This window comes from Phycobacter sedimenti, from assembly GCF_038148855.1.
Classification (GTDB): domain Bacteria; phylum Pseudomonadota; class Alphaproteobacteria; order Rhodobacterales; family Rhodobacteraceae; genus Phycobacter; species Phycobacter sedimenti.
In genome coordinates, this window is sequence record NZ_JBBVGR010000001.1 from 512,123 (window position 1) to 567,576 (window position 55,454).

At 62.9% G+C, this 55,454-nt stretch carries 58 protein-coding genes and 1 pseudogene (1 of these 59 cut by a window edge); 31 read left to right on the top strand and 28 right to left on the bottom strand.

What is annotated here, in order from left to right; genetic code table 11:
* The 3 genes from AADA15_RS02400 to AADA15_RS02410 form a co-directional block, all read left to right on the top strand.
* On the top strand, positions 1 to 139 hold the final stretch of the coding sequence (locus AADA15_RS02400; RefSeq protein ID WP_341639942.1) for a phosphoadenylyl-sulfate reductase. 623 nt of this gene lie to the left of the window's left edge; only the last 139 of its 762 coding nucleotides appear in the window; the start codon falls outside the window, past its left edge; it ends in the stop codon at positions 137 to 139.
* Entirely contained in the window at positions 136 to 537 is a 402-nt protein-coding gene (locus tag AADA15_RS02405) for a DUF934 domain-containing protein (RefSeq protein WP_341639943.1), read from the top strand. Before AADA15_RS02400 ends, AADA15_RS02405 begins: the two co-directional genes overlap by 4 nt.
* Positions 538 to 679: 142 nt before the next feature.
* Entirely contained in the window at positions 680 to 1,543 is an 864-nt protein-coding gene (locus AADA15_RS02410) for a ferredoxin--NADP reductase (protein WP_341640065.1), read from the top strand.
* 95 nt (positions 1,544 to 1,638) lie between these two features.
* On the opposite strand, the gene AADA15_RS02415 is transcribed toward AADA15_RS02410, so the two are convergent.
* A complete protein-coding gene (locus AADA15_RS02415) occupies positions 1,639 to 2,349 on the bottom strand; it encodes a translation initiation factor 3 (protein WP_341639944.1) in 711 nt (236 codons plus the stop codon).
* A 537-nt stretch (positions 2,350 to 2,886) separates the two neighbouring features.
* Between AADA15_RS02415 and infC the strand changes: the two genes are divergently transcribed.
* The gene (infC, locus tag AADA15_RS02420) at positions 2,887 to 3,348 is read left to right on the top strand and encodes a translation initiation factor IF-3 (protein WP_341640066.1); all 462 of its coding nucleotides are present in this window, start codon (positions 2,887 to 2,889) and stop codon (positions 3,346 to 3,348) included.
* A 141-nt stretch (positions 3,349 to 3,489) separates the two neighbouring features.
* Entirely contained in the window at positions 3,490 to 4,047 is a 558-nt protein-coding gene (locus AADA15_RS02425) for a hypothetical protein (protein ID WP_341639945.1), read from the top strand.
* A 71-nt stretch (positions 4,048 to 4,118) separates the two neighbouring features.
* On the opposite strand, the gene AADA15_RS02430 is transcribed toward AADA15_RS02425, so the two are convergent.
* The 9 genes from AADA15_RS02430 to AADA15_RS02470 all read right to left on the bottom strand — a co-directional run bounded on the left by AADA15_RS02430 (position 4,119) and on the right by AADA15_RS02470 (position 13,713).
* Entirely contained in the window at positions 4,119 to 4,913 is a 795-nt protein-coding gene (locus tag AADA15_RS02430) for an FAD binding domain-containing protein (protein WP_341639946.1), read from the bottom strand.
* Between the two features lie 97 nt (positions 4,914 to 5,010).
* Positions 5,011 to 7,374 (bottom strand): xanthine dehydrogenase family protein molybdopterin-binding subunit, encoded by a 2,364-nt coding sequence (locus AADA15_RS02435; RefSeq protein WP_341639947.1) that lies wholly within the window; start codon positions 7,372 to 7,374, stop codon positions 5,011 to 5,013.
* A gap of 102 nt (positions 7,375 to 7,476) precedes the next feature.
* Positions 7,477 to 7,962 carry a (2Fe-2S)-binding protein gene (locus tag AADA15_RS02440; RefSeq protein WP_341639948.1) on the bottom strand — a complete coding sequence of 162 codons (486 nt, stop codon included), beginning with the start codon at positions 7,960 to 7,962 and terminating at the stop codon, positions 7,477 to 7,479.
* Between the two features lie 183 nt (positions 7,963 to 8,145).
* Positions 8,146 to 9,162 carry a molybdopterin-binding protein gene (locus AADA15_RS02445; RefSeq protein ID WP_341639949.1) on the bottom strand — a complete coding sequence of 339 codons (1,017 nt, stop codon included), beginning with the start codon at positions 9,160 to 9,162 and terminating at the stop codon, positions 8,146 to 8,148.
* On the bottom strand, positions 9,159 to 10,142 hold the full coding sequence (locus AADA15_RS02450; RefSeq protein ID WP_341639950.1) for an XdhC family protein: 984 nt from the start codon (positions 10,140 to 10,142) through the stop codon (positions 9,159 to 9,161). Before AADA15_RS02450 ends, AADA15_RS02445 begins: the two co-directional genes overlap by 4 nt.
* Positions 10,143 to 10,288: 146 nt before the next feature.
* A complete protein-coding gene (locus AADA15_RS02455) occupies positions 10,289 to 10,879 on the bottom strand; it encodes a DUF6691 family protein (RefSeq protein WP_341639951.1) in 591 nt (196 codons plus the stop codon).
* Positions 10,880 to 10,882: 3 nt separating this feature from the next.
* Positions 10,883 to 11,428, bottom strand: coding sequence for a YeeE/YedE thiosulfate transporter family protein (locus tag AADA15_RS02460; RefSeq protein ID WP_341639952.1), 546 nt, complete (start codon positions 11,426 to 11,428; stop codon positions 10,883 to 10,885).
* A gap of 103 nt (positions 11,429 to 11,531) precedes the next feature.
* On the bottom strand, positions 11,532 to 12,785 hold the full coding sequence (locus AADA15_RS02465) for a vWA domain-containing protein (RefSeq protein ID WP_341639953.1): 1,254 nt from the start codon (positions 12,783 to 12,785) through the stop codon (positions 11,532 to 11,534).
* A 16-nt stretch (positions 12,786 to 12,801) separates the two neighbouring features.
* The gene (locus AADA15_RS02470; protein WP_341639954.1) at positions 12,802 to 13,713 is read right to left on the bottom strand and encodes an AAA family ATPase; all 912 of its coding nucleotides are present in this window, start codon (positions 13,711 to 13,713) and stop codon (positions 12,802 to 12,804) included.
* Between the two features lie 304 nt (positions 13,714 to 14,017).
* On the opposite strand from AADA15_RS02470, the gene AADA15_RS02475 reads away from it, so the two are divergent.
* The 10 genes from AADA15_RS02475 (at position 14,018) to AADA15_RS02520 (ending at position 24,984) form a co-directional block, all read left to right on the top strand.
* Entirely contained in the window at positions 14,018 to 15,064 is a 1,047-nt protein-coding gene (locus AADA15_RS02475; protein WP_341640067.1) for a glycosyltransferase family 2 protein, read from the top strand.
* On the top strand, positions 15,061 to 15,684 hold the full coding sequence (locus AADA15_RS02480; protein ID WP_341639955.1) for a sulfotransferase: 624 nt from the start codon (positions 15,061 to 15,063) through the stop codon (positions 15,682 to 15,684). The genes AADA15_RS02475 and AADA15_RS02480 overlap by 4 nt, the downstream gene beginning before the upstream one ends.
* Before the next feature lie 3 nt (positions 15,685 to 15,687).
* Positions 15,688 to 18,012, top strand: coding sequence for a glycosyltransferase family 2 protein (locus tag AADA15_RS02485; RefSeq protein WP_341639956.1), 2,325 nt, complete (start codon positions 15,688 to 15,690; stop codon positions 18,010 to 18,012).
* Positions 18,013 to 18,016: 4 nt separating this feature from the next.
* Positions 18,017 to 18,709, top strand: coding sequence for an FkbM family methyltransferase (locus tag AADA15_RS02490; RefSeq protein ID WP_341639957.1), 693 nt, complete (start codon positions 18,017 to 18,019; stop codon positions 18,707 to 18,709).
* Between the two features lie 15 nt (positions 18,710 to 18,724).
* On the top strand, positions 18,725 to 19,822 hold the full coding sequence (locus AADA15_RS02495) for a glycosyltransferase family 2 protein (RefSeq protein ID WP_341639958.1): 1,098 nt from the start codon (positions 18,725 to 18,727) through the stop codon (positions 19,820 to 19,822).
* A gap of 133 nt (positions 19,823 to 19,955) precedes the next feature.
* Positions 19,956 to 20,912: a phosphoadenosine phosphosulfate reductase gene (locus AADA15_RS02500; RefSeq protein ID WP_341639959.1), complete on the top strand. Its 957-nt coding sequence runs from the start codon at positions 19,956 to 19,958 to the stop codon at positions 20,910 to 20,912.
* A 56-nt stretch (positions 20,913 to 20,968) separates the two neighbouring features.
* Positions 20,969 to 22,009 carry a dihydroorotase gene (gene pyrC / locus AADA15_RS02505; RefSeq protein ID WP_341639960.1) on the top strand — a complete coding sequence of 347 codons (1,041 nt, stop codon included), beginning with the start codon at positions 20,969 to 20,971 and terminating at the stop codon, positions 22,007 to 22,009.
* 53 nt (positions 22,010 to 22,062) lie between these two features.
* Entirely contained in the window at positions 22,063 to 22,743 is a 681-nt protein-coding gene (locus tag AADA15_RS02510) for an orotate phosphoribosyltransferase (protein WP_341639961.1), read from the top strand.
* Positions 22,744 to 23,008: 265 nt separating this feature from the next.
* A complete protein-coding gene (locus AADA15_RS02515) occupies positions 23,009 to 24,529 on the top strand; it encodes a replicative DNA helicase (protein ID WP_341639962.1) in 1,521 nt (506 codons plus the stop codon).
* 23 nt (positions 24,530 to 24,552) lie between these two features.
* Positions 24,553 to 24,984: a nuclear transport factor 2 family protein gene (locus tag AADA15_RS02520; protein ID WP_341639963.1), complete on the top strand. Its 432-nt coding sequence runs from the start codon at positions 24,553 to 24,555 to the stop codon at positions 24,982 to 24,984.
* A gap of 393 nt (positions 24,985 to 25,377) precedes the next feature.
* Here the strand turns inward: AADA15_RS02520 and AADA15_RS02525 are convergent, their stop codons facing one another.
* Positions 25,378 to 26,061 (bottom strand): hypothetical protein, encoded by a 684-nt coding sequence (locus AADA15_RS02525; protein ID WP_341639964.1) that lies wholly within the window; start codon positions 26,059 to 26,061, stop codon positions 25,378 to 25,380.
* Positions 26,062 to 26,236: 175 nt separating this feature from the next.
* Between AADA15_RS02525 and alr the strand changes: the two genes are divergently transcribed.
* The 14 genes from alr to AADA15_RS02595 all read left to right on the top strand — a co-directional run bounded on the left by alr (position 26,237) and on the right by AADA15_RS02595 (position 39,207).
* Positions 26,237 to 27,274, top strand: coding sequence for an alanine racemase (gene alr, locus AADA15_RS02530; RefSeq protein WP_341639965.1), 1,038 nt, complete (start codon positions 26,237 to 26,239; stop codon positions 27,272 to 27,274).
* Complete coding sequence (locus AADA15_RS02535; protein WP_341639966.1) at positions 27,271 to 28,053, top strand: MlaE family ABC transporter permease; 783 nt, start codon at positions 27,271 to 27,273, stop codon at positions 28,051 to 28,053. The genes alr and AADA15_RS02535 overlap by 4 nt, the downstream gene beginning before the upstream one ends.
* Entirely contained in the window at positions 28,050 to 28,796 is a 747-nt protein-coding gene (locus tag AADA15_RS02540; RefSeq protein ID WP_341639967.1) for an ABC transporter ATP-binding protein, read from the top strand. Before AADA15_RS02535 ends, AADA15_RS02540 begins: the two co-directional genes overlap by 4 nt.
* Entirely contained in the window at positions 28,797 to 29,168 is a 372-nt protein-coding gene (locus tag AADA15_RS02545; RefSeq protein WP_341639968.1) for a hypothetical protein, read from the top strand.
* 145 nt (positions 29,169 to 29,313) lie between these two features.
* Positions 29,314 to 29,763, top strand: a complete 450-nt coding sequence (locus tag AADA15_RS02550) for a paraquat-inducible protein A (RefSeq protein ID WP_341640068.1) — start codon at positions 29,314 to 29,316, stop codon at positions 29,761 to 29,763.
* Between the two features lie 241 nt (positions 29,764 to 30,004).
* On the top strand, positions 30,005 to 31,372 hold the full coding sequence (gene radA / locus AADA15_RS02555; RefSeq protein WP_341639969.1) for a DNA repair protein RadA: 1,368 nt from the start codon (positions 30,005 to 30,007) through the stop codon (positions 31,370 to 31,372).
* Positions 31,373 to 31,414: 42 nt separating this feature from the next.
* Positions 31,415 to 31,969: a CvpA family protein gene (locus tag AADA15_RS02560; protein ID WP_341639970.1), complete on the top strand. Its 555-nt coding sequence runs from the start codon at positions 31,415 to 31,417 to the stop codon at positions 31,967 to 31,969.
* Between the two features lie 404 nt (positions 31,970 to 32,373).
* Positions 32,374 to 33,066: a Hint domain-containing protein gene (locus AADA15_RS02565; protein ID WP_341639971.1), complete on the top strand. Its 693-nt coding sequence runs from the start codon at positions 32,374 to 32,376 to the stop codon at positions 33,064 to 33,066.
* A gap of 236 nt (positions 33,067 to 33,302) precedes the next feature.
* Positions 33,303 to 34,760, top strand: coding sequence for an amidophosphoribosyltransferase (gene purF / locus AADA15_RS02570; protein WP_437343165.1), 1,458 nt, complete (start codon positions 33,303 to 33,305; stop codon positions 34,758 to 34,760).
* 117 nt (positions 34,761 to 34,877) lie between these two features.
* Positions 34,878 to 35,420 (top strand): DUF2199 domain-containing protein, encoded by a 543-nt coding sequence (locus AADA15_RS02575; RefSeq protein WP_341640070.1) that lies wholly within the window; start codon positions 34,878 to 34,880, stop codon positions 35,418 to 35,420.
* Between the two features lie 69 nt (positions 35,421 to 35,489).
* Positions 35,490 to 36,140 (top strand): SDR family NAD(P)-dependent oxidoreductase, encoded by a 651-nt coding sequence (locus tag AADA15_RS02580; protein WP_341639972.1) that lies wholly within the window; start codon positions 35,490 to 35,492, stop codon positions 36,138 to 36,140.
* A 379-nt stretch (positions 36,141 to 36,519) separates the two neighbouring features.
* A complete protein-coding gene (surE, locus tag AADA15_RS02585) occupies positions 36,520 to 37,305 on the top strand; it encodes a 5'/3'-nucleotidase SurE (protein ID WP_341639973.1) in 786 nt (261 codons plus the stop codon).
* Positions 37,302 to 37,949: a protein-L-isoaspartate(D-aspartate) O-methyltransferase gene (locus AADA15_RS02590; RefSeq protein ID WP_341639974.1), complete on the top strand. Its 648-nt coding sequence runs from the start codon at positions 37,302 to 37,304 to the stop codon at positions 37,947 to 37,949. The genes surE and AADA15_RS02590 overlap by 4 nt, the downstream gene beginning before the upstream one ends.
* 55 nt (positions 37,950 to 38,004) lie before the next feature.
* A complete protein-coding gene (locus tag AADA15_RS02595; protein ID WP_341639975.1) occupies positions 38,005 to 39,207 on the top strand; it encodes a peptidoglycan DD-metalloendopeptidase family protein in 1,203 nt (400 codons plus the stop codon).
* Between the two features lie 43 nt (positions 39,208 to 39,250).
* Here AADA15_RS02595 and AADA15_RS02600 read toward each other — a convergent pair whose 3' ends face one another.
* The 13 genes from AADA15_RS02600 to tatA form a co-directional block, all read right to left on the bottom strand.
* Positions 39,251 to 39,649 carry a GFA family protein gene (locus AADA15_RS02600; protein ID WP_341639976.1) on the bottom strand — a complete coding sequence of 133 codons (399 nt, stop codon included), beginning with the start codon at positions 39,647 to 39,649 and terminating at the stop codon, positions 39,251 to 39,253.
* 3 nt (positions 39,650 to 39,652) lie between these two features.
* On the bottom strand, positions 39,653 to 40,495 hold the full coding sequence (locus tag AADA15_RS02605; protein WP_341640071.1) for an ATP-binding protein: 843 nt from the start codon (positions 40,493 to 40,495) through the stop codon (positions 39,653 to 39,655).
* A gap of 171 nt (positions 40,496 to 40,666) precedes the next feature.
* Positions 40,667 to 41,119, bottom strand: a complete 453-nt coding sequence (locus AADA15_RS02610) for an SRPBCC family protein (RefSeq protein ID WP_341639977.1) — start codon at positions 41,117 to 41,119, stop codon at positions 40,667 to 40,669.
* 104 nt (positions 41,120 to 41,223) lie between these two features.
* Positions 41,224 to 42,078, bottom strand: coding sequence for an XdhC family protein (locus AADA15_RS02615; protein ID WP_341639978.1), 855 nt, complete (start codon positions 42,076 to 42,078; stop codon positions 41,224 to 41,226).
* A gap of 8 nt (positions 42,079 to 42,086) precedes the next feature.
* Entirely contained in the window at positions 42,087 to 43,274 is a 1,188-nt protein-coding gene (locus tag AADA15_RS02620; RefSeq protein ID WP_341639979.1) for a vWA domain-containing protein, read from the bottom strand.
* Positions 43,271 to 44,137: an AAA family ATPase gene (locus AADA15_RS02625; protein WP_341639980.1), complete on the bottom strand. Its 867-nt coding sequence runs from the start codon at positions 44,135 to 44,137 to the stop codon at positions 43,271 to 43,273. The genes AADA15_RS02620 and AADA15_RS02625 overlap by 4 nt, the downstream gene beginning before the upstream one ends.
* A 110-nt stretch (positions 44,138 to 44,247) precedes the next feature.
* On the bottom strand, positions 44,248 to 46,662 hold the full coding sequence (locus AADA15_RS02630) for an aerobic carbon-monoxide dehydrogenase large subunit (protein WP_341639981.1): 2,415 nt from the start codon (positions 46,660 to 46,662) through the stop codon (positions 44,248 to 44,250).
* Entirely contained in the window at positions 46,659 to 47,150 is a 492-nt protein-coding gene (locus AADA15_RS02635) for a (2Fe-2S)-binding protein (protein ID WP_341639982.1), read from the bottom strand. The genes AADA15_RS02630 and AADA15_RS02635 overlap by 4 nt, the downstream gene beginning before the upstream one ends.
* Positions 47,151 to 47,161: 11 nt before the next feature.
* Positions 47,162 to 48,016, bottom strand: a complete 855-nt coding sequence (locus tag AADA15_RS02640; RefSeq protein ID WP_341639983.1) for an FAD binding domain-containing protein — start codon at positions 48,014 to 48,016, stop codon at positions 47,162 to 47,164.
* 456 nt (positions 48,017 to 48,472) lie between these two features.
* On the bottom strand, positions 48,473 to 49,630 hold the full coding sequence (locus AADA15_RS02645) for an MHYT domain-containing protein (RefSeq protein ID WP_341639984.1): 1,158 nt from the start codon (positions 49,628 to 49,630) through the stop codon (positions 48,473 to 48,475).
* Between the two features lie 173 nt (positions 49,631 to 49,803).
* On the bottom strand, positions 49,804 to 50,730 hold the full coding sequence (gene tatC, locus AADA15_RS02650; protein WP_341639985.1) for a twin-arginine translocase subunit TatC: 927 nt from the start codon (positions 50,728 to 50,730) through the stop codon (positions 49,804 to 49,806).
* Positions 50,727 to 51,212, bottom strand: a complete 486-nt coding sequence (gene tatB / locus AADA15_RS02655; protein WP_341639986.1) for a Sec-independent protein translocase protein TatB — start codon at positions 51,210 to 51,212, stop codon at positions 50,727 to 50,729. The genes tatC and tatB overlap by 4 nt, the downstream gene beginning before the upstream one ends.
* 6 nt (positions 51,213 to 51,218) lie before the next feature.
* A complete protein-coding gene (tatA, locus tag AADA15_RS02660; RefSeq protein WP_192967046.1) occupies positions 51,219 to 51,434 on the bottom strand; it encodes a twin-arginine translocase TatA/TatE family subunit in 216 nt (71 codons plus the stop codon).
* Between the two features lie 223 nt (positions 51,435 to 51,657).
* On the opposite strand from tatA, the gene AADA15_RS02665 reads away from it, so the two are divergent.
* Positions 51,658 to 51,993 (top strand): hypothetical protein, encoded by a 336-nt coding sequence (locus AADA15_RS02665; protein WP_341639987.1) that lies wholly within the window; start codon positions 51,658 to 51,660, stop codon positions 51,991 to 51,993.
* A 33-nt stretch (positions 51,994 to 52,026) separates the two neighbouring features.
* Positions 52,027 to 52,704: a helix-turn-helix transcriptional regulator gene (locus AADA15_RS02670; protein ID WP_341639988.1), complete on the top strand. Its 678-nt coding sequence runs from the start codon at positions 52,027 to 52,029 to the stop codon at positions 52,702 to 52,704.
* A 75-nt stretch (positions 52,705 to 52,779) separates the two neighbouring features.
* Here the strand turns inward: AADA15_RS02670 and AADA15_RS02675 are convergent, their stop codons facing one another.
* The 4 genes and pseudogenes from AADA15_RS02675 to AADA15_RS02690 all read right to left on the bottom strand — a co-directional run bounded on the left by AADA15_RS02675 (position 52,780) and on the right by AADA15_RS02690 (position 55,389).
* Positions 52,780 to 53,286, bottom strand: a complete 507-nt coding sequence (locus tag AADA15_RS02675; protein WP_341639989.1) for a hypothetical protein — start codon at positions 53,284 to 53,286, stop codon at positions 52,780 to 52,782.
* Between the two features lie 345 nt (positions 53,287 to 53,631).
* Entirely contained in the window at positions 53,632 to 54,258 is a 627-nt protein-coding gene (locus AADA15_RS02680; protein ID WP_341639990.1) for a VPLPA-CTERM sorting domain-containing protein, read from the bottom strand.
* Between the two features lie 111 nt (positions 54,259 to 54,369).
* A pseudogene (locus tag AADA15_RS02685) lies at positions 54,370 to 54,689 on the bottom strand (Fe3+/spermidine/putrescine ABC transporter ATP-binding protein); the annotation flags it as partial.
* A gap of 16 nt (positions 54,690 to 54,705) precedes the next feature.
* Positions 54,706 to 55,389 (bottom strand): sensor histidine kinase, encoded by a 684-nt coding sequence (locus AADA15_RS02690; protein ID WP_341639991.1) that lies wholly within the window; start codon positions 55,387 to 55,389, stop codon positions 54,706 to 54,708.
* Positions 55,390 to 55,454: the final 65 nt, after the last annotated feature.

Genomic DNA, 55,454 nt, shown 5'->3' on the forward strand with positions numbered 1-55,454 from the left:
CGGTTGCGCGCCCTGCACTTCGAAAGTGGCGCAGGGCGAAGACCCCCGCGCCGGACGCTGGCGCGATCAGAACAAGGAAGAATGCGGCATCCATATCGTGGATGGCAAACTCACCCGCACAGGAGCAATCGACACATGACCGTAATCGTGACCGATACCGGATTTGGACCCAATGACTGGACCGATGGATTTGATACGGAGACCGCGCTGGACCTGGCTCCGGATGCCGATCTGGCCACCCTCTCGAACCGCATCCCCGGCCTGGAGATGATCCGCATCCATTTCCCCAGCTTCGCGGACGGGCGCGGCTTTACGCTTGCGCGACAGTTGCGGCACATGGGCTATGCCGGACGCCTGCGCGCCTATGGCCACGTGCTGGCCGATCAATACGCCATGGCCCGGCGTAGCGGCTTTGACGAGGTGGAGATCGACGAGGATCTCGCCGCCCGCCAGCCCGAGGATCAGTGGCTGGCCCGTGCAAACTGGCAGGCTCACGACTACCAGGCCCGACTGGGCCGTGCACGGGCGGCAAAATAGCCGCGCCGCCCCTCTGCACTCACACCGGAAAAACACTGCGGCCTGTCGCCCCGCGGCAGGCCCTTAGGCAAATCAGTGCTTTTCCTGACCTGTATCAAAGATTAATCAGAGGTGCCGGTTTACGAGACCGGCAGTGAAACCGATGAACGAGATGACGCCCGTGACCGAGACTGCCCAAGACGCCAAGCCCGCAAAGGCGACCCCGACCCTGCCGGACGCCCAGACCGTGACCGAGGTCAAGCACTGGACGGATCGCCTGTTTTCCTTCCGGGTGACACGGCCCGCATCCCTGAGGTTCCGCTCGGGCGAGTTCGTGATGATCGGCCTGATGGGCGATCCAGACCCCAAGACCGGCAAGCAGAAGCCGCTGCTGCGCGCCTATTCCATTGCATCGCCCTCCTGGGATGAAGAGCTGGAGTTCTACTCGATCAAGGTGCAGGACGGCCCGCTGACCTCGAAGCTGCAGCACATCCAGCCCGGTGACGAGATCATCCTGCGCCCCAAGCCCGTGGGCACCTTGGTGCATGACGCGCTTCTGCCCGGCAAACGCATCTGGTTCTTTGCCACCGGCACCGGCTTTGCGCCTTTTGCCTCGCTGCTGCGCGAGCCGCAAACCTATGAAGATTACGACGAGGTGATCATCACGCACACCTGCCGCACGGCGGGCGAGCTGACCTATGGCCGCGAGCTGATCGAAAGCCTGAAAGACGACGAGCTGCTCAATGAGCTGATCGGCGAGGGTTTCTGGAAGAAAATCAAATACTACCCCACCACCACCCGCGAAGAGAGCGCCAAAATGGGCCGCATCACCGACCTGATCAACTCGGGCGAAGCCTACAAGGATCTGGGCGTGGAACCGCTCAACCCCGAGAGCGACCGCGCGATGATCTGCGGCAACCTGGCCTTCAACCTGCAACTGAAGGACATGCTGGAAGCCGCCGGCCTTGAGGAAGGCGCCAACTCCAAGCCCGCGCAATATGTGGTGGAAAAGGCCTTTCTCGACTGATCCTGCGGCTTCCTGCAAGCCACACAAAATCAAGGCCGCGCTCTGGATCCAGAGCGCGGCCTCTTTGGTTTACATGTTGTCGGCTTGCTCGACCTTTACTGACCCAAGGCAGCCTTGACCTGATCCAGCGCGGCGGACAACAGCTCAGGGCTGTCCTTGGCCTTTTCCACGGTCGTGGTCAGAAGGGACTTCTGAACCGGGGACAGGTCCGAGCCCTCGATCGCCTCGATCACGGCGTCATAGTCGAACCCTTCTGGGGTCAAGAGCGTCGCCAGATCCGAAGCGGTGGCGTCCTCGATCGCCTCGGACGCTGCATCGGTTGCCGCCTCTACGGTGTTCTCGACTGCATCCGCCGCGGCTTCGGCTGCCTCTGTCGCGGTATCTGTCACGTCCTGGGCGGCCTGCTCTGCGGCCTCGACGGCCTGGCTGGCCTGCTCAGCGGCCTCGGCGCCGGCTTCGCTCAACGCTTCACCGGCCTGCTCAACCGCACCTTCGACAGCCGCAGAGGCCCCTTCGGCCGCCTCCTGCGCGCTCTCGGTGGCCTGTTCCACGGCATCGCTTGCCGCATCGACCGCGTCCTGTGCGGCTTCGGTGGCCGTCTCGACGGCCTCTTCGACTGCAGTTTCGGCTTGCTCCGCCGGGGTCTCGACAGGCTCAGGCTGGACGACCGGCTGCGCCTCAGTCGCGGGGGCCGTCACCGCATCCGATACCTGCTCGGGCGCGGGGGCATCCTGCTGTGTGCTCAGAACATAGTAAGCACCGAGCGCAACGACGGCGGCAGCGGCGGTAACAATTACGGGTTTCATGTGGACTCTCCTAATCCTGACTCGGCGGCTCCTGCTGGCATTGGCTGAATCGATGTTCCACCTTCACAACCAAGAGCGCCTCTGTGGCATGACCGCTAGGTGGCCCCGCACCGGGCTGTTCACAAGGGGGAAAAGCGGGCGTTGCGCCGCATCAGCCAACCACCGCCAGCGCGCCCCCATAGACCAAGCAGACTTTTGCCCAGACCCCTTTACCGGGCGACAGCGAATCAAACCCCCACGACATGACAGCGATGCATCACGCCACTGCGCAAACCTATCACTGCCCGGCCATACCGCGAAACGCAGATCGCCCTTGCGCCGCATTCCTCCGTTCGCAATGGCGGCAATCGCGCTTTTCACTTGGCCGCAAGACGGTTCCGGCTTGAAAGACGCAGCGGCGCGGTTTAGATTTCGTGCTCGAAAATTGGCAACCATCAAAGGATTGAACCCATAGCCCGCCGACCTCATAATGCGCCGCCGACACGTGACACCGGCCCGCGTACAAACGAAAAGATCCGTGCATCCGAAATCCGTCTGATCGGCGCCGAAGGGGAGAACGTTGGCGTTGTCCACCCCGCCAAGGCGATGGAGATGGCAGCGGAAGCAGGGCTGGACCTTGTGGAGATCTCGCCCAACGCGAACCCGCCGGTGTGCAAGATCATGGACTTCGGCAAGTTCAAGTACGAACAGCAGAAACGCGAAAGCGAAGCGCGTAAGAAGCAGAAGATCATCGAGGTCAAAGAGGTCAAGTTCCGCCCGAACACCGACAAGCATGACTACGACGTCAAGATGCGCAGCGTCTTCAAGTTCCTCGAAAATGGCGACAAGGTGAAGGTCACCCTGCGCTTCCGGGGCCGCGAGATGGCGCACCAGAACCTGGGCCGTGAGCTGCTCGAACGCGTCGCCGAAGACATCAAGGAAGTGGGCAAGGTAGAGAACATGCCCAAGATGGAAGGCCGTCAGATGATCATGATGATCGGCCCGCTTCCGCAGAAGTAAGCGCTCCGCGTGACGACAAGGCCCGTCTGGCGCGTCCAGGCGGGTTTTCTTCGTTCTGGCGCAAGCCATTCTTAAGCCCTATGTGCCAAGCATTCCCGCACCTATCGGCGCAAGCCTCTTCTTGCGCACGGATTTTCAAAGATGGACACCACCATGCGCATTTTTCCGGCTCTTGCCGCCACTTTCCTGGCCCTTTCTCCTCTCGCTGCGACCGGCGTCTCGGCCGCGACGTATAAAAGCGGCAACTGGGCGGCCGCCAAGGTCGGCCAGACCTGCTATGTCTTCACCCAGCGCGCCGCGCGGGATACCTCGGGCGCCCTGGTCTTCTCCTTTGGCCCCGGCGGTTACAATTCCGGCTTTGCCTATGAATACGCACCCTGGCCGGGCGAGGACGGTGCCCCCTGGGATCAGGACGACACCGTTATCCTTGAAGTCGACGGTCAGGAGATCTGGCTTGGGGATGAAATGCTGGCCGCAGAGGGGCTGCACGGCTATCGGGCTGACATGACGGACGGCTTCGTGCCCGAGATGATCGCCGCGCTGCGGGCGTCGCAATCGACCGTCAGCGTGAATTTCGACCGCGCCGCCCATGGCGAGGTCTGGCTTTATGGCTCGTTCGCGACCGAGGGCTTTTCCGCCAGCCTGAGCGAGGCGGGCGCGATGTGCGGCTTCGATCCGAGCAACCTGCCCGCATCCTGAGCCGCACACACCTGCATCTAAAAAAAGGGCCCCGCATCGCGAGGCCCTTTTTCGTATGAGTCCACGAGACCTCAGCCTGCCGCAGCCGCCACGGCGCGCTTGGTCAGAACACCGATCAGATGGGCGCGGTACTCCTTGGTGGCGTGGATATCGCCCATCATGTTGGCCGGGTTGATGCGCAGGTCGGTCATGGCATCCGCGCGGAACTCCTTGCCCAGCGCCTGTTCAGCTTCGCTCCAGCGGAACACACCCTCTTCGGAGGCGCCGGTCACAGCGACGCGCACCCCGTCGGCGTATTTCGCAACGAATACCCCTACCATGGCAAAGCGTGACGCAGGCTGGACGAACTTCTGATAGTTCGCAGCCTCGGGCACTGGGAACCGCACGCCGGTGATGATCTCGCCCTCTTCCAGCGCCGTGGTGAAGAGGCCCTGGAAATAGTCATCCGCCGCAATCTCGCGGGCATTGGTGATGATGGTCGCGCCAGACCCCAGCGCCGCCGCCGGATAGCAGGCCGCCGGATCGTTGTTGGCCAGCGAGCCGCCGATGGTGCCCCGGTTGCGCACCGCAGGATCGCCAATGTGGCTGGCCAGATCCGCCAGCGCGGGATAATGCGCGGCGGCCTCGGCAGCCACGGTGGCATGGGTTGTGGCGCCGCCGATCGAAAGGCTGCCGTCATCTTCGCGGCAGACGCCCTGCATTTCACCGATCCCGGCCAGCGAGACAAGTTTCGAGGGCATCGCAAGGCGCTGCTTCATCGTCGGCAACAGCGTCTGACCGCCGCCCAGCGCCTGCGCGTCCTCCGCGCCGAGCGCGGCGACCGCATCGGCAATGGTGGCCGGTTTTTCAAACTCGAAATTATACATTCCGTTTTCCTTCCCAAAGAATTCCGGGGCGTGGCCCCTTGTTCTTTTGTCCAAAACTATCGGGTTGGAGGGGCGCACCCGGCGCCCCTGCCCCGGTTCAGCTGTTGAGCGCCGTCCAGACCCTGTTCGGGCTCAGCGGCATGTCGATATGGGTCACATCCTTACCAGCGGCCTGCAGCGCATCCACCACCGCGTTGACCACCGCAGGGGGCGATCCGATGGCGCCGGCCTCACCGCAGCCCTTCACGCCCAGGGGGTTGTGGGTGCAGGGCGTCTGGCAGGAGTGATCCACCTGATAGAAAGGCACATCATCGGCGCGCGGCATGGCGTAGTCCATGTAGGAGGCGGACAGAAGCTGGCCGTTCTCGTCATAGACGCAGCCCTCCAGCAGCGCCTGACCGATGCCCTGACCGATACCGCCATGCACCTGACCATCCACGATCATCGGGTTGACGATATTGCCAAAGTCATCCGCCGCAGCGAAACGCTCAATGGTGACCTTTCCGGTTTCGGGATCCACCTCCACCTCGCAGGCATAGGCGCCCGAGGGATAGGTGAAGTTCGCCGGATCATAAAAGGCGGTCTCCTCCAGCCCCGGTTCCATGTCCTCAAGCGGGTAGTTGTGGGGGACATAGGCCGCCAGCGTGACATCACCCCAGGCAAGGGACTTGTCCGTGCCCGCAACCGAGAATTGACCGTCCTTCAGCTCGATATCCGCATCCGAAGCTTCCAGGATATGGGCCGCGATCTTCTTGGCCTTGGCAATGATCTTCTCGGTCGCCCGCACCATGGCAGAGCCACCCACGGCGAGGGAGCGCGAGCCATAGGTGCCCATGCCCATCGGCGTATTGGCAGTGTCGCCATGAACGATCTCGACCATGCTTTCGTCGATGCCGATCATATCCGCGATCACCTGCGGGAAGGAGGTTTCATGCCCCTGCCCGTGGCTGTGGCTGCCGGTCATCACCACCAGACCACCAGTCGCATTGACCCGCACCGTGGCGGACTCATACAGACCCGCGCGCGCACCAAGCTGCCCCACGAGGTTACTGGGCGCGATGCCGCAGGCCTCGATATAGCAGTTGACGCCAAGGCCGCGCAGCTTGCCGTTCTTCTCGCTCTCGGCGCGGCGCGCCTTGAAGCCTGCGAAATCGGCGATCTCTTCCAGCTTGTCCATGGTCGCGTTGTAATCGCCGGTGTCATATTCCACCGCCACCGGGGTGGCATAGGGGAATTCGGTGATGAAGTTCTGACGGCGCAGCGCAATGGGTTCGACTCCCAACTCGCGGGCGGCCTTGTCGATCACCCGCTCCAGCTGGAAGGTCGCCTCGGGGCGGCCCGCGCCACGATAGGCATCCACCGGCACCGTGTTGGTGAAGACGGCCTTCACGTTCACGTAGATCAGCGGCGTCTTGTAGTTGCCCGCCATCAGCGTGCCATGCAGCCAGGTCGGAACCGAGGGCGCAAAGGTCGACAGATATGCGCCCATATTTGCGTAGGTATCCGTGCGCAGCGCGGTGAAGTTGTTGTCGCCGTCCAGCGCCAGTTCGATCTTGGTCACGTGATCGCGGCCATGGGCATCCGACATGAAGGCCTCGGAGCGGGTCGAGGTCCATTTCACCGCCCGGTTCAGCGCCTTGGCCGCAAAGGTGCAGAAGGCTTCCTCGGCGTAGTGGAAGATCTTGGTGCCGAACCCGCCGCCCACATCGGGCGCGATGACGCGCAGCTTGTGCTCGGGGATGCCCAGCACGAAGGCGCCCATCAAAAGGCGGATCACGTGGGGGTTCTGCGAGGTGGTGTAAAGCGTCGAGTCGCCCGTGGCGCGGTTGAAATCACCCACCGCCACGCGCGGCTCCATCGGATTGGCAATGAGCCGGTTGTTGACCAGCTCCAGCGTCGTCACATGCGCCGCCTTGGCAAAGGCTTCCTCGACCGCACCCTTGTTTTCCTCAACAAAACCCCAGTCATAGCAAAGGTTCGAGGTGAGATCGTCATGCACCTTGGGGGCGCCCTCCTTGACCGCCTCCTTCATGTCGATGACGGCGGGCAGCTCTTCGATATCAAGCTCGATCGCCTCGGCGGCGTCGCGCGCCTGTTCGCGGGTCTCGGCCACCACGGCGGCGATGGCATCGCCCACGTAGCGCACCTTGCCCTGGGCCAGAACCGGATGGGCCGGCTCCTGCATCGGCTGGCCGTGACGGTCGGTCACCTGCCAGCCGCAGGGAATGGATCCGACCCCTTCGAAATCGGCACCGGTGAAGATGCGGATGACGCCGGGCATGGCGGCCGCCGCCGCGGTGTCGATCCCGTTGATCCTGCCATGGGCCACGTCCGAGCGCAGGAAATGCACATAGGCCTGGCCGTTTACGTTGATATCATCGGTGTAGTTGCCGGTTCCCGTCAGGAACCTGACGTCTTCGCGCCGCTTGGGGCTGGCGCCAATGCCGTGATCTTTTGGCATTTTCCAAATCTCCTCCCTGGATGATGCGTCTTTGCGCATCTCTTGGTCATGCAAATGCTTCTGCCGGGGCGGCGCCTCCCTGCGCGCCCTCAGCCCTTTGACTTATTCGGCAGCGATGGCCGAGACGTCCTGACCGGATGCGGCCATGATCGCCTTCACGATATTGTGGTAGCCGGTGCAGCGGCAGATATTGCCTTCGAGATAGGCGCGGACCTCGGCCTCGGTCGGCTTGGGGTTGTCCTTCAACAAGGCCGCCGCCGACATCACCATGCCCGGCGTGCAGAAGCCGCACTGAAGCCCGTGATGATCCTGGAACGCCTGCTGGATTGTATTGAGCGTACCATCGGGGGCCGCCTGGCCTTCGATTGTGGAAACCTCTGCGCCGTCTGCTTCGGCGGCCAGCATGGTGCAGGATTTGACTGCCTTGCCGTTCACATGCACCACGCAGGCGCCGCACTGGCTGGTGTCGCAGCCCACATGTGTTCCCGTGAGACCCAGATCCTCGCGCAGAAACGACGACAGAAGCGTGCGCCCCTCGACATCACCGCTGGCGGGTTTGCCGTTCACGGTCATTGAGACCTTCGCCATGAATTCCTCCCATTCGCTACTTTTGTTGGCTGAGAGGGAGTTAAGCACGGGATTCCCCTTGCGCGAACCCCCTGAAATGCATTCGCCCCCAACATTTTTGTCAAACGGTCAAATCAGGCGTATAACCGCCTGAGCTTGTGGGACATTCTGCACAATAGAGCGTTACGTCATACGATCAGGCGGTCATCCTGTCCCGCCCTTGCGCGGCTCCGAGCGACGCGGCATCGGGCGGGTGGGAATCTCTTTCAGCAATCCTCCGACTCCCATGGCGGCAATATCCGTGGATGTCACATCGACGCCGCAGATCACCCGCTCCAGCACCCAATCGGCTCCATTCAGCGCGGGCGAGCGCGCGCACCCCGGCAGGCCGATCACGGGTTTCCCTCGATAGCGGCCAAGAAACAGCAGGTTGCCCGGATCCACCGGCATGCCGAACCGCGTCACCTCTCCCGCCGCGCGGCGCAGGGCCTGCGGGGCGACATCAAGGGGGTCGGATGTGGCCGAGCCGGTCAGGATCAGGATCACCTCTCCGGGCGCTGCGGCGATAGCCTCTGCCAGTTCTGCTTCGCAGTGGTGCACAACCACGCGATCGGTCAGCTCCATCCCCATCCGGTCGAGCCGCCCCGCCATGGCCGCGCGGCCCTTTTCAGACGGGATCTCCTTGGATACGCGCGTTTCTATGAGGGTTGCGGTCCTGAATACAGGCGGCAGCACCCGCAGCGCGCCAGCAGCTCCACTCGCGGCCTGTTTCAGATCCACCTCTGGTACCCCATAGGCGATGATCTTGATGGTGGCGATCATGCCGCCCTCATCCACGCGGTGATACTCTGGCACGGTTGCGATGGAAATCATCGGGTCGACAGCATTCACGTCCTCCAGCCGCGCCCGGTCGAGCTGCACCACGCCGCAGGTTTTCGCATAAAGATTCACCCGCCCCGCCCCCGCGCCGGAAAGGCGCAACCCCTGCGCGGCCTCATCCGGCACGATGGCGCGGGCGAGGGCCTGTGCAGCAGCATCCTCGTGCAGATCGCCCTCCTCCAGCCGGGCGACGATCACCTCGGACAGACCCGCTGCGGCGAGATTGCGTAGATCTGCGGCAGTCAGCGCCGTGCCCTTGGCGATCTTGCGGCTTTCCAACTGCAGCGAATGGGCCAGGATCGCACCCTCGGCCTGATCCAGTGGAAGGGGGCCAAACTTCACGGGCGTTTCCCGCGCAGCACGGCCGTCATCTCCGCCAGGATCGACACGGCGATTTCAGACGGACCCGCCGCGCCGATATCAAGGCCGATGGGGCCGTGGATGCGGGCGATCTGCTCTGCGGTGAATCCCCCCGCCGTCAGCCGGTCCACCCGCTTGGCATGGGTGCGGGTCGAGCCCAGCGCACCGATATAGAAGCAATCTGCGCCCAGCGCCGCCTCTAGCGCGGGATCGTCCAGTTTCGGATCATGTGTCAGCAGAACCAGCGCAGTGCGGGCATCAAGGCCAAGCTTTTCCACCGCCTCGTCGGGCCAGTCATCCATCAGCCTCTCACCGGGAAAACGCGCGGCGGCGGCGAAGGCTTCGCGCGGGTCGATCACCACCGGATCATAGCCCGCGATCCGCGCCATCGGCACCAGAGCCTGGGCGATGTGCACAGCCCCCACCACGATCAGCCGCAGCGGCGGGTTGTGAATTGCGACAAAGGTCTTGCCGTCCTCCTCGACCCCCGAGCGGTCCATACGCAGGCGGTCAGCATAGCCATCTCGCACCAGTCGCCGTGCGCCGGTCTCCAGATTGACCTCATAGGCCAGCGCGATACGCTCTTTGCGGGCCGCGACCAGCTCTTTCAGCATCTCGGCCGGCAGGGCACCGCCCACGGGCTCCACCAGCACCTTGATGGTGCCGCCACAGGCAAGCCCCACAGCAAAGGCATCATCGTCGCTGACCCCGAATTCGAGCAAGCGATGCTGGCCGTCCTCGATGGCTTCCAGCGCCTCAAAGACCACCGCACTTTCGACGCAGCCGCCCGAGACCGAGCCTTCGATACGGCCATCGCCGCCCACGACCAGTTGCGATCCGGCCCGGCGCGGCGCCGACCCCCATGTCTGCACCACTGTCGCCAGGGCTGCCCCCGTGCCATTCTCATGCCACTCCAGCGCCACCTCCGGCGCGTTCTCAAACCGCGCGGTTTCCCCCGTCATGCAATCCTCCCGGCGTGTCTTCCGCCCCTGTTGCCCCCAAGGTTGACCCGAAGCGGGCAGGTTTCAAGCCACAAAACGCACGCGAAAACGAAGAACGCCCGCCGAGACCGGCGGGCGCTTTGGCTGTCACAAGCCCGGGAGGGAGCCTATTCAGCCGGTTGCAGATTGGATTTCGAGGGCGTCAACCGCTCCGGCAGGGCAAAGGCCAGCGCGATGAAACCAAGGCCAAGAACGATGCCGAGGATATCGCCCGGCAGCGCGGTGATCCCGTCGAACTTGGATCCCGGAACGGTGCCGATGGTGACCTTGCCGCCCGCGACCGAATCCAGCAAACCGCTCGATTTCCACATCGGGTAGGTAACCATATAAGCCGCCGCACCAAGAAGGCCGCCCGCGATGAAGAACAGCGCATCCTTGCGCCCCGAGGCGGCCGCGACAACGCCGGTGCCGGGGCAATAACCCGCCAGCGCCCAGCCGGCGCCCAGCATCAAGCCGCCGATGAAGACGCCGATATAAGCCGCCTTGACCGACATATGACCCACGTCGACAAAGCCCAGCATCTGGCCTGCGAACATCAGGACCGAGCCGGTGCCGATGGCCAGAAGGATGGTCTTGGCCAGATTGAGGTTGGTGAGGTTCAGCATCTTGCCGATCAGGTTGGGGTTGGAGGCGCCGATACGGTCCAGAACCGCGCCAAAGGCCACACCGATAACGATTGCGAGAACGATGGACATCATGGATCAGGCCTCCTTCTTGAACAGCATCAGGGATACGGGGATCGCAGCGGCAAAGGCACCGGCGGCAAAGATATAGCCCGACAGCGCGGTCTGCATCATGCCCGACATCATGTGCCCCGAGGTACAGCCGCCCGCCAGACGCGCGCCGTAAAGGACGATGAAGCCACCGACAAAGGCCGCACCATAACGCAGGGCGACCCCGTCGCCCATGTTGGCGCGCCACAGATCCGGGATGCTGCGCTCTCGCGCCGGAATCCCGCCGCGCGCCATCACCGACAGGAAGCCGCCCACCGCCATCGCCAGCACGAAGATAAAGCTGTAGTTGAGCGGGTTCATCACCGATTTGGCATACTTGCCGTTTGATTTCGCCAGATAGGCGTTGGTCGAGGTGTAGCCTTCCTCTGTCTTGGTCACCAGTTCGCTGTTCACCGCATCGCCGATAATCCCGTCAAGGATCACGAATTGCGTGGACACGCCAATCGGCTTGACCAGCATCACCGCCAGAAAGAAGACCACCCCCAACAGGAGCCCTCCGGTTTTCCAGTTCATGGCCATCATCAGCCTCCCATTTTACATTCCATTGATGGAATATAGCAGGTCGGATGGGGGTCAGGCTTGACCCAGATCAATTACATTCAGTTTTCGGAATTGATCAGAGCAGCGCCATCAGGCGGGCCTTTTCGCCCTTATCCTGCGGGGAGGAGATCACCCGCGCCAGATCTTCCAGCGAGGCAATGGAGTGGCCGGCGCGAAAGCTGTCCACATGGGGCAGCATGGCGCGGATGCCTTGCGCCTTGGGGGCGAACCCTTCCCAGCGCAAGAGCGGATTGAGCCAGATCAACCGCCGCGATGACAGGTGCAGGCGCTGCATTTCGCGTGCCAGTTGGTCCGGGTCGTCCCGGTCCAGACCATCCGTAATGAGCAGCACCACCGCCCCCTGCCCCATCACCCGGCGCGACCAGTCGCGGTTGAAGTCATGCAGGCAGGATCCGATGCGGGTGCCGCCCTCCCAGTCCTGCGCCTCGGCGCCGGCTGCGGCCAATGCGGCATCCACATCGCGCGTGGCCAGATGGCGGGTGATATTGGTGAGCCGCGTGCCAAAGGTGAAGCCATGCACCCGCGCCCAGCCGGCGCCCTTTTGGTTGGCGACCGAATGCAGGAAATGCAGCACGATGCGGCTGTACTGGCTCATCGAGCCGGAGATATCGCAGATCACCACCAGATTGGGCCAGCGAATGCGCCGCTTGGCGCGGGCGATCTCCTGAAGGTCCCCGCCCCGGCGCGCGGCATTGCGCAGGGTGCGGCGCCAATCGGCCCGCTCCCCGCGCGGCGCTGCCATCAGGCGGCGGGACTGGATCGGCTGCACCGGCAGGCGCATCTGAGCAAGGATGCGTTTGGCGCGGGCGACTTCATCCGTGCTCATCTGCTCGAAATCAAGGCTGCGCAGGCGCTCCTCGGAGGACATGGTGAGCGCGGCGTCGATCTCGAATTCGGTGCCCTCCTCGTCTTGCCCTTCGGGCAGGTCGAGTTGCTCGTTCGCCCCATCCAGCAGCGCCTCGGCGGCGCGTTTTTCCGCCGGTTTGGCGGCGCGTTCTTCCTGCACGCCGCGAATGGCGGGCAGCATCGCCGCCATCATGTGTTCCAGAAACCTAGGGTCGCGCCAGTAGAGGCGAAAGACCTGCGCAAAGACGGTGCGATGCTCGGGGCGGGTCACGAAACAGGCATGCAGCGCCCAGTAGAAATCCTGCCTGCTGGTGAAGCCTGCCGCCGCCACCGCCTGCACGGCGTCGATCACCCGCCCCGGGCCGATGGGCAGCCCCGCCTTGCGCAGGGCGCGGGCGAAATGAGTGATATTCTGGACGAGTTTGGGATCGTCCGGCAGCGAGAGTTCGGGCAGTTCAACCATCAGATCAGCGCCAAGGTCACGGCGTCTCCTCCAGTTTCTGCTTGGCCTTGTCGAGGATACGTTTCGCCTCCGATCCCTGCAGTTGCGCGATATCGTCCTGGTATTTCAGGATCGCGCCCAGGGTGTCGGCGATCACCTCGGGCGACAGGTCAATCACGTCGAGCGCCAAGAGGCAATTGGCCCAGTCGATGGTTTCGGCCACGCCCGGTTTCTTGAAAAGATCCTCGGTGCGCAGCGCCTGCACAAAGGCAACCACCTCGCGGCTGAGCTTCTCGGAGGCTTCCGGCGCGCGAGCGCGCAGGATTTCGACTTCGCGGGTGAAATCGGGATAATCCACCCAGTGATAGAGGCAGCGCCGTTTCAGCGCGTCATGCACCTCGCGGGTGCGGTTGGAGGTCAGGATCACGATCGGCGGCTCGGGCGCCTTGATGGTGCCGAGTTCGGGAATCGTCACCTGAAAATCGCTGAGCGCCTCCAGGAGAAACGCCTCGAACGGCTCATCTGTGCGGTCCAGCTCGTCGATCAGCAGAACGGGCGCGCCGTTCTCATCGGGGCGCATCGCCTCCAAGAGCGGGCGTTCGATCAGGTACTCATCGGAAAAGAGTTCGGTCTGCAGGGCCGCGCGGTCGGCGCCGCCAGCCGCCTCGGCGGTGCGGATCGCCACCATCTGGGCGGCAAAGTTCCATTCATAGACCGCGCTGGAGGCATCGAGCCCTTCATAGCATTGCAGCCGGATCAGGCGACGGCCCAGCGCCGCCGACAGCGCCTTGGCGATCTCGGTCTTGCCGACGCCTGCCTCGCCTTCGAGAAACAGGGGACGTCCCAGACGCAAAGACAGGAACACCACAGTCGCAAGGGCGCGACCGCAGACATAGCCCTGCTGCCCCAGCATCTCCTGCACCTGATCGATGGATTGCGCCTCTGTCATGCCTTGCCTCCCCGCTAGCTCGCCCCAAAAGGCCACGGGGGCAGCGCGCGGTCAAGGCTGGTCTGCCCCCAGATTTTCGCTTCATCGGCAACACTTCGAAAAGGGTTAACGCGTAAATACGTAGCCATGATTGACGCATTACCCCTGCCCTGCCATGGATCTTGGCAACAACACGCCCCGGCTGCGACATGGCTATGCGCGGAAACGAGAGGCGAAATGCAGGCGACAAGGCAGCAGATCGAATGGTGATCAAGGGATCCTTTCATACTGGCAGGCACCGCCGCGGCAGCGCGGAGGCCACATGATGCGCATCACCGCCGTCACCTGCGTCAAGAACGAAGGGCCGTTCCTTTTGGAATGGATCGCCTTCAACCGGCTGATCGGTGTCACTGATTTCCTGTTCTACTCCAACGATTGCAGCGACGGCACCGACCGCCTGTTGGATGCCTTGGCGGCGCGGGGGTTGGTGCAGCACCTTGCCAACCCTGCCGAGGGGCGCAATTACCAGATGGAGGCGCTGAAGGACTCTCGCCGCCATGATATCGTCACCCAGGCCGACTGGGTCTGGGTCGCCGATGTGGATGAATTCCTGAACATTCACGTGGGTGACCATACGATCCCCGCTCTGATCAATGCCTGCGGTGATCCGCAGGCCGTCTCGGTCAGTTTCCAGTTCTTTGCCAATGACGGGATTGAAGCCTTTGAGGACGCGCCGGTGATCGCGCAGTTCACCCGCTCCCACAACCCGGACATCTGGTGCGCCGATCGGGCCATCGAGGTGAAGACCTTGGTGCGCCAGGATTTCCCCCTGCAATACTATGGCGCCCACCGCCCGTTCTTTCGCAAAGCGCTTGCCAAGGACAAACGCCCCGCCTGGACGGATGGCGCAGGGCGACAGGTGCCGTTCAAGTTTCTGGTGGCCGCAAATCGGGACCGCATCCGGAAATTTCCGGCCAGGGGCGCGCGCCTGCATGCCACGCTCAACCACTATGCGCTGCGCTCGCTCGACAGCTATCTGGTCAAGAACGACCGGGGCGATGTAAACCGCGAGAACCGCGCCTTTGATGATACCTACTGGCGCGAGCGCAATGATGCGGCCTTTGAGGACCGATCTATCCAGCGCTACCTGCCCGCACTGGAGGCCGCACTGGCCGAATTGAAATTCGATCCTGAAATCGCCGCCCTGCATGCCGATTGCGTGCGCCTGCACCGGGTAAAACGGGACGAACTGCTGGCCCACCCCAGCTATCAAGCCATGCGCGACCAGCTGCGCGCCGCTCCCACCCTGCCGCCGCAGGAAGAGGCGCTGTTGCGTGACTTGGGCCTTTGGGATCAGGAGACCGCACAATGAGCCTCAGAGTGATCAACCTGGGCCTGCCGAAATCGGGCACCACAACGCTCGGCAAGGCGCTGGCGCAGGCGGGCTATAGCGTTGCGGACCACCGGTTGCGTGACCGCGAACAGGACAAGCCCGGCAAGCGGCGCATCTTTGTCGGCAGCCTTCTTTACAAGGGGCTATATGAGCGCGGCGATCCCATGGCCTTTCTCGACGGATATGACGCCCTGTCGGAGATCAGCTTCATCCACGGCAAGTTCTCGGTCTGGCCGCAGTTCGACTTTGCCCTCTTGAAGGTGCTGAAGGAACAGAACCCGGATCTGAAGTTCATTGCCACCCGGCGCGATGCGGAGAGCCATTCACGCTCGATCATGGCCTGGAACAACCTTGGTACCGCGCGCCTGCCTGCCAGCACCGTTCCCGGCCTGCCCATCGGCTACGGCAAGACGGCTGAGCAGCAGATGATCTGGATCGACGGACATTATGAGGCGCTGAAACACTGGTTCCGGGAGGATCCCGACTACCTTGAGATCAACGTCGCCGATGCGGATGCGCAACAGCGCATCAGCGCCTTTCTGGGGCGGGATCTGCCCTGGTGGGGCAAGGCGAATGTGAACAAGAAGGCCGGTGGTTAGACGATGCGCATCCATCTTCATATCGGCCTTGAACATGTGGGCGCGGAGCGTCTGCAAAAGGTGCTGGCCCAGAAACGCGACCAGCTGCGCGGCAAGGGCGTGCTGTTTCCCACCTCCCCCGGCGGCAGCAACCACACCCGGCTGTTCATGGCCGCCACCGACCCGGATCACGTGGACCTGTTGCGCGCAGCGCGCGGCTTTGCCGATCCTGAAAAACAGTCGCTCTTGCGGGAGAAACTGGTCGAGGATCTGGCCCGCGAAGTGTCTGAGGCACAGCCCGATGCGCTGATCCTCTCCGCCTCGCAACTGGGCACGCGGCTGTCGCGCCGCAGCGAGCTGGAACGGATGCGGGACATGCTGGCGCCCCTCTCGGATGACATCCGCATCATTGCGCAGATTGATGATCCCGCCCGCCTTTTGGCGCACGGCTATGGCGCGCAGGTTCTGAATGGCCGCGCCGCGCCCCTGTCTCGGGATCTCGACCTCATAGGGGCCCCGGATTGGTGGCTCGCCAGCATTGGCACGCTGCCAAAGATCGCCCCCGAGGCCGGAATTTTTGAAGAGACCGAGGGCGCCCCCTTCTGGCTGGATTTCGCAGGCCTTCAGGCACGCTGGGAAGAGGTCTTCGGAGCGGCCACGCTACAGTTTCGATCCTATGACGAAGCGCGTATCTACGGTCCAGAAGCGACCGAAGAGCTGCGCGAGATGTTCGGCATTGCCCCGCAGATCGGGCGCGCCAAACCCGGCAAGGTGCAACCGGCTCCGCCCGCCGCCTGGATCACCCGAGCGCGGCAGCTCAACGAGCTATTGCTGCGGCTGATCCGGCACAAGGGCGTCATGGTGCCGCTCAAGCTGCGGCAGGCGTTTTTCAATGAGGTTCATGTTCCGGGGGATCCGATCTCGCCGGACAGCCTGTCGGCCATTCGCGCGCGCTTTGCCGATGCGAACGCGGCGCTGGTCGCGCACCATCCGGCCCTTCACGCCGACAGTTTTCCGATTGACGTGCCCCCCGCAAAGGTCTGGCAGGAAGCCGACCCGCAGATGGGCTATCGCGCTTCGCAGTATCTGGCCAGTTTCCTGCCGCATATCGAGCCTGCCCCAGAGGTGAAACGCCCTGCAAAGACGGCCTCGACAGCCGCTCAGCCCAGCGAGGCGGCCCGCAGGGTCATGACGCCGCTGGCGCTCAAGAACTTCGAGATGCTGCAAGGCTCTGCGTTCAGGCCACACAACGACATGGACGCGCTGGACGAGGCCGCACCTGCCGCGCCTTTCACCGAAGCGCCCCGCCGCCCCCTGCCCGAAGGCAGCAGCGGTACGGTGATCGTCGGCTGCATGAAGAACGAAGCGCCCTATATCGTCGAATGGATCGCCTACCACCGCGCCATCGGCGTCGACAATTTTATGATCTACACCAACGGCTGCGAGGACGGCACCGCCGAGATCCTCGACCGGCTGCAGGAGATGGGCGTCCTTCAGCACCGAAACAATGACGACTGGCGCGGCCAGTCTCCGCAACAGTTCGCCCTGAACCAGTCGCTCAAAGAACCGGTGATCCAAAACGCCGAGTGGCTGATCCATATCGACGTGGACGAATTCATCAACGTGCGCTGCGGCAATGGAACGCTTCAGGATTTCATCGACCGTGTGCCGGGTGCCACCAATGTGGCCATGACCTGGCGCCTGTTCGGCCACAATGGCGTGACCGACCTGAGCGACGATTTCGTCATCGGTCAATTCGATGCCTGCGCGCCGAAGTATTGCCCCAAGCCGCATACCGTCTGGGGCTTCAAGACCATGTTCAAAAACACCGGTGCCTATCAGAAACTGAGCTGCCACCGCCCCAACAAGCTGCAGGACGCGATGCGCGATCAGGTGGCCTGGGTGAATGGCTCGGGCCGTGACATCACCCGCGAGGCGATCGACAACGGCTGGCGCTCATCGCGCGCCTCTGTCGGATATGATCTCTTGCAGCTCAACCATTACGCGCTGCGATCAGCCGAGAGCTTTCTGATCAAACGCCAGCGCGGGCGGGCGCTGCATGTGGATCGCTCCATTGGCCTCAACTACTGGATCCGCATGGATTGGAACGACCACAAGGATACCACCATCCAGCGCAACCTGCCGCGCCTGAAGTCCGAATACGACCGGCTGATGAAGGATGATGCCTTGCGAACCTGGCACGAGAAAGGCCTTGCCTGGCACCGCGCCAAGGCGGAAGAGTTGCACGGGATGGAGGAATTCGAGACCCTTTACAGGCAGGCGCTTGAGGTCAAGCTGAGCGCAACCGAGCGCGTCGCCTATGCGCTGGCGCTGGATATGGAGAGCTGAACAGATGACCGCCGCCGCGACTGCCGACCCCGTGCTGACCTGCCTCGACATGCGCTTCCCACTTGATAAGGCGGTCCTGCCGCCCCGCGCGCGCAAGCTGTTGCGCACTGGCGCCTATGAGGCAAAGGAGGCCATCGCCGCGCAAAAACTGATCCGAAAGGGTGATGTGGTGATGGAGCTGGGCGGCGGCATCGGTTTCATGTCCACGCTGGTAGCAACCAAGACCCCCGCGCGCGCGGTCCATGCGTTTGAAGCAAACCCTGCGTTGATCCCCTATATCCGCCGGGTTCATGCCCTGAACGGCGCCAGGACAGCGCAAGTGACCCATGCGGTTCTGGGCGAGCGAGACGGCACGGCTCCTTTTTACGTGCGCCCCAATTTCCTCGCCTCCTCCCTCAGCCCGATGGAAGATGACAGCCCCGAAGTACAAAAGGTCGAGGTGCCGACGCTGGACATGAACCGGGTGATGGCCGACTTGCAGCCCACCGTCCTGATCTGCGACATTGAGGGGGCCGAGGTGGACGTGCTGCCCCAGATGGATCTCTCCGCTTTGCGCGCCGTGCTGATCGAAACTCACCCGCAGTGGATCGGCAAGGATGGCATTCGCAAGGTCTTCAAATGCCTGGACGACGCCGGGCTGGTGTTCTTTCCGCGCTGGTCGCACGGCAAGGTCGCCGTCTTCCGGTCCGACTGGTAGCGAGGAAAACAGGTGGTGCGCTTCCTGGCCATCCTTTCTGTGCGCAACGAGGCGGCCTTCCTGCTGGAATGGCTGGCCCATCACCGCGCCGTGGGGTTCACCGATTTCCTTGTGTTCTCGAACGACTGCCAGGACGGCACCGACAGGATGCTGGACCGGCTGGATGCGCTCGGCCACCTTACCCATGTGCGCAACGAAGGCCCCTATGGAAAGGGCGGCATCCAGTTCAGCGCCATGAAGCTCGCCGACAGGCACCGGCTGGTGAAGAAGGCAGACTGGATTCTGGCGCTGGATATCGACGAGTTCGTCAATATCCACGCAGGGCGCGGTACGCTGAACGATCTTCTGGAGGCCCTGCCGGATGCGGATGCCATCACCCTCACCTGGCGGCTGTTCGGCAATGGTGACACGCCGCGCTATGAAGACCGCCCGGTGACAGAACAGTTCACCCGCTGCGCGCCCGAGGTGGTCCACTGGCCCTGGCGCGCGGCCATGTTCAAGACGCTGTATCGCAACGACGGCACCTACCGCAAAACCGGCGTGCACCGCCCGCGCGGGCTGCGTGAGGACGCCGATCTGGATCGCTTCCGCTGGTTCGACTGCGAGGGGCGTGAGCTGGGGTCGGCCTTCAAGACAAAGCGGCTGTTTTCCGACTATGGACAGCCCAATCACCGGCTGGCCCAGCTCAATCACTACCCGCTGGGCGCGATGGAAAGCTATGTGCTGAAGGCCGACCGGGGCCGTGCGGTGCACTCCGATCACTTGCTGGGGCTGGACTACTGGGTCGAGCGGAATTTCAACACCGACGAAGACGCCACCATAACCCGCTACGCCGCCGCCCGCGATGCCATCCGGGCCATACTGATGGAAGACGCCAAACTGTCCCGTCTTCATGCCGACGCGGTCAGCTGGCGGCATCAGCGGTTTCGCGAGCTGATGCTGGAAGAACCCTATCGCGCCCTGTTTTCCCGCCTTTTGATGACGCCGCCTTCGCGCCCCATCAACGCGGTGACTGCGCGCACCCTGACCGGATTTGCCCTTTTGGGACGCCGCGAAGAGGCGCAGCGCGCACGCAAGGCCCCATCCGGTGCCCCCGAAACCGGCGAGGGTTAGGCGCGACACCGGTCACGATGCAGAGGACCAGGTCGCAAACTGGCATGAGTTTTTCTCAATTTTGCCCCATTTCGCCGCTATCAGATCCAAAAGCATCCGCCGGACAAAGCAGCGGAGACAAAAGGGCATAGGCATGCAGGACAGCGCAGACACGCTTGAGACCGATCTTTCCGGGCTGAAACCAGCCGAGTGGAAAACCCGTCTTGCTGCGCTCAGCGAAGAGCTGGGGCTGTTCCAGCCCTTGAGCAAACGTCACTGCGCCTCCTTCATCGACGAAGGCAATACGCTTCTGGTGACCTTCGAGACCATTCAAGGGATCCAGAACCTGTCAGACCTGGCCCAGCCCCTTGGATTTGACCTGGTGCGCAACCTTGGCTGGTCGCATCTGTGCCTGATTTCGGACGCAGATACCTGGTTCCGCGACGACCAGGTCTATGCCTTCTTCGACCAATTGATCGACGATGGTTTCTTCGAGGAATTCGACAAGGTTCTCTTCTATGGGGCCGGCCCCTGCGGCTATGCGGCCTGCGCCTATTCCGTGGCTGCGCCCGGTGCCACGGTGGTTGCCATCCAGCCTCAGGCGACGCTTGATCCGCGCATGACCGAATGGGACGAGCGGTTCATCGAGATGCGCCGCACCTCGTTCACCGATCGCTATGGTTATGCGCCGGAGATGCTGGATGCAGCCGATCACGCCTTTGTCCTTTACGACCCGTACGAGCGTCTTGACGCCATGCATGCGGCGCTTTTTGCACGCCCCAACGTCACCCGGCGACGCCTGCCCAATTTCGGCGATGCGGTTCAGACACGTCTGATCGAGATGGAGATCCTCTATCAGCTGCTGTCCATGGCCGGGTCGGACAAGCTGAGCGACGAAGCCTTCTCGCGCCTTTTGCGCGCGCGGCGCAACAACCCGGCCTACCTGCGCAACGTGATGGCGCATCTGGACAAGACGGACCGCCCCTACCTGATGACGCTGCTGTGCCGCAATGTCTCGGCGCGGCTGCGGGCGCCGAGGTTCCGCCAGCGCCTGCAGAACCTGCGCCAACGGGCGGCGGACGGCGACTTTACCCTGCCCCCCGAAGCCTAGCGGCAAAGGCGTCGGCGCCGCTTCCCCTTTGCACGCCCCTGTGCTAACGCAGCGCCATGACCGACACGCTCACCCTCACCCGCCCCGATGACTGGCATCTGCATCTGCGCGATGGCGCCATGCTGCAGGCCGTTCTGCCCGAAACCGCCCGCCATTTCGCCCGCGCGATCATCATGCCGAACCTGGTGCCGCCCGTGGTCACCGGCGCGCAGGCCGCCGCCTACCGCGACCGCATCATGGCCGCCTTGCCCGGTGACATGACGTTCGAGCCTCTGATGACGCTTTACCTGACCGAGGATACCGATCCCGGCGATGTGGCGGCGGCTCATGCCTCGGGGCTGGTGAAGGCGGTCAAGCTGTACCCGGCGGGGGCGACGACCAACTCTGCCTCGGGCGTGCGCGATTTCGACAAGGTGCGCCCGGTGCTGGAGAAGATGGCCGAGATCGGCCTACCGCTGTGCGTCCACGGAGAGGTCACGGATGGCGACATCGATATCTTTGACCGCGAGGCGGTGTTCATCGAGCGTGTTCTGGACCCGGTGCGCCGCGCCACCCCCGGCCTGCGCGTTGTGATGGAGCACATCACCACCCGTGACGGCGTGGACTATGTGAAGTCCAATGAGGCAGACCTCGGCGCGACCATCACCACCCACCACCTGATCATCAACCGCAACCACATCCTCGTGGGCGGGATCAAGCCGCACTACTACTGCCTGCCCGTAGCCAAGCGCGAAGAGCATCGCCTGGCCCTGCGCGCCGCGGCCACCTCGGGCGATGCGCGGTTTTTCCTTGGCACGGATTCGGCGCCCCATACCGACCCCAACAAGGAAAGCGCCTGCGGCTGCGCCGGCTGTTTCACCGCAACCAACACCATGGCCCTTTTGGCGCATGTCTTCGAAGAGGACGGCGCGCTGGACAAGCTGGAAGGCTTTGCCTCGAAAAACGGCCCCGCCTTCTACCGCCTGCCGGAAAACGCCGAGACGATCACGCTTGTGAAACAGGACGCCCCGGTCGCCTTCCCCGAGAAGATCGAAAGCGGCGACGGTCCCGTCACCGTCTTTGATCCCGGCTTTCCGGTCTACTGGACCGTTGCCTGATACATGCCCCGCTGCGCATCCGCAGCGGGAACACCCCTGACAGAGGACTGCCCATGATCCCCTCCTCCTACCCGTCTGCCGAAGAAATCGCCCGCCTGTCTGCCCGGATGCTGCTGGAAATCGGCGCGGTGAACTTCAATACCGAAACGCCCTACACGCTGGCCTCCGGCCTGCCCTCGCCCAGCTATATCGACTGCCGCAAGCTGATCTCCTTTCCGCGCATCCGCTCGACGCTGATGGATTTCATGACCGTCACCGTGATGCGCAATGCGGGCTTTGAGGCGTTTGACAATATCGCGGGCGGTGAGACGGCCGGCATCCCCTTTGCGGCGCTGGTGGCCGAGCGGATGGCGCTGCCGATGACCTATGTGCGCAAGAAGCCCAAGGGCTATGGCCGCAATGCCCGGATCGAAGGCGCCATGAGCGAGGGGCAGCGCGTGCTTCTGGTCGAGGATCTGACCACCGATGGCGGTTCGAAACTGTCCTTCGTGGATGCGATCCGGGAAACAGGCGCCACCTGCGGCCATACCGCGGTGATCTTTTACTACGACATCTTTCCGGAGACGACCAGGACGCTGGGCGATCACGGGGTTGAACTGCATTACCTGTGCACCTGGTGGGACGTTCTGGCCGAAGCGCGGGCGCAAGGCGCCTTCACGACCGAGACGCTGGACGAGGTGGAGAAATTCCTCAAGGATCCGCGCGCCTGGCAGGATGCGCATAAATCCGCCTAAACGCGCGGGCGCTCACACATGGCACTTGGGGGCCGAACCCGGCCCCCGCGAACACCTCAACGGGCGTTGACGGGCACGGACCTTTATTTGGACGCACAAGCGTGTCATGCTGCTATATATGGCGTGACCGACGCCTCTCTGGTCCCGTCAGCTGAAAGCGTCAACAGGTGCCGGGCAGTTCTCCACAGGCTGCCCACAGAGATTTCCAGATGGCTTTTGGCCCCCGAATTGACCTATCTATCCGGACCGAGTGAAGAGAGCCGCGATGAACGAATTGACCCCATTCGACGCCGACCAGCCCCCCGCCCCGCTGCCCGAGCCCGGGCAACAGGCCAGCGGCATGGAGGCAAACGAGCTGCCCCATTCGGTAGAGGCCGAGCAGCAGCTTCTGGGCGCGATCCTGACCAACAACGACGTCTACGACCGCGTTGCATCCATCATCAATTCCTCGCATTTCTACGACCCGGTCCATGCGCGCATCTATGAGATCGCCGCCGCGCGGATTTCCAAGAACGCCCTGGCCTCGCCGGTGACGCTGAAGGCCTTCATGGAAGATGACGAGGGCCTCAAGGAACTGGGCGGGCCAGCCTATCTGGCGAAACTGGCAGGGGCGTCGATCTCGGTCTTTGCGGTGCGCGACTATGCGCAGATGATCTATGATCTGGCGATCCGGCGCGAGTTGATCGCTCTGGGCCGATCGATCGCCGACAAGGCGCGGCGCGTCGATGTGACGTCGGAACCCAAAGAACAGATCGTCGAGGCGGAACAGTCGCTCTATCAGCTGGCCGAACAGGGGCAGACCGAGAGCGGCTTCAAATCCTTCCTGAAAGCGGTGACCGAGGCGGTCAATGTCACCAACGAGGCCTACCAGCGCGGCGGCGGCATGGCGGGGATCTCGACCGGGCTGACCGATCTCGACAAGCAGCTTGGCGGCCTGCACCCCTCTGACCTTCTGATCCTCGCCGGGCGTCCTTCGATGGGGAAGACCTCGCTTGCGACCAACATCGCCTTCAACGTGGCCAAGGCCTACAAGAAGGGTGTGAAGCCTGATGGAACCGAGGGCGCGGTGGATGGCGGCGTTGTCGGCTTCTTCTCGCTCGAGATGAGCGCCGAACAGCTGGCGGGCCGAATCCTGGCCGAAGCGTCCGAGATTTCCAGCCACAAGATCCGCCAGGGCGACATGACCGAAGGGGAATTCCGCCGCTTTGTCCAGGCCGCCAAGGATCTGGAAAGTTGCCCGCTGTTCATCGACGACACTCCGGCCCTGCCGATCTCGCAGCTCGCGGCCCGTGCGCGTCGCCTGAAACGGACCCACGGCCTTGACCTTCTGGTGATCGACTACCTGCAGCTCTGCCGCGGCATGTCCGACAACCGGGTGAACGAGATCGCCGAAATCTCGATGGGGATGAAGGCCATCGCCAAGGAGCTGAACATCCCCGTGATCGCGCTTTCGCAGCTGTCACGTCAGGTGGAAAGCCGCGAGGACAAGCGCCCGCAGCTGTCGGATCTTCGGGAATCGGGCTCGATCGAGCAGGACGCCGACGTGGTGATGTTCGTGTTCCGCGAGGAATACTATAAAGAGCGTGAAAAGCCCGGCGATCACGAGCTGGACAAGATGGAAGAGTGGAAGACCGCGATGGAGCGCCTGCACGCAAAGGCCGAAGTCATCGTGGGCAAGCAGCGTCACGGCCCCATCGGCACGGTGGAACTGTCGTTCGAAGCGCAGTTCACCCGATTTGGCAACCTCGCCAAATCCTGGCAGCAGCAGCCGGACGGCTACGAATAACCTCGTTCCGCGAAGGGCAGATCATGAGCATTCACGACTTCATGCAGGCCTACAAACGGGTGTGGGAAGGGCAGGATTCCGAAGGCTTCGCCGCACTGTTCACGCCCGATGGTCAGTATTGGAACACGCCCTTTCAGGTGCAGACCGGCCCGGAAGAACTGGCGCGCTACTGGGACCGGATCAAGCTGCAGCAGGATATCAGCCTGACAGAAAGCGTGCTGGCCGAAACCCCGACAGGGGGCATCGGCCATTGGAACGTCACCTACCAGGTGGCCAGCGAGGAACTGTTCCAGATCTGGGCCAAATCCACCGGCACCGGCCTGCCGGATCGCAAACCCGGCGATCCCCTTCCCCGGATGGAGCTGGACGGCACCCTGGTGGCAGAACTGAACGATCAGGGACTGGCCACCTGCGTGCGGATCTTCTGGCACTCCAACGCCATAATGCCGAAGTGAATTGACGCCACCCGCGCAACAAATCAGTTGGCGTTCTCACAAAGCCGCCGCAAGGCAAACGTGCCAGCCCATTCTCTCAATAGACATCGTCGCAAGCGCGTGGGTGTGGTCTGAAGGCTGTTCATGACTAATGCGATCGTGACATCGCTGACAGAACATTAGGGCCGCATCACTTCATAGCAAAGCTATCACTGTCGACTACGAAGACATGCGGCAGCTCGAAGGGGCGGTGACTTCATCTTCTCCCCGCAGTTCACCCTCTTTGGTACTCCAGCCCCAAGGGGACAGATCCACTACGACCCTTGTTACCTGCGCGATGCTGGCTAGGGACGAAAGCAAGAAAGGTCATTCGAGGAGCCCCACTTTCCTGTTGTTCAAAACATCTTGCGCCCCCTACCAACATGGATAGGTTTTGCACGATACCCTATTCACCTTTCGAAATGTTTTGTTATGACAGTTGTAGTGCCAGGTGCCATCCTGCTTCGGCATTCCACCGTCAGCTGGACATATAGCTGCCGTTGACTTTGGGACCATTTTGGATGGTGGCTTTTCCTGTATTGGATAACCATCCAGGAATGAGGCAGAAGCAGTTGGCTTACAGGTCCCGCGAGCGCCATAAGTGACTGGTGAGTCACTCACTCCTCCAAGAATGACAGTCAAATTGATCCTTCCGGCCTCAGTATTCAGGGCCGCAAGGTATTCTGCACTGCCGCCAACCGGCAAGAACCATCGAAGCAATGCGCGACCGGTATTCGTTGAACGGTATTTCACCGAAATCGGGCGTCCGAAGAAATTTTGAATGGCACCATCCAGAACTACCGCTGTCTTAGTCTGATCACTCAACTTAATATACAAATCGCGGCCAATCGCGTCTCCCTTCATCTCACAGCGAAAAGTTTCCGCAGCGACCAAAGAAGTCGACCAAGTATAAATGAGTAGCAGAAATATGATGCGCATTTTGCAAACTCCAAAGTCTTGAAAAGTAATTTTTTTCAACAGCACATAGCAGTTGAAGTCATCGAGGGGAACCAGCGTCTCCCGTTCAAAAAATCTTCCCCTATCCGGGACTTTTCTCATAGCAAAACCCCAGGCCCCCAGAAACCGGGGTGCTGCGTGACAGGGCACCTAAGGAAAACGAACTCAAGCTGGGGTGTTCCCGAAACAAGCCACTAGCTGCCAATCCGAGCCACAACAGCCCGTTCCCCCTGCGTTTCCCCCTTGACCCCTGCGGCGCGCATGTCATGAACGGCCCATGAGCACGGCACGACTGACAATCAATCTCGATGCGCTGGTCACCAACTGGCGCAACCTCGACGCAAAGACCAACTGCGAAACCGCAGCGGTGGTCAAGGCAAACGGATACGGCCTGGATTCGGGCCGCGTCGCAACCGCACTGGCCAAAGCCGGTGCGCGCAACTTTTTTGTGGCTATTGCCGAAGAGGGCGTCGCCCTGCGTCGCGCCCTCGGCCCCGGCCCCGGCATTTCGGTGTTCTCCGGCCATATGGAGGGCGACGCCAAACTGCTGCGCGAGTTCCAACTGACGCCGATGCTCAACTCGCTGGACCAGATGCTGCGGCATTTCGAAAGCCTGCCCGGCCACCCCTTTGGCGTGCAGCTCGACAGTGGCATGAACCGGCTGGGGATGGAGCCCGGCGAATGGGCCGCGGTGCGCGATATCGCGCTGGGACAAAACCCGGTATTGCTGATGTCACACTTGGCCTGCGCCGACGAGCCGGATCATGCGATGAATGCCCAGCAGCTGAAAGCGTTCCACGAGATGACCGACGGGATCGAGGTGCCGCGCTCCCTTGCGGCCACCGGCGGTATCCTGCTTGGCCCGGATTATCACTTTGACCTCTGCCGTCCGGGGATCGGCCTTTATGGCGGCCAGCCCTTTGGCGATGCGGTGCCCGTTGTGACCCTCGATCTGCCGGTGATCCAGATCCGCGATCTGATGCCCGGCGAAACCGTCGGCTATGGCAACACCTGGATCGCCAACCGCCCCAGCCGCATCGCCACCGTCGCGGCCGGATACGCCGACGGGCTGCCCCGCGCCATGACCAAGGGCGGGCTGTCGGCCTATGCAGGCAGCACCCCCTGCCCTGTGGTGGGGCGGATTTCGATGGATCTGATCACCATCGACGTGACCGATCTGCCGGAAGACCCCCAAATCCTGACCCTTCTGAACGAGGTGCAGACCGTCGATACCCTGGCCAATGCGGCAGGCACCATCGGCTATGAAATCCTGACCTCGATGGGCCGGCGCTACGCAAGGACCTACCAGGGATGAACCCGCTCGACCTTCTGGCCCGGATCGGGCGCCTCGCGCTGGACTGGCTGTCGGCCATTGGCCGGGTGGCGCTGTTCGGGCTGTCGACCCTCACCCACATGCTGCGCCCCCCCTTTTATGGCCGCGAGACGCTGAACGCTCTGCTCCATATCGGCTGGCTGTCGCTGCCGGTGGTGGGCCTCACCGCGATCTTCACCGGCGGCGCGCTGGCCTTGCAAATCTACGCCGGCGGCGCCCGTTTCAACGCCGAGGCCGTGGTGCCCCAGATCGTCGCCATCGGCATGGTGCGCGAACTTGGCCCGGTGCTGGTTGGCCTGATGATCGCCGCCCGCGTCACCTCTTCGATCGCGGCCGAGATCGCCACCATGAAGGTGACCGAGCAGATCGACGCGCTGGTCACGCTCTCGACCAACCCGATGCAATACCTCGTCGCGCCCCGCGTTCTGGCGGCCTTTGTCACCGTTCCGCTGCTGGTGGGGATCGGAGACATTATCGGCATCGCGGGCGGCTATGCGGTGGCGGTGCACAACCTCGATTTCAATGCCGCAGCCTACCTCAAGAACACCGTGGACTTCCTTGAGCCGCTCGACATCATTTCCTCGCTGGTGAAAGGCGCCGCCTTTGGCACCCTCGCCGCGCTGATGGGCTGCTACTACGGCATGCAGTCGGGCCGCGGCGCCCAAGGGGTTGGCCGCGCCACCAAAGGCTCGGTCGAGGCCGCCGCCGTGCTGATCCTCGCCGCCAACTTCCTGCTGACGGGGGTTTTCTTCTCGGTATGATCAAGCTCGACAATGTTCATAAGGCCTTTGGCTCCAACCAGGTTCTGCGCGGCATGACGCTGGAGGTGCCAAAAGGCACCTCGATGGTGATCATCGGCGGCTCCGGCACCGGCAAATCCGTGGCGCTGAAATGCGTCCTGGGCCTCATCAAACCCGACAGCGGCACCATCCTGGTGGATGGCAAACCGGCGGATGCGGGCGACCGCGATGCCTTCCTTGCCCGCTTTGGCATGCTGTTTCAGGGCGGTGCGCTGTTTGACTCCCTGCCCGTCTGGCAGAACGTCGCCTTCCGCCTGATGCGCGGCACGCTGAAACGCCCCGCCGAGGAAGCCCGCGAAATCGCCATAGAAAAACTGCGCCGCGTGGGCCTGAAACCCGATGTGGCCGACCGCCTGCCCGCAGAACTCTCGGGCGGCATGCAGAAACGCGTCGGCCTAGCCCGCGCCATCGCCGCCGAGCCGGAAATCATCTTTTTCGACGAGCCCACCACCGGGCTGGATCCGATCATGGCGGGCGTCATCAACGATCTCATCCGAGAGATCGTGGTCGAGATGGGCGCCACCGCCATGACCATCACCCATGACATGACATCGGTGCGCGCGATTGCCGACAATATCGCCATGCTGCACGACGGGGTGATCAAATGGACCGGCCCGGTGAGCCAGATGGACAATTCGGGAGATCCCTACCTCGACCAGTTCATCCACGGCCGCGCGGAGGGTCCGATCGAGGCGGTGCGATAGTTGGGTTTTCTGGTGCTGATCCTTCTTTGCAGCCCTTTCGCCGGAGCCTTTGCCGCAATATCGCTGGGAAGCAGACTAAAAGATGAAACACCTCTTTACCTGACAAGCCAACTTCTGATGGCGCTGCCTACGCTGTGCTTCTTTTCGATTGTGATCGGACTGTTCCTGACAATCGGCCCGGGATTTCCACCATTCTTCTTAGGGATCCCAATCTTGTTGGCACCCTTTTTCACGGGAACTGTCTGCATCCTTCTGCTCAACGTCCTGAGACTGGGCTATTTCCGGCTTCATGCATCAATTGCGTTGGTTCTCTGCTTGGCCACAACCTATCTGTTTATTGGTCTACTGTGGCCTGACGAGAACTATGACTGATGCCGTTCCCTCGTATTCGCTCAAGCACACCTGCGAATGGCCCCCCAGGCAAGAATTCCGTCTGACGAAGACCACCTAGGATTTCCCTCTTCCAAATCAGCGGCAAAAGGCACACATCTAGGCAAACGCAAAACACCGGCTCCTAATCATGCTCCGCCTCGCCACCCTCTCGCTCTTGATCCTCTACCCAATTGCCTGGTTTGCCCCCCTGATGCGCGCCGGTCTCCTACCCATGTTCGGCCTCAGTGAAATCAGCGTCATCACCGGGTTGCAATCCTTGTGGGGCAGTGACGTGGTGCTTGCTCTGCTGGTGACGGTCTTTGCCATCTTCGCGCCCTACCTCAAAACCATCGGCCTTGCGCTCGTTCAATGGGGCCTCCTGGATCCCCGCGCCCAGCCCGTGCTGCATATCCTCGGCAAACTCGCCATGGCAGATATCTTCCTCATCGCCCTCTACATCACGATTGCGAAGGGCATCGGCTACGTCACGATTGAGACCGGCTGGGGCCTCTACCTCTTCTCCGCCTGCATCCTCGCCTCCATCGCCCTCGGCCTGCTGACAGAACGCAGACTTCGATCAAATCCGGGTCAATGACGGCGCCTCGCGCCGCCTTGCGCAGCAAGGTCACAGATCATTGACGCGGCTTTGATCACCCCACACTCGAAATGGCGCCTTCAGGGCAAACCTGCCCCTGAAGCGCTTCCCCAGCAAACAAACAGCACCGCGACAGCGGTGCCGGGCCCAACGGGAGCGGATCCCAGCAGGGATCACGCGACGGGCGGGAGAGCCTGCTTCATGACTTGAACAAACCCTGAACATGGGGCAGAACATCCCCATGGCAAAATCATCTTCCTTCTCCTGCTCGGCCTGTGGCGCCAGCTTCTCCAAATGGTCCGGCCGCTGCGAGGGCTGCGGCGAGTGGAACACCATATCCGAGGACAAGGGTCTCTCCTCCGGTGGCCCGGCCAAGAAAAGCCTCGGCATGCGGCGCGGGCGCACCATCCCCCTTTCGGATCTGGCGACCGAGGAAACCCCTCCCCCGCGCAGCCACTCTGGCGTGGGAGAGCTCGACCGGGTGCTGGGCGGTGGTCTGGTGGCCGCCTCCGCCATCCTGGTGGGAGGCGATCCCGGCATCGGCAAATCGACGCTCCTCTTGCAGGCCGCCGCGCGCTTTGCCAAAGCGGGGGTCAAGACCGTCTATGTCAGCGGCGAAGAGGCCAGCGCCCAGGTGCGCATGCGCGCGCAGCGGCTGGGCCTCGCGCAGGCGCCGGTGAAGCTCGCCGCCGAAACCAACCTGCGGGACATCCTGACCACGCTGGAGGCCGAAAAGCCCCAGCTTGCCATCATCGACTCCATCCAGACCATGTGGGCGGATCACGTGGACAGCGCGCCCGGATCGGTCAGCCAGGTGCGCGCCGCCGCGCATGAGCTGACCACCTTTGCCAAGACCAACGGCATCTCCATCATCATGGTCGGCCATGTCACCAAGGAAGGCCAGATCGCCGGTCCCCGCGTAGTGGAGCATATGGTCGATACCGTCCTCTACTTCGAGGGCGAGCGCGGCCATCAGTTCCGCATCCTGCGCGCGGTAAAGAACCGTTTCGGCCCGGCCGATGAGATCGGCGTCTTCGAGATGACCGGCGCAGGTCTGTCCGAGGTGGTGAATCCGTCTGCCCTGTTCCTGTCCGAGCGTGGCCAGCCCTCGCCCGGATCGGTGGTCTTTGCCGGTATCGAAGGCACCCGGCCCGTTCTGGTGGAACTTCAGGCCCTGGTGGCCCCCTCCCCCCATTCCCAGCCGCGCCGCGCCGTGGTGGGCTGGGACTCCTCGCGCCTTGCCATGATCCTTGCGGTGCTGGAGGCGCGCTGCGGCATTCCCTTTGCCGGGCTTGACGTCTATCTGAACGTGGCGGGCGGCATGAAGATTTCCGAGCCTGCGGCAGATCTCGCGGTTGCCGCCGCCCTTCTCAGCGCCCGCGAAGATACCGCTCTTCCGGCCGACACGGCAATATTCGGAGAAATCTCGCTATCTGGCGCCCTCAGACCCGCCCCCCAGACAGAAAACCGGTTGAAAGAGGCGCAAAAACTTGGTTTCACCTCAGCCATTGCCCCCGGCGGCGGCAAATCCGTATCGGTCAAAGGCATTGCCCAGCGCAAAGTGAACGACCTGACCGGATTTGTTGGCGAATTCTTCGGGGCAGGCTAAAGTCGCCGAAAGACTTTTACTGTAGGCTAACGGGCGAGGGACATGGAAGGTTTCACCATTATCGACGGGGTCGTGGCCCTGGTCATCGTTGTATCGGCATTGCTCGCCTATTCGCGTGGTCTCGTGCGGGAGGCGATGGCGATCGCCGGGTGGGTCGTGGCCGGCATCCTCGCGTTCATGTTCGCCCCGCAGGTCGAGCCGCTGATGGCCGAGATCCCGGTGGTGGGCGAATTCATCGCCGACAGCTGCGAGCTTTCGATCATCGCCGCCTTTGCCGCCGTCTTTGCTTTGGCGCTGATCGTCGCCTCCTTCTTCACGCCGCTGTTTGCCTCGCTGGTGCAGCGCTCGGCCCTTGGCGGGCTGGACCAGGGCGCGGGCTTCTTCTTTGGCGTGTTGCGCGGCATCCTTTTGGTGGCGATTGCCTTCTTCCTTTATAACGTCGTGATGACCGGTCAGAGTTTCACAATCGTTGACGAAAGCCGCTCGGCGGTGGTGTTCGAGCGCATGATCGGCAAGATCGAAGAGCGCAACCCCGAAGAGGCGCTTGGCTGGGTCACCCAGCAATACGAGGCTCTGATTGGCGCCTGTGAGGGCTGATCAAAAGAGATCCATCTTCCAGGGATTGATGCAAGGAGCGCCAGATTGGCGCTCTTTTCTTTTTTGTATTCCAGGGGTTTCAGCTACGACCGCCGAGTGGGTTTGACCTTGGCGGCGGCCTTCCCAGTAGCGGCGGAGTGCATGATTCGACCTGACATCCGGCCCCAGAATCACCGTCACGAGCCATCCCCGGCAAATTCACGCTGACAAGGGGGAAAAGTTAACAAAACCTCTTTACCCACCGGCAATTGGTTAACAATCCGGGGAAAAAACCGGAATTTGTCCCCGAAAAACGGGGCAAACTCGAAATTGGCCGCACCCTTGCCCCATTTTCGGCCAAATTCGGGGGCCAATTAGATCCAACGACAGGCAGAAAGCCGCTCGCTCTCAGAAGGGACACGAAAATGTTGCTGGATCACTTCAACTCTTTTGCCGACTACCAGCCGGTGGACGTGCTGTTGGATTTTTCCCTGTTTCAAAGCACGTCCTTGCTGACCTCTTCCTTTGACGCAGCCCCGTTGCGCCCTCGTGAAGGCGGCTTCCTGCCCTCCACACTGGTCGAGACAGACCGTGGTTTCGTGCAGGCCCGCGACGTCAAGCCGGGCGACATGATCTACACCTTTGACGGGGGTGCGCAGGAGGTCAAAGCCATCCGCCACGCCGTGCCGCGTCTGACCACGCTGATGCATGTTCCTGCCGGCGCGCTTGGCAATGACACCGACCTGCTGCTGCCTGCCGATCAGACCGTCGCACTGGAACTGGACGCCGCAGAGCGCCTGTTCGGTGTACCGCTCATCACCGCCAAGCTGATCCACCTGGCGGGCTACAAGGGCATCAAGGCCACCGCCCCCGAAAGCATCGGCCGCATTCATATCACCTGCGACGAGGAAGAACTGATCTGGGCCGAAAGCGGCATGCTGATGCTGTCCGGTGAGGGTGGCGCAGACGGCGCCTTTTGCGAACTGTCCCTGACCGAAGTGCGCCAGGTGCTGGCCAGCGAAGAGGGTCGCGCCCTGTCCCATGCCGGCATGGGGGCCGAGGACGCCCGCTATCCTGCGCCCTTCGACGCGATCTTTGCTCCGGCCCTGGCGGCCTGAGCGCTTCAACAGAACAGATCCGGGTAATACAGGCAGACCCGCATAACGAGCAGTACCAACTGAGGGCTCAAGCCCAGGGGCACAAGGTCAAGAGATCGTGCCCCTTTTTCATGCGCGACAAATCCGCCTTTACCAATCGGATTGTGATCCTTTGATGACATCCCGGTTCTAAGGCACTATGTGAGGGCCATCACCCATTCCCGGATTCGGAGCCACACGCCTTGCCGATGCCGCAGATGCCCCCCGCCCATCCTTTTGACGACGACAAACTGCGCGAAGAATGCGGCGTGTTCGGCGTCGTTGGCGTCCAGGACGCCGCCAACTTCGTAGCACTCGGTCTGCATGCGCTGCAGCACCGCGGACAGGAAGCGGGCGGCATCGTCTCCCACGATCCTGTCGAAGGGTTCAACAGCGTGCGCCGCTTTGGCTATGTGCGCGACAACTTCACCTCGCAGGACGTGATGGCCACGGTGCCAGGCCCGCTCGCCATTGGCCACGTGCGCTATTCCACTGCCGGATCGAAAGGCCAGACCGCGATCCGCGACGTGCAGCCCTTCTTTGGCGAATTCGCCATGGGCGGCGCGGCCATTGCCCATAACGGCAATATCACCAACGCCAACGCCCTGCGCCGCGAGCTGATCGAGCGCGGCTCGATCTTCCAAAGCTCGTCCGACAGCGAATGCATCATCCACCTGATGGCGCGCTCCATGGGCCGGTCGATCCCCGACCGCATGGAAGAAGCCCTGCGCAAGGTTGAAGGCGCCTTTTCCGTCGTCGCCATGACCCGCACCAAGCTGATCGGCGTGCGCGATCCCCTGGGCGTGCGCCCGCTGGTGCTGGGCAAGATCGGCGATGGCTATGCGCTGAGTTCCGAGACCTGCGCGCTTGATATCATCGGCGCCGAGTTCATCCGCGAGATCGAACCGGGCGAGATGGTCGTGATCAACGACAAGGGCGTCGAGAGCCATTTCCCCTTCCGCCGCCAGCCCTCGAAATTCTGCATCTTCGAACATGTCTATTTCTCGCGTCCCGATTCGATCCTCGGCGGACGCTCCGTCTATGAAACCCGCGAAGCCATCGGCCGCGAACTGGCCAAGGAAAACCCGGTCGAGGCCGATCTGGTCTGCCCGGTGCCCGACAGCGGCACCCCGGCTGCCATCGGCTTTTCGCTGCAATCGGGCATCCCCTATGCCATGGGGATCATCCGCAACCAGTACATGGGCCGCACCTTCATCGAGCCGACCGAACAGATCCGCAACATGGGTGTACGCCTCAAGCTGAACGTCAACCGTGCCCTGATCGAAGGCAAGCGGGTGATCCTGGTGGACGATTCCGTGGTGCGCGGCACGACATCCCGCAAAATCAAGGAGATGATCCTCGATGCCGGCGCCAAGGAGGTGCATTTCCGCATCGCCTCTCCGCCCACCGCCTGGCCCTGTTTCTACGGCGTGGACACCCCCGACCGCGACAAGCTGCTGGCCGCCACCATGACCGAGGATCAGATGGCGGAACATCTGGCGGTGGACAGCCTCAAGTTCATCTCGCTGGACGGTCTTTACCGCGCCGTGGGCGAGGCCAAGGGCCGCGACAAGGGCTGCCCGCAGTATTGCGATGCCTGTTTCTCGGGTGAATATCCCGTGACCCCGTCGGATATGATCGAACGGGGGTTTGAAATGAAGGCCGCGGCAGAGTAAGAGGGCGACAAGCACAGTCAGGGAGGGCGCTGATCCGTGGGATCGGCGCCTTTTCCTATTGCTGAATAACACATGATCACGACGAAAGGCCCTTCCTTGGACGCCCACCTTGCCCGAATGCTGACCTCTGCGCGCACCTGCCGCTGTTGTGGCGCCACCTTTGCGCAATTGCTCAGCCTCAGCTGTGACAGGCCTGATTCCTGCCCGGACGATCTGGTGGTTCAGGACAATTCGGCCGTTCTGACGGATCGGGGTGACGTGCTGACCGAGGATTTCTGCCGCATCGGTGATCTGCGCTTTGTGCGTGCGGTCCTTGCGCTGCCGATCGAGGCCAGCCGCGGGGCCGAGTTCATCCTGGGCACCTGGGCAAGCCTCAGCGTGGACGATTTCGACGCCTATCTCGATCTCTTCGAGATGCGCGAGATGGAAAGCCTCGGCAGCCGCCCCGCCTGGCTGGCCAATGCGATCCCGCCCGAAAGCGGCGCGCCGGTTGCCTGCATGTTGCATATGCGCCCCGAGGGGGAATATCCCGAACTGCAGGTCTCCGAACCCAATCACCCCCTGGCCCGGCTCCAGCAGAACGGCTTGCAACTGGAAGAGCTGCTGGAGCTGCTTTATGCCTATGGGCACGACCTGCCGTCGCTGGTCTACGATGCCTAATCGCCGCAGGGGGCAGCGCGCCCCGCTGCTCCTCTTGACCCTTCCGGCCAACGGTTCCAAAAGGCTGCCATGACACAGAAACTCGCTCTTATCACCGGCGCATCGCGCGGCCTTGGCGCCGCCCTGGCAGAGGCGCTTGCCCCGACCCATCACATCGTGGCCGTGGCCCGCACCACCGGCGCACTCGAAGAGCTTGATGACCGGATCAAGGCAAAGGGCGGCAGCGCCACCCTGGCGCCGATGGACATCACCGTGCCCGAGGCGATGGCCACCCTGTGCCGCGGCATTCATGATCGCTGGGGGCAGCTTGATCTGTGGCTGCATACGGCCATCCATGCCGCTCCGCTGTCTCCTGCCCCCTTTGTTGCACCGAAGGACTGGGAGAAATCCGTTGCCGTGAATGCCACGGCAACCTCGGTGCTGATCCCCTACGTGGCGCCCTTGCTGGGTCAGGCGGGGCACGCTGTCTTCTTCGAGGATCCACGCGCAGGGGAAAAATTCTTCGGTGCCTATGGAGCGACAAAAGCGGCGCAGATGGCGCTGGTGCGCAGCTGGCAGGCGGAAAGCGCCAAGACCGGCCCCGAGGTCCAGATCCTTGAGCCGCAGCCGATGCCCACCGCCCTGCGCGCAAGGTTCTTCCCCGGCGAGGATCGCGAGGCCCTGACGCCTGTCCAGGACGAGGCCGCGCGCCTGCTGCCGCAGATCCTGGGCGCTGCATAGGTCGGCGGTTGCCCCCGGCCAACTGGCCGGAAGGCTCCCGCCCCCTCTCAATCATATCAAAGACATGAGGCTCGGCGTTGGGCCGGGCGCCGCGCCTTCGACGCGCCGCAGGTGTGCGATACGGCTCCGCGACGGCTGTTTGGCAGGCGTCAGCCTGCCACGCCCAACTGCGCGGGGGCATTCCTTGAATGCACCCAAAGTGGGCGGGAGCGCACCCGCTGCCTGCGCCGGCGACGTCGTCGGCCCCAAAAGACCCAAAGCTGTGGCACCGATGCCCCGCAGGCGAGATAGCACAGCGCCTGCCCGTGAAAGTCTTGCTCCAGTATTTTCAACGTCCTATTCAGATCAAAACGAAGGACAGGCAGCCGCAGGGGGACCTATGCGCATTCTCGTGACCAATGACGACGGCATCAATGCACCGGGACTTCTGGTTCTGGAGGCCATTGCCCGCGAGGTCGCTGGCCCCAAGGGCGAGGTCTGGACCGTCGCGCCGGCCTTTGAGCAATCGGGCGTTGGCCATTGCATCAGCTACACACGCCCCTCGATGCTGACCCAGCTGGGCGAGCGCCGCTATGCCACCGAAGGCTCCCCGGCCGACTGCGTCCTGGCCGGTGTGCATGTGGCGATGGAGGACGTGGTGCCCGATCTGGTCCTGTCCGGCATCAACCGGGGCAACAACTCAGCCGAGAACGCGCTCTATTCGGGCACGCTGGGCGGCGCCATGGAAGCCGCGCTGCAGGGCATACCCGCGATCGCGCTGTCGCAGTATTTCGGCCCCCATAATGCCAGTCTGGACAACCCGTTCGAAGCTGCTGCAGAGCATGCTGCCGCGCTCATCCGGGACATCCTGAAGGCCAGCCCGCAGGAAGCCTCCGGTGATTACCGCCTGTTCTACAACATCAATTTCCCCCCGGTTCCCGCCGCCGCCGTGAAAGGCGCGCGCGCCGTGGCGCAGGGGCTGCGCTCCGGCCAACGGTTTTCGGCCGAAGAGCAGCTCTCGCCCAACGGGCGCCGCTACGTCTGGATCAAGGGCGGGGATCAACATGTGCACACGGCACCCGACACCGACGCTGCGGTCAACCTCGAAGGCTATATCTCGGTCACCCCCATGCGCGCGGATCTGACGGCGCATGATGTGCTCCATGCGCTCAAGGTTCTTGAATGACAGGCCCGGATCCCGAAACCAAGATGCAGTTCCTGTTCGCGCTGCGCTCGCGCGGGGTCACGGATATGCAGGTTCTGAACGCCATGGAACAGATCGACCGCGGCCCCTTCGTGCGCGGCATCTTTGCCGATCGCGCCTATGAGGACACGCCCCTGCCCATCGCCTGCGGCCAGACGATTTCGCAGCCCTCGGTCGTGGGCCTGATGACCCAGGCGCTGCAGGTCTCGCCGCGCGATACGGTGCTGGAAGTGGGCACGGGATCGGGGTACCAGGCCGCGATCCTCTCGAAACTGGCCCGCCGCGTCTATACCATCGACCGCCATGCCCGTCTGGTGCAAGAGGCGCGTGCCCTGTTTGACGCCCTCAGCCTGCCCAATGTCACATCGCTGGTGGGCGATGGCAGCTTTGGCCTGCCGGATCAGGCCCCTTTTGACCGCATCATCGTGACCGCCGCCGCCGAAGACCCGCCGGGCCCGCTTCTGGCACAGCTCAAACCCGGCGGCATCATGGTGGTGCCCGTCGGCCAGTCGGACACGGTCCAGACCCTGATCCGGGTGCGGAAAACAGAGGCAGGGCTGGAGTATGACGAGTTGCGCCCGGTTCGTTTTGTTCCCCTGCTTGAGGGTTTGGGAAAAGATACATAAATGGGGCGCACAGATGACGGATTGTCATCCGAAGACGTGTTTCGAGGAGAGCGAGATGACCAAGACAGCCAACATCCTGCCCCGCCGCGCGGCACGGCTGCTGACCCTGCTTCCCGCCGCGGCACTGCTGGCCGCCTGCGAAGGGCCGCTGGACTACGATTTACGCGGGCAGCTGGGCGGCTTCAGCACCGCGCCAGCGGCACAGGACGCCACCGCTGACAGGCCGATGCCGGATGCGCGCGGGTTGATCACCTACCCGTCCTACCAGGTGGCCGTGGCCCAACGCGGCGATACGGTGGCCGACGTGGCCACTCGGGTTGGTCTCACGGCCAGCGAGGTTGCCCGCTTCAACGGGATGCAGCCGGGCGACGTCCTGCGCAAGGACGAGGTGCTGGCCCTTCCCCGCCGGGCGCCGAATAGCCCGACGGTCTCTGGATCCGCGCAGCCCGGCGGCGTTGATATTGCCTCGCTCGCCGGTCAGGCCATCGACCGGGCGCCCAGCACGTCGCCCAATCCCGGCTCTGTCACCACCACCACGCTGCAGCCCACCCCGCGTCCTGCCCCCACGCAGGTTCAGCAGGGCCCTGAGCCGGTCCGCCATAAGGTCATGCGCGGCGAGACGGCCTATACCATCTCCCGCCTCTATCAGGTGCCGGTCAAATCGCTGGCCGAGTGGAACGGTCTTGGCAGCGATTTCGCGATCCGCGAAGGCCAGTATCTCCTGATCCCGGTCAAGGATCAGCCAGCCCCCGCCCGCACGGCCGCGGTGACGGCGCCCGGCGCCGGCAGCGCCACACCGACGCCCCCGAGCGCCACCAGACCGCTGCCGACGGAAGAGGTCGCGCCCGCCTCCGAAGGAGCCGGCACGCTGCCGACGGTAAAGGTGCCTGAACCCACCCGCAGCAGCACTGCGGCCATGGCCTATCCGTTGCTGGGCAAGATCATCTCGACCTACTCCAAGGGCAAGAATGACGGCATCGACATCGCCGGCAAGCCCGGACAGGAGGTCAAGGCCGCCGAGGCTGGCACCGTTGCCGTCATCACCAAGGATTCCAACAACATCCCCATCCTGGTGATCCGCCATTCCAAAGAGCTGCTGACGCTTTATATCAACGTCACGGACATCTCGGTGAAAAAGGGCGAAACGGTCAAACGCGGTCAGCCCATCGCCAAGCTGCGCGCGGGGGACGACGCGTTCCTGCACTTCGAGGTACGCTCGGGCACCGAGAGCCTGGATCCGCTGCTCTATCTCAACTGACGCCCAATCGGCGCGCGACGGGATGCGCCCTGCAGGATGACGGTCAGTTGTCATCCACGTCTGCGCGGTTCCCTGCGAACTGCACCAACCCTGGAAACTCCGGCAGCCAGCTTTCCCGGCGCCGGGTCCAGAGCTCATACTCAGGCACCAGTTGGTCCGGCGCATCAAGGGCGCCAAGGTGCAGTTCGATCTCGTCCCCGCTGCGGGCAAAAACCGAAGAGCCACAGCGCGGACAGAAATACCGCCCCTCGTAGGAGGCAGTATCCCCGGTGATCGAAACTGCCCCGTCGGCAAAGACAGCGGCGGCATAGAACAGGGCGCCGTGGTGCTTGCGGCAGTCCAGACAATGGCAGATCCCCACCCGCAGCGGCGCGCCATGCGCCACCAGCCGCACCGCGCCACACAGGCATCCGGCGGGGTATATGCGCTCGGATGCCTCCATGCCTTAAGCCAGGGTGACGCCGTGCCGTCCGGCCAGATCGGTGAAATACTGCCACGCCACCCGGCCCGAGCGCGCGCCGCGGGTGGCCTGCCACTCGATGGCCTCCGCCCGGATCTGTTCAGGATCTGCCGCGACTCCATAGGCGGCGCAGTAGCCGGCGATCATCGACAGGAATTCGTCCTGATCGCAGGGGTGGAAACCAAGCCACAGCCCGAACCGATCGGACAGCGAAACCTTCTCCTCCACCGCCTCGGAGGGGTTGATGGCGCTGGAGCGTTCGTTTTCGATCATGTCCCGCGGCATCAGGTGGCGCCGGTTCGAGGTGGCATAGAAGACCACGTTCGAAGGGCGCCCTTCGATACCGCCATCCAGCACCGCCTTCAGGCTCTTGTAGTGCTGATCGTCATGGCTGAACGAAAGATCATCACAGAACAGGATGAACCGCTTGGATGAGGCGCGCAGATGGTTCAGCAGCCGCGCCACCGATGGCAGGTCCTCGCGCTGCAGTTCCACCAGTTTGAGGTCAGGGTGATCGCCGACAAGTTTACCGTGCACCGCCTTGACGAGGCTCGATTTTCCCATGCCCCGCGCGCCCCACAGAAGGGCGTTGTTGGCAGCCGCCCCTTCGGCAAATCGGCGGGTGTTCTCAAGCAGGGTCTCGCGTGAGCGGTCGATGCCCACCAGAAGGTCCAGATCAACCCGGCTTACGGTTTCGACCGGGGCCAGACGGTCCGGAGACACATGCCAGACAAAGGCCGGGGCCGCGTCGAAATCGGGCGCCTCCAGCGGCGCAGGGGACATGCGCTCCAGGGCCTCGGCAATGCGGCTCAAGGCGTCCTCACTCATTGGCACGGTCATCGGCTCCTCCGTCAGTTTTTCGGATGTGACAAAGCATGTTCCAGCACCGGCAACAAGGTGCTTTAAGATCGCCAGGCGGACACAAAAGAGGGCGACACCTGCGCGCCGCCCCCTTTCTTCTCTCGGTTCTATGAGTGAGTGAGTGCTGCCTGATCGACCTCAGGCGGCCTGGGTCTGCTCCATCTCTTCGGAGAAGCTCTTGAAGAACTTGGCCGCCAGTTTCTTGGCCGTGCTCTGGATCAGGCGGCTGCCCAATTGCGCCAGCTTGCCGCCGATATCGGCCTTGGCGGTATAGGTCAGCAGCGTGCCACCGTCCTTTTCGGTCAGGACCACCTCGGCGCCGCCCTTGGCAAAGCCGGCCGCGCCGCCATTGCCCTGCCCTTCGAGCGAGAAACGCTCGGGCGGGGCATCGGGGGACAGGGTCACCTGCCCCGAGAATTTCGCCTTCACAGGGCCGATCTTCAGCACGACCTTGGCTTCAAGCTCGGTGTCCGAATGTTTGATCAGCTCTTCGCAGCCGGGGATCGCCTTTTGCAGCACCTCCGGGTCGTTGAGGGCCGCATAGACCTCGTCGCGCGGGGCGTTGATGAAGATTTCGTCGCTCAGTTCCATGTGGGTTTTCCTTCTAGCAACAGGGGAATTTGACAGAGGCCAGCACCTTGGCCTGCTCGTCACTCAAACGGGGAAACAGGCGCCACCACAGGCGCAGAAAGAGGTCAGCCATCGGTCCCCTCCCCGCGCTGAAGCGCCCGGCGGCGCTGCACCAGTTCAGCGAGGATCGACAGCGCGATCTCATCCGGTGTGATGGCGTGGATATCGACGCCCGCGGGTGCCTTGACGGCTGCCAGTGCCTCTGGCGGCACGCCCTTGTCCTGCAGGCGCTGCGACAGGGTCGCGAACTTGCGGCGGCTGCCGACAAAGCCGATGTAGCGCGCCTTCTGCGACAGCGCGCGGCGCAGCGCCGCCTCATCGCCGCGTCCTTGCGTGGCGACCACGACAAAGGGCGCGCTGTCCCAGATCGGGTGTTCCTCGAAATGTTCCACCACCCGGTCGGGCATCGGCAGGTCCACCTCCTGCGGCCCCGGCAAGCATAATGTGCGGTCGAACTCGAAGCGCGCCGACAGCTCCACCAGCGCCTGCGCCACGGGACCGGAGCCGCAGACCACCAGCGCGGGCAGCGGCAGGACAGGCTCCACAAAGATATCCAAGACGCCCTTGCTGGGGCAGCCGTTTCGGGCGTATTTGATGCCGTCGCGTTCCTCGCCCGCGCTTACCCCCGCCTCGGCCAGCAGCTCCTCGGGGCCGATCGACAGAAGCTGCGGTGCGCCGGTCTCGATCGCCTCGCGGGCAGCACGGCCCACGGCCCCGCGCACGCAGCCACCGCCCAGGAAGCCGACGACGATCTCGCCCTTTTCATCGATCAGCGCCTTTGCGCCCGGTTTGGCCGAAGTCGCCGCCACGGTGCGCACCACCGTCGCCATCGCGAAGGGTTCACCGGCGCTGCGCCTTGCCTCGGTTTCGCGGGCCAGATCCTGCTGCAGCCGTGGTCCCAGTGATGAATGTCCTGCCATGATGAAACTCATATCGCCCCCAGTTTTTGATCGAGGCTGGCCAGCGCCTCCAGCGTGTTGGCCGCCTCGAAAAGATCCAGAAATGGCAGTGCCGCCGCCATGCCGCGTGCAATCGGCTCGTAGCCCTTCCATCCCTTCAGCGGGTTGAGCCAGACGATCCGGCAGCCGCGCCGGCTCAGCGCCTCCAGCGCCGTTGCCATATCTTCGGGCGGATCACTGTCGTAGCCGTCCGACAGGATGATCACCACCGAGCGCCCATCGACAAAGCGGCGCGCGTAGGACCCCGCAAAATGCTGGAGCGCACCGCCGATACGGCTGCCACCGCCGATGCCTTCGGCCATCAGGGTGACGCGATTGAGGGCACGCATCGGGTCCTCTTCGCGCAAAGCATCGGCAATGCGAACAAGACGGGTGTGAAAGAGATAAGCGTCCGAGGCCGGATCGGCCCGCATCAGCCCGGCCAGAAAGGCCAGAAAGGGCCGCGCATAGACCAGCATGGATCCCGAGACATCACACAGCGCGACGATCTTCACGGGGCGGTCGGGGCGTGTGCGCCGCGCGAGCCGCAGGGGCACGCCGCCGGTGGCCACCGCCCTACGGATGGTGCGGCGAAAATCCACCGCCCTGCCCCACCGCGCCGCCTTGCGCCTGCGGGAGCGTTTGTCGCGCAGCGCCTGCCCCAGCCGTACGGCAACCGCCTCGGCCTGGCGGATATCCTCGGGATCCACCAGATCGCGCAGATCCTTTTTCATCAGGTTCTTCACGTCCGAGGCGACAAGCCGCCCAACGCCGTCGCTTTCCGCCTCCCCGCCGCCGCTGCCGCCGGGGGCGTGAATGGTGCCTGCACCTTCTGCCTCTGTTTCGCCTGCGTCCTTGCGGGAAGAGCGCATGTCATCATTCTTGTTTGTCTTGTCGCTGGGCACGGTCTTCTGCCGTACCCGGCCCGCATCCATCCAGAAACTGTCAAAGAGCGCATCGAACCGCTCCACATCCTCGGCCCGGCCCGCACACACGGCACGCAGGGCGGCGCGTGCCTCTGACGGATTGCTCGCCTCTACTGCGCCAAGGGCCGCAAGCGCGGTACCGGTTTCGGCCACGCCCAGCGCAAAGCCATGGGCGCGCAGATGCGCCATGAAGCCCGCAACGCGGGCGCCGGGGCCGGGATCGCGGCCCGCAAAGCGCGTGACCCGGCTCATGCGGCGCGCCCCGCCAGCCGCTGCGCGACCTCTGCGGGAACGGCGCCGCGGTCGGCCTCGGTCTTCAGCAAGGTTGCCATGGCCGCCATCAGGGCGGCGGGATCTTCGGTGAGGTCTGCAACGCCAAGGCCAGAGAGCGCGGCGGCAAAATCCAGCATCTCGGCGACGCCGGGTTTCTTGACCAGATCCTCCTTGCGCAGGTCTTGGACGAAGCCGACGATCTGCCCGGCCAGCGCCGCACCCAGCCCCGGACAGCGCGCGTCCAGAATGGCGAGTTCGGTCTTGCGGTCGGGATAGTCCACATGGGCATAGAGGCACCGGCGGCGCAGCGCATCCGACAGATCGCGGGTGCCGTTTGCGGTCAGGATCACCAGCGGGCGGCTTTTGGCCGTGATGGTGCCAAGCTCCGGCACGGTGATCTGAAAATCGGCGAGCACCTCCAAGAGGTAGGCCTCGAATTCTTCATCGGCGCGGTCGATCTCATCAATCAGCAGCACCGGGGGGATATCCTGCCGGATCGCCTGGAGCAGCGGGCGCTCCAAGAGGTACTCTTCGGAGAAAATCTGCGCCTCGGCCTCTTTGCCGGTCTTGCCAGAGGCCTGAATGGCCAATAGCTGGCGCTGGTAATTCCATTCATAGATCGCCTGTGCGGCGTCCAGCCCTTCGTAGCATTGCAGCCGGATCAGCCGGGTGTCGCGGGCTGCGGCGAGGGCGCGGGCGATCTCGGTTTTTCCGACACCGGCAGCCCCTTCGAGCAGCAGTGGACGGCCCAGCGTCACCGCAAGATGCAGCGCCATCGCCAGATCATCGGAGGCGACATAGCCCTGTTCTGCCAGGTCATTCTGAAGGTCGAGATAGGTCATGGGTCAGATCCGACAGGTCGCTGCACAAGGGCCCCGTCTTTGGGCCGGGTTTGGCGAGGTCCGGGAGGCCACGCGCGGCGGCCTCCCTCTTTTGCGATTGGTCTTCGGCCTTAGCCGTGCAGTCCAAGTTCGTTTGCGATCTTCCAGATCCGCCAGTGATCATGCGGCATATGGCTTTGGCGCAGGCCAAAGGCACGGAAGGCATCGTGCACTGCGTTGGAGAAGGCCGGCACGCCTCCCACATTGGGGCTTTCGCCCACGCCCTTGGCGCCGATCGGGTGATGCGGGCTGGGGGTTTCGGTGTGGTCGGTGGTGTAATGGGGCGTTTCCACGGCGGTCGGGATGAAGAAATCCATCAGCGTGCCGGTCTTGCAGTTGCCCATATCGTCATAGGCGATCTCCTGCCCCATGGCGATGGCGAGCGCCTCGGTGAGGCCGCCATGCACCTGCCCTTCGATGACCATCGGGTTGATCCGGGTGCCGCAATCGTCCAGCGCGTAGAACTGGCGGATTTCATGCTCACCGGTGTCGACGTCCACCTCCATGACGCAGATATAGGCGCCAAAGGGATAGGTCATGTTGGGCGGATCATAGTAGCTCACTGCCTCAAGCCCCGGCTCAACGCCCGGAATGGCCTGGTTGTAGGCCGCATAGGCAATGTCCTTCATGGTCTTGAAGCGCTCGGGCGCCCCCTTGACCACGAACCGGTCCACGTCCCATTCCAGATCGTTGTCATGCACTTCCAGCAGATAGGCCGCGATCATCTGCGCCTTGGCGCGGATCTTGCGCCCTGCCATGGCGGTGGCAGCACCGGCAACCGGGGTCGAGCGCGAGCCATAGGTGCCCAGACCATAGGGCGCGGTATCCGTGTCGCCTTCCTCGATGGTGATGCTGTCGGCAGAGAGACCGATTTCGGACGCTAGGATCTGCGCGAAGGTGGTCGCATGCCCCTGCCCCTGGCTGATGGTGCCAAGGCGCGCGATGGCCGATCCGGTGGGATGGATGCGGATCTCGCAGCTGTCGAACATCCCCATACCCAGGATATCGCAGTTCTTCACAGGGCCCGCGCCGACGATCTCGGTGAAATGCGTCAGACCAATGCCCAGAAGCTTGCGCGTCTTTCCGGCCTTGAAGTCCTCCACCCGCTGCGCCTGCTCGGCGCGCAGCTCATCGTATTTGACCGCCGCCAGCGCCTTGTCCCAGGCGGTGTGGTAATCGCCGGAGTCATACTCCCAGCCCAGCGCCGACTGATAGGGGAACTGATCGGCCTTGATGAAGTTGATCCGGCGCAGCTCGGCAGCGTCCATGTTCAGCTCCATCGCCAGCACTTCGATCATGCGTTCGATGAAATAGGCCGCCTCGGTCACCCGGAAGGAGCAGCGATAGGCCACGCCGCCCGGCGCCTTGTTGGTATAGACGCCATCAACGCCCACATAGGCGACCGGGATGTCATAGGACCCGGTGCAGATATGGAAGAAACCGGCCGGGAACTTGGTCGGGTCGGCGCAGGCATCGAACGCGCCGTGGTCTGCCGTTACATGGCAGTGCAGCCCGGTGATCTTGCCCTCCTTGGTGGCGCTGATCTTGCCCTTCATCCAGTAATCGCGGGCAAAGGCGGTGGCCATCAGGTTTTCCATCCGGTCCTCGATCCACTTCACCGGCTGACCGGTGACGATGGAGGCCACGATGGAGCAGACATAGCCGGGATAGACGCCCACCTTATTGCCGAACCCGCCGCCGATATCGGGCGAGATCACGCGGATGTTGTGCTCTTCGATCCCCGACAGAAGGCTGGCCACGGTGCGCACCACATGCGGCGCCTGGAACGTACCCCAGAGCGTCAGCTTGCCGTTGATCTTGTCCATGCTGGCGACCGAACCGCAGGGCTCCAGCGGGCACGGGTGGGTGCGGTGGTAGTAAACCATCTCCTCGGCAACCACTTCGGCCTCATCGATGACCTGTTCGGTGGCGTCCTTGTCGCCCTCTTCCCAGAGGAAGATGTGGTTGTGATGGCGGCGGGCACCATGTGCGCCCTCTTTCTCGTCCTTGATGTCTTCGCGCAGGACAACATCGGACTGCAGCGCCTCGAAGGGATCCACCAGAACAGGCAGTTCCTCGTAGTCCACCTCGACCAGTTCCACCGCGTCGGCGGCGATATAGCGGTCCTTGGCGACGACAAAGGCGACCTCCTGACCCTGGAACAGCACCTTGCCATCGGCCAGCACCATCTGTTTGTCACCGGCCAGGGTGGGCATCCAGTGCAGGGAGAGCGGTTCAAGATCCTTGGCGGTCAGCACGGCAATCACGCCATCCAGCGCCATGGCGGCATCGATGTTGATCGACTTGATGCGCGCATGGGCATAAGGCGAGCGGACAAAATCCCCGTGCAACATGCCCGGCAGAATGACGTCATCCACATAGTTGCCCTTGCCCTGGGTAAACCGGGCATCCTCGACCCGCTTGCGCGAGCAGCCCATCCCCTTGAGATTGTCGATCCGTTCCTGACGGTCCTCCAGATCCTTCATTGTGCTGCCTCCTTGGCTGCGTTCATTTCAGCTGCGGCGGCGAGGATCGCCTTGACGATGTTCTGGTACCCCGTGCACCGGCAGAGGTTGCCGGCGATGCCGAAGCGGACCTCTTCCTCGGTCGGGTTCGGGTTTTCCTGCAGCAGGCGATAGGCCCGCGTGATCATGCCAGGGGTACAATAGCCGCACTGCAGCCCGTGATGCTCTCGGAACATTTCCTGCAGCACATGCATGCCGTCAGGCGTGGCGATCCCTTCGATGGTGGTAACCTCGGCGCCATCCGCCTGAACGGCGAACATGGTGCAGGATTTCACGGACTTGCCGTTGATATCCACCGTGCAGGCCCCGCAATGGGAGGTTTCACAGCCCACATGCGGTCCGCGCAGTTTCAGGGTCTCGCGCAGGGTATGCACCAGAAGCTCGCGCGGCTCGGCGGCGACCTCGTGTTTTTCACCGTTCACGGTCAGGGTGATGATTTGTTTTCCCATGGTATCCTCCCTCAGGCCCGCGACCAGGCGCGCTCGATCGCGCGGCGCAGGATGACGCCAGCCACGTGTTTCTTGAACTCAACCGGACCGCGGTTGTCCTCGGTCGGGTCGATGTCGCCCAGCATGGCGGTGACGGCATCGCCCATTGCATCGGCGCCGCAGTCGGTGCCGACCAGCGCTGCCGCCGCATCCGCCGAGTAGACCGGCGTGTCACTGAGGTTGGTCATCGCGATCGAGGCCGAGGCGACCTTGCCGTCCGCTTTTTCGATGATCACCGCAGCCGCAGCCGTTGCGTAATCCCCGATCTTGCGCTTCTGCTTTTCATAGGCCTGCCCGCCTTTCGGCGCGGCAAAGGAGATCTTGGTCAGGATCTCGTCATCCTCGCGGTCGGTCATATAGGCCGCCTCGTAAAAGTCGCGCGCCTGAACCTCGCGGGTGCCATCCGGCCCCTGCAGGGTAAAGGTCGCATCAAGGCACTGCATGAGGCCCGGCATGTCATTGCCCGGATCGCCATTGGCCACGTTGCCGCCGATGGTGCCCATGTAGCGCACCTGGGGATCGGCGATCAGCAGCGCCGCCTCGCGCATGATCGGCGCAGCGTCGGCCAGCGCATCATCGGTGATCAGCTCGTGCTGGGTCGTCATGGCGCCGATGGTGACGGTGCCGCCCGCGACCGTGATGCCTTTCAACTCGTCAATGGACTGAAGATCGATCAGATGCGGCACATCCGCCATCCGCAGCTTCATCATCGGAATGAGACTGTGTCCGCCCGCCATGACGCGGGCATCATCCCCGTGTTCCTCAAGAACCGCCAGCGCCGCCGCAATACTGCCGGGCCGGTGGTATTCGAACTCTGAAGGTATCATCCGTTTCCTCCCTGAATGCCGGATTGGCGACATTAGAAGCGGCCACAGGTGGGCCGACGAGAACCGGGGAACGACCGCCGAACTCGCTTTCACGAAATGCGAATGACCTGCACGAGTTGCGAAAACAGGCCCTTTGGACGAAATCGCAAACGTGAATACGTGTCAGGGTTGAATTTCAGCGCGAGTCGACAATCGTATACCGGCTGACAGCCCGCCTGTGACCCGGCCGTCCCCTTGCGGAAAGGAAGATCGACCAGATGAAACCACGCGGCTCTCCTTGTGTCCTTTGGCCCGGATACGGGAGGTGGTGACCAGACTGAGGACAGGAAACAGGTTCAGGAAATGGAGGCGCGCCTTCCCTGCCCGTCGAGAACCGCATAACCCGGAAGACAGCGATCACAGCAATCAATTGCGGGCAAACACAGCGGCACCCGCCGCCAGCAAAAGCCCGCCCGCCTACATCCCCAGCCGGGCCCGCACATCCGCAAGACGGGAGCGGCTCACAGGAACCTTGGGCAGAGCAGGTGTTTCATCGAAATAGCACACGCCGTTGTCCTTCTTGCGCTCGAAACTGGTCACGTGGTCGAGGTTCACAAGGTAGCTGCGATGGGTCCGCACAAAGGAGCCGCTACCGATGCGGGTCTCAGCCTCCGAGATGGACCAGGGGCAGAACAGCTTGTTCTCGCCCGCGTAAAGCACAGTGTAATGCCCCTCGGCCCGGATCGCAGAGACATTGGCCGGGCTGATGAAGTGGGTACGCGAGTCGGCCTCATAAGGAATACGGCCTTCGCAGACGGGCTCTGCCTGCGCGGTCAGAGACTGGGCCGGTGTCTCGGCTGAAGGGCCCAGCCCATCGGATGCAGGATCAGGTGCCCGCTCCCCTTTCCCATCGCTGCCCGCTCCCCCAAGGTGCGTTGCAAATGTCACCCCGGACAAAAGAAAACTGCCGGACAGCACGAAGGCCGAAAGCGTCACGCCGAAGGCCAGCACGCCCCGGCTCATTGGTGGAACGAAGGTGGTGTATTCTGCCGACTGGGTAAATCCGGTGCCCGCCATGGCGATGAAATGCACCGCAAAGACCGCGACGCCAAAGCCAACGGTGCCCAGCAGGATATTGCGGGCACTGCGCTGCCCGTAGGACACCTGGAACGACGCCATGCTCAGCGCGATGGAGGCAGCAAAGGCAATCACGATCTGGGGCGCGGAATAGCTTGGCAGGCAGAGTTCCATCCCCGACATGCCGATATAATGCATTGCCGCGATGCCGCTGCCCATGATCACCCCCGCCAGCAGGATTTTGCTCCGGGTGCGGGTGCCGAAATGCACGATCAGCAACGCCAGACCCATGAACAGGATCGCCGTCAGCGCCGAAATCAGCGTGATCAGCGGATCAAAGTAATAGGCAACGGGCAGCTCCAGCCCCAGCATGGCCACGAAATGCATCGACCAGATGCCGCTGCCCAGAATGACCGCAGCGATGGAGACAACGATCTTGCGCACCGGTACCGACATCTGCGAGGCGCCCTGCACCAGCGACAGGCCGGAAAACCCGGCGATCACGGCGATCGCAAGCGAAGCAAGGACAAACAGGTGATTGTGGCTGTAATCGAGCAAAAAGGGCCTCCCTTCCCATTCAGCTCTGGTCGCGGCACGTGGCGCAGGCCTCTCCGGTCAGACGCCGCACCGCCGACAACATAGACCTATAGTTGAACCCCCGTCACTCGCCAAATGCAGAGAAGAAAAAAGAAACGCGCCCCGCAGGGCGCGTCCTGATCTGTTTCGACGCCTTACCTGTCGTCGTCGTCCTTGTCGAACTCGGCCATCAGAGGATCTTCTTCCTCCTCATCGTCATAGTAGCCTTCGGCGCGCAGTTTCTCTTCGCGCTTCTTCTCGACCCGGCCCACCAGAAAGATCGAAATCTCATATAGGCCATAGACCACGGTGAAGAGGATCAGCTGGGTGATCACATCCGGCGGGGTCACCAGCGCGGCCAGCACAAGGATCGCCACAACTGCGTATTTGCGCACAGAACCCAGCCCCTCGGCGCTGACCAGACCGGCCTTGCCCATCAGGGTCAGAAGCACCGGCAGCTGGAAGCACAGGCCAAAGGCCATGATGAACTTGAGCGTGATGTCCAGCGACTCGTTCACCTTGCCGAAGAAGGTGATGCGTACCCCTTCGGCGGTTTCCGGCACCACCGCCGCATCAACGGGCAGATCCTCCACCGCCCCGGACAGCAGGTTGGCAAAGATCGACGAGACATCCGCAAAGCCCAGAAAAAACGCCATGGCCAGCGGGGTGACGACGAAATGCGCAAAAGACGCCCCCAGGAGGAACATCACCGGCGAGGCCACCAGGAAGGGCAAAAAGGCGTTCTTTTCGCTCTTGTAAAGGCCCGGCGCCACGAACCGCCACAACTGATAGCCGATCACCGGGAAGGACAGCGCAAAGCCGAACACCATGGAGATGCGGAACAGAGTGAACAGGTATTCCTGCGGGCTGGTGTACTGCAAGGTGGGTGACGGATCGCCCAGCTCGCGCAGCGTTGCCTCGATCGGCCCCAGCAGGAACTGCAGGATCGGCTCGGCCACGGTAAAGGCCAGCACGATCCCGACGATAAAGGCCCCCACCGCCCGGATCAGTCGGGTGCGCAGCTCCGCCAGATGCTCGATCAGCGGCGCAGAGGAATCCTCGATGTCTTCGGATTGGCTCATGATTTGGTCTCTTTGTCCTCAGCCGCAGGGGCCGCGCCCGCCTCAAGCTCCTTTTCGGCCGCTTCGGCATAGGCGAGCGCCTCCTGCGCCTCCTTGGCCTTGCGTTCCGCCGCCGCGCGAGCCGTGGCCGCCTGGATCTTCTTGGCGTCCGCAGCGCGCTCGGCAGCCAGCTTTCCGGTTTCGCTCTCCGCGTCGAACTTGGTCGGGTCGATGGATTTGGCCATGTCCTGCGCCGCCTCCTTGACCCCGTCCATGGCGGTGCCGACCGGGTTGGTCGCGGCCTTCAGCCCCTGTGCCATATCCTTGACGCCGGCCTCGTCGGCGGCATCGTTCATCGCGCGGCTGAACTCGCGGGCCATGCCCTTGGCCTTGCCCACGAAACGCCCGACATTGCGGAACAGCACAGGCAGGTCCTTGGGACCGACCACGATCAGTGCGACGATCCCGACCACCAGAAGTTCGGTCCACCCAAGATCGAACATGGGCGGTTAGGCCTTGTCTTTTTCGGTCTCGGGCGTGATGTCCTTTGCCTCGACGGCTGCATCCTGCTCGATTTCGTCGGTGCTGTCCTTCACGCCCTTCTTGAAGGCGGTGATGCCCTTGCCGACTTCGCCCATCAGCGAAGAAATCTTGCCGCGGCCAAACAGGACCAGAACCACGACGGCGATCAGCAGAATGCCGGGAAGGCCGATATTGTTGAGCATGTGAGTGTCTCCTTCTTGTCCGGCGCCTATCCGCACCGGTTTTCCTTTGTCAGCATCGGTTTTACGGGCGCGCGGTTCGCGCGCAAAGACGCACGGGACTTCAGAACTGCCAATCCTGGACGAAAAGCGCCTGAAACACCGACCAGCGAAACCCAACTGACAGGTTTATGTCAGTTGAACCCTGCTAGGTCCAGCCTGTCACATCACAACGGAGACCCAAGAGATGACACAGACCAAAACCACCCCCGCCCAAACCAACCCCGTGGCCGAGATCGTCACCTTCACCCTGGCGGGCGGAATCACCCCTGAGGCTTTTGTCGCGCTCAGCCAGCAAAGCGAGGCTTTCGTGCGCGACCAGCCCGGCTTCATGGTCCGCCGCCTGTCCTGCGGCGACGATGGGCGCTGGAGCGATCACGTGGTCTGGCGCGATCATGCCAGCGCGCAGGCCGCGGCAGAGGCCTTTTCCAGGCAGCCCTTTGCCGCCGCGCTGATGCAGGCGATCGAACCCGGCAGCCTCGATATGCGCCACGAAGACATCCTGTGGCAGATGGCGGCTTGACCAATCGGTGCGGCGCAGGCCAAGGCTAGGGTCATGCGCCGCACCGACCGCCTTTTTGAAATCATCCAGATCCTGCGCGACGGGAAACTGCACCGCGCGCAGGACATTGCCGCGCGGCTGGAGGTCTCGACCCGCACCATCTACCGCGACATGGACACGCTGGTGGCCTCTGGCGTGCCGGTCGAGGGCGAGCGCGGCGTCGGCTACATGGTGCGCGAGGCGATCACTCTGCCCCCCCTCACCCTGACGCCCGAGGAGCTGGAGGCGCTGAACCTTGGCATGGCCATCGTCGCCGAGGCCGCCGACCCGGACCTCAAGGCCGCCGCGCAATCGCTGGCCGCCAAGGTGGATGCGGTCCTGCCCGCGGAAACCATCGCCGAGGCGGATGCCTGGAAATTCGCCGTCTACCCCTTTGCCGATGCCGCGCGCGGCTTTGCTCAGATGCCCACCCTGCGGGCCGCGATCAAGGCGCGTCAGAAACTGCAGATCACCTACCGGCGGATCGACGGAGAGGTAAGCCGCCGCAAGATCCGCCCTTTGCACATGGAATACTGGGGCCGCGTCTGGACCCTGACCGCATGGTGCGAGGCGCGCGAGGATTTCCGCGTCTTCCGGGTCGATCTCATCGAAGAGGCCACCGCCCTGCCCGAACTGTTCGTGGATGAGCCGGGAAAGCGGCTGGCGGATTATGATCCGAACCCCAAGGCATGAAAACGTCCGTATAGGCCCGAACCCGCGGCATGGTGTCATTCACCTGCAGGTTGGCATGGCTGGCGGACGCAGGCGTCACGACCTATTGCGAGCCTGTTCTGCGGCGCGCGCGCGTTCCGCAACCCGTGCCCGCGAGGCGGCAAGCTGTGCCCGGGCCGCCCGCGCCCTGTCCTGCAATCGATCCTCCGGCAGATCGGGAGGAGAGCCGCACAAGACATGGAAGCCTTTGAGGTCGGTAAAGGCCCACTGTGCGGCCAGCAGTTGATAGCTTTTGAGATCCCAGCCAGATTCATCGGTCTCAAATCGCATACGCCAGTTTCCCCGCACCCGCACCGGCAGCCGCAATCGCCGGATGCGAAGCATGGCTTCATGTCCACTTTTTGCCGTGCGCAGCCCCTGCGCGCGCATGACCTTGATCCGTTCCAGCAGCCCGCCGACGTCCTTCAGGCGGCGACCGGCAAAAAGCACCTCGATCTCCGCATTGGGTTTCACGATTCCCTTGATCACCAGGTCGCCCCGGTTGTTGCGGCTCAGGATGGGAATGAGCTCGACGGGAACGTCCCGCAGCTCGCGCTTGAACAAGCCGGCGTCCTCGATCTGAGGGGTAATTTCGCCCCTGTTTCTTCGTCGGTCTATGTTCCGGAGGTCCACGTCTTGGTTCACTCAGCATGCTCGGCAAGGGCATCGAATAGGGTTCATGCACCTCATGTACCGGGGAACCTATCTCCCGCCGGTTAACAGTGCATTGAAGAGTGCCCGGTGCAAGACGGTACGACACACTTGGACTTTGAAAAGTAAGGCAGATTGCTCACGGGGGCGGATCGTGGCCATATCAAGGGAGCCCTGCCCTTTGCAAATTCATCCTACCACCAAACGAAAAGCGCCCACCATCTGGCGAGCGCTGGTTCGCTGCGTCTTCTGTTGCGCTCAGGCCTTTCTGCGGCGACGCAGCAGGCCCAGACCGCCGAAGGCTCCGATCAGAAGAAGCCCCGTGGCCGGAAGGGGAACCGGAGCAATCGACGAGGTCCCGAGGATCGAGAACTGCTGCTCACGCTGATAAGTATAGTATGTATTGAAGGCCATGTTGTCGCGGGACTGGCGCAGGTTGCCCGCTGCATCAACCACCCCCCAATCGGAATAGCCGCCGAGATTGTTCACACCGTTGTAGCCAAACCAGTATGTCCCCGCGGCGAGGTTGAGGTTAAGCCCGCTAACGATCACGTCAAAGATCCGGTAACCGCTTGAGGTCGCAATCTGAGTTCCTGAAACAGACAGGTTGGTCAGCAAAAGAAGATTGTTCATTGCGCTGTCATAGATACCGATGTCCAGACGCGCCTGAGACAGGTCTGAGCCTGTGAACCCAAAAGCGAAATTCACGCCAGTGACTGTCGTGTTCCCGCTCAGGGTGAAATCATCAGCTATCCCATAAATACTGCCCGCATTGCGGTTGTGATTTGAGCCGGTTACGCCATTGTCAAAAACCGTCGCAGCCATGGTGCCAGAGGCAGAGATTGCAAGTGCCAGCACCGCGCCAGCCAATTTCTTGATGCTCATGAAATGTCTCCGAGAAAGAGTGTCACACGTCAGAAAGTTAACGATTAGTTAACAAAATATCACACTAGAGTCAATTCGCCCGGCTCGACCAAGCAGTCTTGGGGGGACAGCTTACCCCTTGGGAAAGACGAAACACCGGTTGCGCGGGACGGTAAGCCACAGAACGCGGCCCACTTCGGGCAGGAACACATTGGGTACCGTCACCTTCAGGAGTGATCCGTCAAAATCCATACGGAACTCCACCAGGTTCTCGTGGTTCAGGAAACGCGCGCGTTCGATCACGCCACGGGCCGGAACGCCGTCACTGGGCGTCGGGAGTGGCCCCTTGCCGGCACGGTCGAAATCGATGCGCACGTGCTGGGGGCGAAAAACGATCTCTGCGTCCGTACCACCGGGCACGCGAACTGGCCAAAGGGGGTCTTGGCCTCGGCCGTTTTCATCCATGCATTATTGCGGAGCCGGGTCGCATTCCTCGACCGGGAATTGGAATTCGAAACACGCCCCCTGTCCCAACTCTGACCTCACAGTGATGCGCCCCTTCCAGCGATCGGCGATTTTCTGAACAACGGCCAAGCCCAACCCGCACCCTTTGGCGCTATCCCGCGCCACCAGAATTTCGAAGGGTTCGAAGATGCGCTGATGGTCGTCCTCTTTGATGCCGGGGCCGTTGTCTTCCACACGGAAGATTGCCATTGAACCGTCCAGATGAGCCGTCACGCGGACATGTGGATCTGGTTGGTCATTGTGCAGAACCGCATTCGAGATCAGGTGTGAGAAGAGAGCCTGAAAATCTTCACGGGCGACCATCAACGTTGATACGTCCGGAGCAACCTCGATCTCATATGCTCCGTCATCCAGGTATTTTTGGGCGATATTGGTCAGCTCTGAAGAGATGTCCACGCTGCAGACCGTTGCCGTGGCTTCCCCGAGCAGTGCGTATTCCAGCAGCCCCGCCAGCTGCCCTTCCATCTGGGCCGCCTTGCTGGAGATCAAATCAAGGAACTTATGGGCCCGTGGCGGAATATCGGTTTGCGCATCCTCGAACTCTTCGGCGATCCACTCCGGGAGCATTGCCATGGCGCGAAGGGGCGCGCGCAGATCATGCCCGATCCTGTGCGCCAACCTGTTCATCTCATTGCATCCAGCACAGTCCTTGCTGTCGTTCGAGGCAGACACGGTGGCACTCAACATAGATG

What these genes read in the sequence shown, in the direction of transcription:
- AADA15_RS02440 (WP_341639948.1), bottom strand. Translation starts at nt 7,962, where the DNA reads ATGGCGAAGGTCTCAATGACCGTGAACGGCAAACCCGCCAGCGGTGAT.
- AADA15_RS02410 (WP_341640065.1), top strand. Translation starts at nt 680, where the DNA reads ATGAACGAGATGACGCCCGTGACCGAGACTGCCCAAGACGCCAAGCCC.
- AADA15_RS02520 (WP_341639963.1), top strand. Translation starts at nt 24,553, where the DNA reads ATGAGCATTCACGACTTCATGCAGGCCTACAAACGGGTGTGGGAAGGG.
- AADA15_RS02590 (WP_341639974.1), top strand. Translation starts at nt 37,302, where the DNA reads ATGACAGGCCCGGATCCCGAAACCAAGATGCAGTTCCTGTTCGCGCTG.
- AADA15_RS02670 (WP_341639988.1), top strand. Translation starts at nt 52,027, where the DNA reads ATGCGCCGCACCGACCGCCTTTTTGAAATCATCCAGATCCTGCGCGAC.
- AADA15_RS02430 (WP_341639946.1), bottom strand. Translation starts at nt 4,913, where the DNA reads ATGTATAATTTCGAGTTTGAAAAACCGGCCACCATTGCCGATGCGGTC.
- AADA15_RS02515 (WP_341639962.1), top strand. Translation starts at nt 23,009, where the DNA reads ATGAACGAATTGACCCCATTCGACGCCGACCAGCCCCCCGCCCCGCTG.
- AADA15_RS02625 (WP_341639980.1), bottom strand. Translation starts at nt 44,137, where the DNA reads ATGACCTATCTCGACCTTCAGAATGACCTGGCAGAACAGGGCTATGTC.
- AADA15_RS02405 (WP_341639943.1), top strand. Translation starts at nt 136, where the DNA reads ATGACCGTAATCGTGACCGATACCGGATTTGGACCCAATGACTGGACC.
- AADA15_RS02610 (WP_341639977.1), bottom strand. Translation starts at nt 41,119, where the DNA reads ATGGAACTGAGCGACGAAATCTTCATCAACGCCCCGCGCGACGAGGTC.
- AADA15_RS02510 (WP_341639961.1), top strand. Translation starts at nt 22,063, where the DNA reads ATGATCCCCTCCTCCTACCCGTCTGCCGAAGAAATCGCCCGCCTGTCT.
- AADA15_RS02635 (WP_341639982.1), bottom strand. Translation starts at nt 47,150, where the DNA reads ATGGGAAAACAAATCATCACCCTGACCGTGAACGGTGAAAAACACGAG.
- tatC (WP_341639985.1), bottom strand. Translation starts at nt 50,730, where the DNA reads ATGAGCCAATCCGAAGACATCGAGGATTCCTCTGCGCCGCTGATCGAG.
- purF (WP_437343165.1), top strand. Translation starts at nt 33,303, where the DNA reads ATGCCCCCCGCCCATCCTTTTGACGACGACAAACTGCGCGAAGAATGC.
- AADA15_RS02640 (WP_341639983.1), bottom strand. Translation starts at nt 48,016, where the DNA reads ATGATACCTTCAGAGTTCGAATACCACCGGCCCGGCAGTATTGCGGCG.
- AADA15_RS02485 (WP_341639956.1), top strand. Translation starts at nt 15,688, where the DNA reads ATGCGCATCCATCTTCATATCGGCCTTGAACATGTGGGCGCGGAGCGT.
- AADA15_RS02500 (WP_341639959.1), top strand. Translation starts at nt 19,956, where the DNA reads ATGCAGGACAGCGCAGACACGCTTGAGACCGATCTTTCCGGGCTGAAA.
- AADA15_RS02620 (WP_341639979.1), bottom strand. Translation starts at nt 43,274, where the DNA reads ATGAGCCGGGTCACGCGCTTTGCGGGCCGCGATCCCGGCCCCGGCGCC.
- tatB (WP_341639986.1), bottom strand. Translation starts at nt 51,212, where the DNA reads ATGTTCGATCTTGGGTGGACCGAACTTCTGGTGGTCGGGATCGTCGCA.
- AADA15_RS02490 (WP_341639957.1), top strand. Translation starts at nt 18,017, where the DNA reads ATGACCGCCGCCGCGACTGCCGACCCCGTGCTGACCTGCCTCGACATG.
- AADA15_RS02415 (WP_341639944.1), bottom strand. Translation starts at nt 2,349, where the DNA reads ATGAAACCCGTAATTGTTACCGCCGCTGCCGCCGTCGTTGCGCTCGGT.
- surE (WP_341639973.1), top strand. Translation starts at nt 36,520, where the DNA reads ATGCGCATTCTCGTGACCAATGACGACGGCATCAATGCACCGGGACTT.
- AADA15_RS02565 (WP_341639971.1), top strand. Translation starts at nt 32,374, where the DNA reads ATGTTGCTGGATCACTTCAACTCTTTTGCCGACTACCAGCCGGTGGAC.
- AADA15_RS02540 (WP_341639967.1), top strand. Translation starts at nt 28,050, where the DNA reads ATGATCAAGCTCGACAATGTTCATAAGGCCTTTGGCTCCAACCAGGTT.
- AADA15_RS02580 (WP_341639972.1), top strand. Translation starts at nt 35,490, where the DNA reads ATGACACAGAAACTCGCTCTTATCACCGGCGCATCGCGCGGCCTTGGC.
- AADA15_RS02460 (WP_341639952.1), bottom strand. Translation starts at nt 11,428, where the DNA reads ATGAACTGGAAAACCGGAGGGCTCCTGTTGGGGGTGGTCTTCTTTCTG.
- AADA15_RS02535 (WP_341639966.1), top strand. Translation starts at nt 27,271, where the DNA reads ATGAACCCGCTCGACCTTCTGGCCCGGATCGGGCGCCTCGCGCTGGAC.
- AADA15_RS02470 (WP_341639954.1), bottom strand. Translation starts at nt 13,713, where the DNA reads ATGACAGAGGCGCAATCCATCGATCAGGTGCAGGAGATGCTGGGGCAG.
- AADA15_RS02525 (WP_341639964.1), bottom strand. Translation starts at nt 26,061, where the DNA reads ATGAGAAAAGTCCCGGATAGGGGAAGATTTTTTGAACGGGAGACGCTG.
- AADA15_RS02455 (WP_341639951.1), bottom strand. Translation starts at nt 10,879, where the DNA reads ATGATGTCCATCGTTCTCGCAATCGTTATCGGTGTGGCCTTTGGCGCG.
- AADA15_RS02560 (WP_341639970.1), top strand. Translation starts at nt 31,415, where the DNA reads ATGGAAGGTTTCACCATTATCGACGGGGTCGTGGCCCTGGTCATCGTT.
- AADA15_RS02690 (WP_341639991.1), bottom strand. Translation starts at nt 55,389, where the DNA reads ATGAACAGGTTGGCGCACAGGATCGGGCATGATCTGCGCGCGCCCCTT.
- AADA15_RS02630 (WP_341639981.1), bottom strand. Translation starts at nt 46,662, where the DNA reads ATGAAGGATCTGGAGGACCGTCAGGAACGGATCGACAATCTCAAGGGG.
- AADA15_RS02595 (WP_341639975.1), top strand. Translation starts at nt 38,005, where the DNA reads ATGACCAAGACAGCCAACATCCTGCCCCGCCGCGCGGCACGGCTGCTG.
- AADA15_RS02600 (WP_341639976.1), bottom strand. Translation starts at nt 39,649, where the DNA reads ATGGAGGCATCCGAGCGCATATACCCCGCCGGATGCCTGTGTGGCGCG.
- AADA15_RS02680 (WP_341639990.1), bottom strand. Translation starts at nt 54,258, where the DNA reads ATGAGCATCAAGAAATTGGCTGGCGCGGTGCTGGCACTTGCAATCTCT.
- AADA15_RS02605 (WP_341640071.1), bottom strand. Translation starts at nt 40,495, where the DNA reads ATGAGTGAGGACGCCTTGAGCCGCATTGCCGAGGCCCTGGAGCGCATG.
- radA (WP_341639969.1), top strand. Translation starts at nt 30,005, where the DNA reads ATGGCAAAATCATCTTCCTTCTCCTGCTCGGCCTGTGGCGCCAGCTTC.
- AADA15_RS02475 (WP_341640067.1), top strand. Translation starts at nt 14,018, where the DNA reads ATGCGCATCACCGCCGTCACCTGCGTCAAGAACGAAGGGCCGTTCCTT.
- AADA15_RS02615 (WP_341639978.1), bottom strand. Translation starts at nt 42,078, where the DNA reads ATGGCAGGACATTCATCACTGGGACCACGGCTGCAGCAGGATCTGGCC.
- AADA15_RS02575 (WP_341640070.1), top strand. Translation starts at nt 34,878, where the DNA reads ATGCTGACCTCTGCGCGCACCTGCCGCTGTTGTGGCGCCACCTTTGCG.
- pyrC (WP_341639960.1), top strand. Translation starts at nt 20,969, where the DNA reads ATGACCGACACGCTCACCCTCACCCGCCCCGATGACTGGCATCTGCAT.
- AADA15_RS02425 (WP_341639945.1), top strand. Translation starts at nt 3,490, where the DNA reads ATGGACACCACCATGCGCATTTTTCCGGCTCTTGCCGCCACTTTCCTG.
- AADA15_RS02450 (WP_341639950.1), bottom strand. Translation starts at nt 10,142, where the DNA reads ATGACGGGGGAAACCGCGCGGTTTGAGAACGCGCCGGAGGTGGCGCTG.
- AADA15_RS02435 (WP_341639947.1), bottom strand. Translation starts at nt 7,374, where the DNA reads ATGCCAAAAGATCACGGCATTGGCGCCAGCCCCAAGCGGCGCGAAGAC.
- AADA15_RS02480 (WP_341639955.1), top strand. Translation starts at nt 15,061, where the DNA reads ATGAGCCTCAGAGTGATCAACCTGGGCCTGCCGAAATCGGGCACCACA.
- alr (WP_341639965.1), top strand. Translation starts at nt 26,237, where the DNA reads ATGAGCACGGCACGACTGACAATCAATCTCGATGCGCTGGTCACCAAC.
- AADA15_RS02465 (WP_341639953.1), bottom strand. Translation starts at nt 12,785, where the DNA reads ATGGTTGAACTGCCCGAACTCTCGCTGCCGGACGATCCCAAACTCGTC.
- AADA15_RS02665 (WP_341639987.1), top strand. Translation starts at nt 51,658, where the DNA reads ATGACACAGACCAAAACCACCCCCGCCCAAACCAACCCCGTGGCCGAG.
- tatA (WP_192967046.1), bottom strand. Translation starts at nt 51,434, where the DNA reads ATGCTCAACAATATCGGCCTTCCCGGCATTCTGCTGATCGCCGTCGTG.